Annotated in this window: 61 protein-coding genes (1 of these 61 cut by a window edge); 14 read left to right on the top strand and 47 right to left on the bottom strand. The window is 31.1% G+C overall.

All coding sequences use genetic code 11. The features are described from left to right. Nucleotides 1–19 precede the first annotated feature (19 nt). Nucleotides 20–1,327 carry a Na+/H+ antiporter NhaC family protein gene (locus tag LQ668_RS03305; protein WP_208143591.1) on the bottom strand — a complete coding sequence of 436 codons (1,308 nt, stop codon included), beginning with the start codon at nucleotides 1,325–1,327 and terminating at the stop codon, nucleotides 20–22. A 169-nt stretch (nucleotides 1,328–1,496) separates the two neighbouring features. Here LQ668_RS03305 and LQ668_RS03310 point away from each other — a divergent pair, with 169 nt between their 5' ends. After that, nucleotides 1,497–2,129 (top strand): hypothetical protein, encoded by a 633-nt coding sequence (locus LQ668_RS03310; protein WP_218702960.1) that lies wholly within the window; start codon nucleotides 1,497–1,499, stop codon nucleotides 2,127–2,129. Between the two features lie 112 nt (nucleotides 2,130–2,241). On the opposite strand, the gene LQ668_RS03315 is transcribed toward LQ668_RS03310, so the two are convergent. Then, nucleotides 2,242–3,081, bottom strand: coding sequence for a helix-turn-helix domain-containing protein (locus LQ668_RS03315; protein ID WP_078357046.1), 840 nt, complete (start codon nucleotides 3,079–3,081; stop codon nucleotides 2,242–2,244). A gap of 278 nt (nucleotides 3,082–3,359) precedes the next feature. Next, nucleotides 3,360–3,725 carry a winged helix-turn-helix transcriptional regulator gene (locus LQ668_RS03320; protein ID WP_078357047.1) on the bottom strand — a complete coding sequence of 122 codons (366 nt, stop codon included), beginning with the start codon at nucleotides 3,723–3,725 and terminating at the stop codon, nucleotides 3,360–3,362. Between the two features lie 119 nt (nucleotides 3,726–3,844). Between LQ668_RS03320 and LQ668_RS03325 the strand changes: the two genes are divergently transcribed. Next, nucleotides 3,845–5,038, top strand: a complete 1,194-nt coding sequence (locus LQ668_RS03325) for an MFS transporter (RefSeq protein WP_078357048.1) — start codon at nucleotides 3,845–3,847, stop codon at nucleotides 5,036–5,038. Nucleotides 5,039–5,085: 47 nt separating this feature from the next. Here LQ668_RS03325 and LQ668_RS03330 read toward each other — a convergent pair whose 3' ends face one another. Beyond that, entirely contained in the window at nucleotides 5,086–5,802 is a 717-nt protein-coding gene (locus tag LQ668_RS03330; RefSeq protein WP_239775902.1) for a tyrosine-protein phosphatase, read from the bottom strand. A gap of 191 nt (nucleotides 5,803–5,993) precedes the next feature. Here LQ668_RS03330 and LQ668_RS03335 point away from each other — a divergent pair, with 191 nt between their 5' ends. Continuing rightward, nucleotides 5,994–6,596, top strand: coding sequence for a nitroreductase family protein (locus LQ668_RS03335; RefSeq protein WP_107509180.1), 603 nt, complete (start codon nucleotides 5,994–5,996; stop codon nucleotides 6,594–6,596). Between the two features lie 84 nt (nucleotides 6,597–6,680). After that, a complete protein-coding gene (locus LQ668_RS03340) occupies nucleotides 6,681–6,863 on the top strand; it encodes a hypothetical protein (RefSeq protein WP_078357051.1) in 183 nt (60 codons plus the stop codon). Here LQ668_RS03340 and LQ668_RS03345 read toward each other — a convergent pair. The 8 genes from LQ668_RS03345 to LQ668_RS03380 all read right to left on the bottom strand — a co-directional run bounded on the left by LQ668_RS03345 (nucleotide 6,860) and on the right by LQ668_RS03380 (nucleotide 13,007). Beyond that, on the bottom strand, nucleotides 6,860–7,426 hold the full coding sequence (locus LQ668_RS03345; protein WP_078357052.1) for a GNAT family N-acetyltransferase: 567 nt from the start codon (nucleotides 7,424–7,426) through the stop codon (nucleotides 6,860–6,862). The genes LQ668_RS03340 and LQ668_RS03345 overlap by 4 nt on opposite strands. Before the next feature lie 13 nt (nucleotides 7,427–7,439). Continuing rightward, complete coding sequence (gene scrK / locus LQ668_RS03350) at nucleotides 7,440–8,309, bottom strand: fructokinase ScrK (protein ID WP_078357053.1); 870 nt, start codon at nucleotides 8,307–8,309, stop codon at nucleotides 7,440–7,442. 54 nt (nucleotides 8,310–8,363) lie between these two features. After that, the gene (corA, locus tag LQ668_RS03355) at nucleotides 8,364–9,308 is read right to left on the bottom strand and encodes a magnesium/cobalt transporter CorA (protein WP_078357054.1); all 945 of its coding nucleotides are present in this window, start codon (nucleotides 9,306–9,308) and stop codon (nucleotides 8,364–8,366) included. An 86-nt stretch (nucleotides 9,309–9,394) separates the two neighbouring features. Then, nucleotides 9,395–10,237, bottom strand: coding sequence for a formyltetrahydrofolate deformylase (gene purU, locus LQ668_RS03360; RefSeq protein WP_078357055.1), 843 nt, complete (start codon nucleotides 10,235–10,237; stop codon nucleotides 9,395–9,397). A 117-nt stretch (nucleotides 10,238–10,354) separates the two neighbouring features. After that, the gene (locus tag LQ668_RS03365) at nucleotides 10,355–11,218 is read right to left on the bottom strand and encodes an SDR family NAD(P)-dependent oxidoreductase (protein WP_239775903.1); all 864 of its coding nucleotides are present in this window, start codon (nucleotides 11,216–11,218) and stop codon (nucleotides 10,355–10,357) included. 64 nt (nucleotides 11,219–11,282) lie between these two features. Further along, nucleotides 11,283–11,597 carry a PTS sugar transporter subunit IIA gene (locus tag LQ668_RS03370; RefSeq protein ID WP_107509178.1) on the bottom strand — a complete coding sequence of 105 codons (315 nt, stop codon included), beginning with the start codon at nucleotides 11,595–11,597 and terminating at the stop codon, nucleotides 11,283–11,285. Between the two features lie 9 nt (nucleotides 11,598–11,606). Continuing rightward, nucleotides 11,607–11,909: a PTS sugar transporter subunit IIB gene (locus LQ668_RS03375; protein WP_078357058.1), complete on the bottom strand. Its 303-nt coding sequence runs from the start codon at nucleotides 11,907–11,909 to the stop codon at nucleotides 11,607–11,609. After that, on the bottom strand, nucleotides 11,910–13,007 hold the full coding sequence (locus LQ668_RS03380; RefSeq protein ID WP_078357059.1) for a DUF871 domain-containing protein: 1,098 nt from the start codon (nucleotides 13,005–13,007) through the stop codon (nucleotides 11,910–11,912). It lies immediately after the preceding gene. A 111-nt stretch (nucleotides 13,008–13,118) separates the two neighbouring features. Between LQ668_RS03380 and LQ668_RS03385 the strand changes: the two genes are divergently transcribed. Then, a complete protein-coding gene (locus LQ668_RS03385) occupies nucleotides 13,119–14,411 on the top strand; it encodes a PTS sugar transporter subunit IIC (RefSeq protein ID WP_107509176.1) in 1,293 nt (430 codons plus the stop codon). 398 nt (nucleotides 14,412–14,809) lie between these two features. Here the strand turns inward: LQ668_RS03385 and LQ668_RS03390 are convergent, their stop codons facing one another. Together LQ668_RS03390 and LQ668_RS03395 are read right to left on the bottom strand one after the other, a co-directional pair. Next, nucleotides 14,810–15,292 carry a DUF456 domain-containing protein gene (locus LQ668_RS03390; RefSeq protein WP_078357061.1) on the bottom strand — a complete coding sequence of 161 codons (483 nt, stop codon included), beginning with the start codon at nucleotides 15,290–15,292 and terminating at the stop codon, nucleotides 14,810–14,812. Nucleotides 15,293–15,302: 10 nt separating this feature from the next. Next, nucleotides 15,303–16,514 carry a sugar efflux transporter gene (locus LQ668_RS03395; RefSeq protein ID WP_078357062.1) on the bottom strand — a complete coding sequence of 404 codons (1,212 nt, stop codon included), beginning with the start codon at nucleotides 16,512–16,514 and terminating at the stop codon, nucleotides 15,303–15,305. A 134-nt stretch (nucleotides 16,515–16,648) separates the two neighbouring features. On the opposite strand from LQ668_RS03395, the gene LQ668_RS03400 reads away from it, so the two are divergent. Continuing rightward, nucleotides 16,649–17,296: an MOSC domain-containing protein gene (locus LQ668_RS03400; RefSeq protein ID WP_107509174.1), complete on the top strand. Its 648-nt coding sequence runs from the start codon at nucleotides 16,649–16,651 to the stop codon at nucleotides 17,294–17,296. Between the two features lie 213 nt (nucleotides 17,297–17,509). Here LQ668_RS03400 and LQ668_RS03405 read toward each other — a convergent pair whose 3' ends face one another. Further along, nucleotides 17,510–18,385 carry a LysR family transcriptional regulator gene (locus tag LQ668_RS03405; protein WP_078357064.1) on the bottom strand — a complete coding sequence of 292 codons (876 nt, stop codon included), beginning with the start codon at nucleotides 18,383–18,385 and terminating at the stop codon, nucleotides 17,510–17,512. Between the two features lie 160 nt (nucleotides 18,386–18,545). On the opposite strand from LQ668_RS03405, the gene LQ668_RS03410 reads away from it, so the two are divergent. Continuing rightward, the gene (locus LQ668_RS03410; RefSeq protein WP_078357065.1) at nucleotides 18,546–19,367 is read left to right on the top strand and encodes an undecaprenyl-diphosphate phosphatase; all 822 of its coding nucleotides are present in this window, start codon (nucleotides 18,546–18,548) and stop codon (nucleotides 19,365–19,367) included. A gap of 81 nt (nucleotides 19,368–19,448) precedes the next feature. Here LQ668_RS03410 and LQ668_RS03415 read toward each other — a convergent pair whose 3' ends face one another. The 3 genes from LQ668_RS03415 to LQ668_RS03425 all read right to left on the bottom strand — a co-directional run bounded on the left by LQ668_RS03415 (nucleotide 19,449) and on the right by LQ668_RS03425 (nucleotide 22,735). Beyond that, nucleotides 19,449–19,988, bottom strand: coding sequence for a ribonuclease FAU-1 family protein (locus LQ668_RS03415; RefSeq protein ID WP_239775904.1), 540 nt, complete (start codon nucleotides 19,986–19,988; stop codon nucleotides 19,449–19,451). Nucleotides 19,989–20,191: 203 nt separating this feature from the next. Further along, nucleotides 20,192–22,075, bottom strand: a complete 1,884-nt coding sequence (locus tag LQ668_RS03420; RefSeq protein WP_078357067.1) for a DHA2 family efflux MFS transporter permease subunit — start codon at nucleotides 22,073–22,075, stop codon at nucleotides 20,192–20,194. Between the two features lie 12 nt (nucleotides 22,076–22,087). After that, nucleotides 22,088–22,735: an HlyD family secretion protein gene (locus LQ668_RS03425; RefSeq protein ID WP_078357068.1), complete on the bottom strand. Its 648-nt coding sequence runs from the start codon at nucleotides 22,733–22,735 to the stop codon at nucleotides 22,088–22,090. Nucleotides 22,736–22,944: 209 nt separating this feature from the next. Between LQ668_RS03425 and LQ668_RS03430 the strand changes: the two genes are divergently transcribed. Continuing rightward, entirely contained in the window at nucleotides 22,945–23,496 is a 552-nt protein-coding gene (locus tag LQ668_RS03430; protein ID WP_078357069.1) for a TetR/AcrR family transcriptional regulator, read from the top strand. Between the two features lie 154 nt (nucleotides 23,497–23,650). On the opposite strand, the gene LQ668_RS03435 is transcribed toward LQ668_RS03430, so the two are convergent. After that, nucleotides 23,651–25,168 carry a phospholipase D-like domain-containing protein gene (locus LQ668_RS03435; protein ID WP_078357070.1) on the bottom strand — a complete coding sequence of 506 codons (1,518 nt, stop codon included), beginning with the start codon at nucleotides 25,166–25,168 and terminating at the stop codon, nucleotides 23,651–23,653. Between the two features lie 128 nt (nucleotides 25,169–25,296). Here LQ668_RS03435 and LQ668_RS03440 point away from each other — a divergent pair, with 128 nt between their 5' ends. Further along, nucleotides 25,297–26,406 carry a 5-methyltetrahydropteroyltriglutamate--homocysteine S-methyltransferase gene (locus LQ668_RS03440; protein WP_107509173.1) on the top strand — a complete coding sequence of 370 codons (1,110 nt, stop codon included), beginning with the start codon at nucleotides 25,297–25,299 and terminating at the stop codon, nucleotides 26,404–26,406. Between the two features lie 64 nt (nucleotides 26,407–26,470). Here LQ668_RS03440 and LQ668_RS03445 read toward each other — a convergent pair whose 3' ends face one another. The 3 genes from LQ668_RS03445 to LQ668_RS03455 form a co-directional block, all read right to left on the bottom strand. Further along, nucleotides 26,471–26,953: a cupin domain-containing protein gene (locus LQ668_RS03445; RefSeq protein WP_107509172.1), complete on the bottom strand. Its 483-nt coding sequence runs from the start codon at nucleotides 26,951–26,953 to the stop codon at nucleotides 26,471–26,473. Between the two features lie 12 nt (nucleotides 26,954–26,965). Beyond that, the gene (locus LQ668_RS03450) at nucleotides 26,966–27,679 is read right to left on the bottom strand and encodes a YebC/PmpR family DNA-binding transcriptional regulator (protein ID WP_078357073.1); all 714 of its coding nucleotides are present in this window, start codon (nucleotides 27,677–27,679) and stop codon (nucleotides 26,966–26,968) included. A gap of 136 nt (nucleotides 27,680–27,815) precedes the next feature. Further along, nucleotides 27,816–28,463 (bottom strand): Bax inhibitor-1/YccA family protein, encoded by a 648-nt coding sequence (locus LQ668_RS03455; RefSeq protein WP_078357074.1) that lies wholly within the window; start codon nucleotides 28,461–28,463, stop codon nucleotides 27,816–27,818. A gap of 318 nt (nucleotides 28,464–28,781) precedes the next feature. Between LQ668_RS03455 and LQ668_RS03460 the strand changes: the two genes are divergently transcribed. After that, nucleotides 28,782–29,594 carry a LysM peptidoglycan-binding domain-containing protein gene (locus LQ668_RS03460; RefSeq protein ID WP_078357075.1) on the top strand — a complete coding sequence of 271 codons (813 nt, stop codon included), beginning with the start codon at nucleotides 28,782–28,784 and terminating at the stop codon, nucleotides 29,592–29,594. Between the two features lie 210 nt (nucleotides 29,595–29,804). On the opposite strand, the gene LQ668_RS03465 is transcribed toward LQ668_RS03460, so the two are convergent. The 7 genes from LQ668_RS03465 to LQ668_RS03495 form a co-directional block, all read right to left on the bottom strand. Next, nucleotides 29,805–30,803 (bottom strand): inorganic phosphate transporter, encoded by a 999-nt coding sequence (locus tag LQ668_RS03465; protein WP_078357076.1) that lies wholly within the window; start codon nucleotides 30,801–30,803, stop codon nucleotides 29,805–29,807. 13 nt (nucleotides 30,804–30,816) lie between these two features. After that, the gene (locus tag LQ668_RS03470; protein ID WP_078357077.1) at nucleotides 30,817–31,434 is read right to left on the bottom strand and encodes a DUF47 domain-containing protein; all 618 of its coding nucleotides are present in this window, start codon (nucleotides 31,432–31,434) and stop codon (nucleotides 30,817–30,819) included. Nucleotides 31,435–31,629: 195 nt separating this feature from the next. Beyond that, nucleotides 31,630–33,564: an ABC transporter permease gene (locus LQ668_RS03475; RefSeq protein WP_107509171.1), complete on the bottom strand. Its 1,935-nt coding sequence runs from the start codon at nucleotides 33,562–33,564 to the stop codon at nucleotides 31,630–31,632. Further along, nucleotides 33,554–34,315 carry an ABC transporter ATP-binding protein gene (locus LQ668_RS03480; protein WP_107509170.1) on the bottom strand — a complete coding sequence of 254 codons (762 nt, stop codon included), beginning with the start codon at nucleotides 34,313–34,315 and terminating at the stop codon, nucleotides 33,554–33,556. The genes LQ668_RS03475 and LQ668_RS03480 overlap by 11 nt, the downstream gene beginning before the upstream one ends. Nucleotides 34,316–34,364: 49 nt before the next feature. Further along, the gene (locus tag LQ668_RS03485; RefSeq protein WP_107509169.1) at nucleotides 34,365–35,426 is read right to left on the bottom strand and encodes a sensor histidine kinase; all 1,062 of its coding nucleotides are present in this window, start codon (nucleotides 35,424–35,426) and stop codon (nucleotides 34,365–34,367) included. Nucleotide 35,427: 1 nt separating this feature from the next. Next, nucleotides 35,428–36,111: a response regulator transcription factor gene (locus LQ668_RS03490; RefSeq protein ID WP_107509168.1), complete on the bottom strand. Its 684-nt coding sequence runs from the start codon at nucleotides 36,109–36,111 to the stop codon at nucleotides 35,428–35,430. A 12-nt stretch (nucleotides 36,112–36,123) separates the two neighbouring features. Next, entirely contained in the window at nucleotides 36,124–37,047 is a 924-nt protein-coding gene (locus LQ668_RS03495) for an NAD-dependent epimerase/dehydratase family protein (protein WP_107509167.1), read from the bottom strand. 118 nt (nucleotides 37,048–37,165) lie between these two features. Between LQ668_RS03495 and LQ668_RS03500 the strand changes: the two genes are divergently transcribed. Next, complete coding sequence (locus LQ668_RS03500) at nucleotides 37,166–37,669, top strand: GNAT family N-acetyltransferase (protein WP_078357083.1); 504 nt, start codon at nucleotides 37,166–37,168, stop codon at nucleotides 37,667–37,669. Nucleotides 37,670–37,714: 45 nt separating this feature from the next. Here LQ668_RS03500 and LQ668_RS03505 read toward each other — a convergent pair whose 3' ends face one another. The 5 genes from LQ668_RS03505 to LQ668_RS03525 all read right to left on the bottom strand — a co-directional run bounded on the left by LQ668_RS03505 (nucleotide 37,715) and on the right by LQ668_RS03525 (nucleotide 42,408). Further along, nucleotides 37,715–38,749: an alpha/beta hydrolase gene (locus LQ668_RS03505; protein ID WP_078357084.1), complete on the bottom strand. Its 1,035-nt coding sequence runs from the start codon at nucleotides 38,747–38,749 to the stop codon at nucleotides 37,715–37,717. Nucleotides 38,750–38,796: 47 nt separating this feature from the next. After that, complete coding sequence (locus LQ668_RS03510) at nucleotides 38,797–39,861, bottom strand: YkvI family membrane protein (protein ID WP_078357085.1); 1,065 nt, start codon at nucleotides 39,859–39,861, stop codon at nucleotides 38,797–38,799. Between the two features lie 122 nt (nucleotides 39,862–39,983). Continuing rightward, on the bottom strand, nucleotides 39,984–41,414 hold the full coding sequence (locus tag LQ668_RS03515; RefSeq protein ID WP_078357086.1) for an MDR family MFS transporter: 1,431 nt from the start codon (nucleotides 41,412–41,414) through the stop codon (nucleotides 39,984–39,986). Nucleotides 41,415–41,488: 74 nt separating this feature from the next. Beyond that, a complete protein-coding gene (locus tag LQ668_RS03520; protein ID WP_078357087.1) occupies nucleotides 41,489–41,986 on the bottom strand; it encodes a hypothetical protein in 498 nt (165 codons plus the stop codon). 107 nt (nucleotides 41,987–42,093) lie between these two features. Continuing rightward, nucleotides 42,094–42,408, bottom strand: coding sequence for a CHY zinc finger protein (locus tag LQ668_RS03525; RefSeq protein ID WP_078357088.1), 315 nt, complete (start codon nucleotides 42,406–42,408; stop codon nucleotides 42,094–42,096). A 137-nt stretch (nucleotides 42,409–42,545) separates the two neighbouring features. Between LQ668_RS03525 and LQ668_RS03530 the strand changes: the two genes are divergently transcribed. Continuing rightward, entirely contained in the window at nucleotides 42,546–42,845 is a 300-nt protein-coding gene (locus LQ668_RS03530) for an ArsR/SmtB family transcription factor (protein ID WP_078357089.1), read from the top strand. 21 nt (nucleotides 42,846–42,866) lie between these two features. Beyond that, a complete protein-coding gene (locus LQ668_RS03535; protein ID WP_239775905.1) occupies nucleotides 42,867–43,811 on the top strand; it encodes a cation diffusion facilitator family transporter in 945 nt (314 codons plus the stop codon). Between the two features lie 576 nt (nucleotides 43,812–44,387). Here the strand turns inward: LQ668_RS03535 and LQ668_RS03540 are convergent. From LQ668_RS03540 to LQ668_RS03550, 3 genes are read right to left on the bottom strand one after another with little or no spacing between them, the layout of a single operon-like run. Then, a complete protein-coding gene (locus tag LQ668_RS03540; protein WP_107509166.1) occupies nucleotides 44,388–45,122 on the bottom strand; it encodes a metallophosphoesterase family protein in 735 nt (244 codons plus the stop codon). A gap of 18 nt (nucleotides 45,123–45,140) precedes the next feature. Beyond that, nucleotides 45,141–45,788, bottom strand: coding sequence for an SDR family oxidoreductase (locus tag LQ668_RS03545; protein WP_107509165.1), 648 nt, complete (start codon nucleotides 45,786–45,788; stop codon nucleotides 45,141–45,143). A 13-nt stretch (nucleotides 45,789–45,801) separates the two neighbouring features. Then, nucleotides 45,802–46,335 carry a CHAP domain-containing protein gene (locus LQ668_RS03550; RefSeq protein WP_078358441.1) on the bottom strand — a complete coding sequence of 178 codons (534 nt, stop codon included), beginning with the start codon at nucleotides 46,333–46,335 and terminating at the stop codon, nucleotides 45,802–45,804. 180 nt (nucleotides 46,336–46,515) lie between these two features. On the opposite strand from LQ668_RS03550, the gene LQ668_RS03555 reads away from it, so the two are divergent. After that, entirely contained in the window at nucleotides 46,516–47,463 is a 948-nt protein-coding gene (locus LQ668_RS03555; RefSeq protein WP_078358442.1) for a hypothetical protein, read from the top strand. 91 nt (nucleotides 47,464–47,554) lie between these two features. On the opposite strand, the gene LQ668_RS03560 is transcribed toward LQ668_RS03555, so the two are convergent. The 10 genes from LQ668_RS03560 to glmM form a co-directional block, all read right to left on the bottom strand. Further along, on the bottom strand, nucleotides 47,555–48,211 hold the full coding sequence (locus tag LQ668_RS03560; RefSeq protein WP_126578878.1) for a haloacid dehalogenase type II: 657 nt from the start codon (nucleotides 48,209–48,211) through the stop codon (nucleotides 47,555–47,557). A 183-nt stretch (nucleotides 48,212–48,394) separates the two neighbouring features. Beyond that, nucleotides 48,395–49,249, bottom strand: a complete 855-nt coding sequence (locus LQ668_RS03565) for an HAD family hydrolase (RefSeq protein ID WP_126578876.1) — start codon at nucleotides 49,247–49,249, stop codon at nucleotides 48,395–48,397. Between the two features lie 75 nt (nucleotides 49,250–49,324). Continuing rightward, on the bottom strand, nucleotides 49,325–50,107 hold the full coding sequence (locus LQ668_RS03570; protein ID WP_107509162.1) for an ABC transporter ATP-binding protein: 783 nt from the start codon (nucleotides 50,105–50,107) through the stop codon (nucleotides 49,325–49,327). Nucleotides 50,108–50,207: 100 nt separating this feature from the next. Further along, nucleotides 50,208–50,999, bottom strand: a complete 792-nt coding sequence (locus LQ668_RS03575) for a VOC family protein (RefSeq protein WP_078358446.1) — start codon at nucleotides 50,997–50,999, stop codon at nucleotides 50,208–50,210. A 133-nt stretch (nucleotides 51,000–51,132) separates the two neighbouring features. Beyond that, nucleotides 51,133–51,582 carry a GNAT family N-acetyltransferase gene (locus tag LQ668_RS03580; RefSeq protein ID WP_107509161.1) on the bottom strand — a complete coding sequence of 150 codons (450 nt, stop codon included), beginning with the start codon at nucleotides 51,580–51,582 and terminating at the stop codon, nucleotides 51,133–51,135. Nucleotides 51,583–51,608: 26 nt separating this feature from the next. Next, a complete protein-coding gene (locus LQ668_RS03585; protein ID WP_107509160.1) occupies nucleotides 51,609–52,214 on the bottom strand; it encodes a DedA family protein in 606 nt (201 codons plus the stop codon). Between the two features lie 161 nt (nucleotides 52,215–52,375). Continuing rightward, nucleotides 52,376–54,760, bottom strand: a complete 2,385-nt coding sequence (locus LQ668_RS03590) for a heavy metal translocating P-type ATPase (RefSeq protein ID WP_208143576.1) — start codon at nucleotides 54,758–54,760, stop codon at nucleotides 52,376–52,378. 13 nt (nucleotides 54,761–54,773) lie between these two features. After that, the gene (locus LQ668_RS03595; RefSeq protein WP_078358455.1) at nucleotides 54,774–55,076 is read right to left on the bottom strand and encodes a metal-sensing transcriptional repressor; all 303 of its coding nucleotides are present in this window, start codon (nucleotides 55,074–55,076) and stop codon (nucleotides 54,774–54,776) included. A 134-nt stretch (nucleotides 55,077–55,210) separates the two neighbouring features. Next, on the bottom strand, nucleotides 55,211–57,013 hold the full coding sequence (gene glmS / locus LQ668_RS03600; protein ID WP_107509158.1) for a glutamine--fructose-6-phosphate transaminase (isomerizing): 1,803 nt from the start codon (nucleotides 57,011–57,013) through the stop codon (nucleotides 55,211–55,213). Between the two features lie 459 nt (nucleotides 57,014–57,472). Then, nucleotides 57,473–57,671, bottom strand: the end of a protein-coding gene (glmM, locus tag LQ668_RS03605) for a phosphoglucosamine mutase (protein ID WP_078358451.1). 1,154 nt of this gene lie beyond the right edge of the window; only the last 199 of its 1,353 coding nucleotides appear in the window; its start codon lies beyond the right edge, outside the window; the stop codon is at nucleotides 57,473–57,475.

The raw sequence follows: 57,671 nt of genomic DNA on the forward strand, positions 1-57,671 counted from the left end.
TATATATTCAACTTGCGTTCTAATGATCTGCTTTGAGCTTTTTATTTCTTGGATATCCTATCAATATAGATACGATACCACATATCCCTAGTAAATATGGGTAAAATGAATATGGTAATAATGATACTGTCGAAATACCAGCTACACTAGTAGCAGCTAATACTTGTGCTCCATATGGAATAATACCTTGTATCGTACTTGCAAATATATCTAGAATACTTGCAGACTTTCTTCGATCAATTTGAAAATCGTCTGCTATTTCTTTTGCTAATGGACCAGTAGTAATGATAGATATTGTGTTATTAGCTGTTGCTAAATTTGTAACACTTACTAAACCAGCTATTCCAAACTCTGCACCTCGTTTAGAATTCACTCGTTTTGTAACAACATTTAACAACCATTTTATACCACCATGGTATTCAATCAAACCAATCATACCACCAATTAGAAGTGCGATCATTGAGATATCTTGCATACCAATTAATCCATCAGATATTGCTTTTAAGTTATCGCCTAAAGTAAACGATCCATCAATTAGACCAATTAAACTTGCAACGATTACACCTAGCACTAATACCAAGAGAACATTCATTCCACACAATGCACTAATTAGTACAAATAAATATGGTATAACTTTTACTAAATTGTAACTGCCTTGACTAGCATCCGCCATCCCTGCATCTTTAGTCATAAACCATAAAATAACCACTGTCAAAATTGCACCAGGTAATACAATTAAGAAGTTCATCTTAAATTTATCGCTCATTTTTGTTTTTTGTGTTCTTACAGAAGCTATTGTAGTGTCAGAAATCATAGACAAGTTATCACCAAACATTGCCCCACCTACTACAGTTGCTATTGTTAAAGCTAGTGAAATATCAGTTGCTTCAGATATGCCAACTCCCACAGGGGCTAGTGCAGCTACAGTACCCATTGAAGTACCCATTGCTACAGAAATAAAAGCACCTACTATAAATAATCCTGCTAATAAAAACTGACCAGGTATTAATGATAATCCTAAATTAACTGTTGAACTAACAGCACCCATACTTTTAGCAGTTTCACTGAAAGCACCTGCCATTAAGAATACAAACACCATTAATAAAATATTAGGATGTCCAGCACCTTTTGTAAAAATATCTAGTTTTTTTGCTAAAGGTGTCTTTGGATACATTGCACATGCAAACACTGCCGCAATAAGTATAGCTACATTTAGTGGTAAGAAATTAAAGTCATGCTTAATTAATCCTGTACCAATGAAAAGTGTCACAAACACGATTAACGGTAATAAAGCTATGAAAGACCCTTTTTTATCTATTTGTTCCATTGTTATCTCCTTATTTATATCTTGAATACTTTAAAAGGGTACAGGACAATTTTGTTCTCGTCAAATATAAATTTCGTAATAAGCATTTATCAATCCTTGAATAATTAAATAATAAAAATTAGGTAATATAACGTATAATAAGAAAAAGAAGAAATTAAGGGGTAATATTATGATTATTAGTAATACAATAAATGATTTTTTTAATAACTTTCATTTAACCGATACTTCACTTAAAACATATTACGCAAAATATCGCTCTGAATTTCAACATGCCGAAGAAAATTCAATATTTTTAGAGGATGACATATCAACAACTTTATCCAAGTTAGAAACAGATACTGCTCAAATTTTGAAAGTAAACACCAAATTAGTTCATATTATTTTTGAAGTTAGACTACAAATGCTCAAACAATTTAATACTTATTTAAGACCCGATATATATTTTTTAATTGGTGCTTACAGAAAAGACGGTTTTCTTAAAATTGAAGACACACCCCATATATACTTTTTCATAGAGTCATTGTGCGAACATTATGATGATCTATATGACATAATCGCATACTATTTTACAAAGTTACTTTTAAGGCAATTAAATTCAACATCTGAAAATTCTATTTTAGAAGAGACAGTTACCTCACATATCATGAACAAATTAAACTATACATATCCATATACAAATAATAATAAATACAAGGCTATTCAAAATTTAGAAACCAAACTAAATGAGCAATTACAAACTGACTCTATAATTAAATTATTTACTGAAAACGAACATTCAGAAATACTAAAAAGATATTCATAAATAGAGCTATATGGACAATACTTTCAATATTTGCTCAAATCTATCGGTATTATTACTGACAATATAATAATAAGAGGTTGAGACAATTAATTTGCCCCAACCTCTTAATTAATTATAGTAATTTCATTAAATCTCTAATTAATATTGTAATGTTATGTTTTTTAGACTGTTCACTTAAAAATAGTGCGACTTCTAATTGTTTTTTATCACTGTCATTACTGATCTTCATTTCTATTTTTGAATGCACGATGTTATATATTAGCTCACTATATAACTTATATCTACTTGAATTAATTGTAATATCTAAGGCAGTTTGTGCATATGCTAAACATCTGTCATATGCTCTTTCGCTAGCATAAATATTTGATAATGTATATAGTAGTTTAATTTGATAACTATCATCTACATTTAAACGTTTAGCAATTTCTAATCCTTGTTCTAATGAAGATTTCGCTTTTTCATTTTCATTTTGACTATAATAAAAGACTGCTCTTGTATTACAGATAGACACTTGTAATTTGACATACATATTACTATCTATTAATTGATATGCTTCTTCAATCATCTGAAGTGATTGTTCTACTTCGCCATATTTATAGTAACCTATAATTGATCTTACCCACTTAGACGCTGCAATTTCATCAACAGATCCATTAGATAAATAATTACCATCAATAATAGGAATTAAAGCATCGTAATCACGATCTTCTAACAATCTTTCTATGACTTTTAATTTTTGTTCTAGTTGTGTATCTAATTCATCACCTATATACAAGAAATCCATACTACAATTTAGTCTTCTAGAAATATTAAAAAGGAGTTGCGATCCCGGTTGCAATTCATTCTTTTCAATTTTAGAAATTTGACTTTGTGTAGCGATTCCCTTAGCTAATGCTTGTTGAGAAAGCTTTAAATCTATTCTCCTTTGTTTTACACGTTCTCCTAATTTCATATATAGCGCTCCCCAAATTCTTTAATCGAATTAACATATTTATATTATCTAATACATCTATATCTTCAAGTGTCGTCATTAAATGATATATTTGTCCCACCAAATATATCATTTAAGCATCTAAGGGCACATATTAACTTGTATTAGAAATAATTCATGTCATGTTATAATTCTCTTCTTTATTTTAAGGCTCATTGTGTGAAAATACAATTATTTTATCCTTATACGAAGACTGTATTTTCTCTTTAAACAGCTGTCTAAATTTAGAAGTATTAAGCTTAATCAACAAATTCTGCTGTTTCAAGCTGTATTAACTCACCATCTTCTTGTCTTTTTTTAATGTGAAATTCTCCCCACTTACATAGGTTTTCTAATAGTTCATTTAATGAACTACCGTAATCAGATATTTCATATTCTACTTTCGGAGGTACTTGTTGATATACAATTCGATTAATAATTCCGTCTTTCTCTAATTCTCTTAATTGTTGAGTTAACATTTTTTGTGTAATGTGTGGAATAGCTTTTTTTAGTTCTGATGTTCTCATTGTTCCATGCTTTAAATGACAAAGGATAACAGGTTTCCATTTACCACCAATCACGTCTATTGTTGCTTCTACACCTATATTATATTCTGTTACTTCCATTACATTTCCTCCTTAAGGTACTTTTTGGTACCTATATGACTTTAAAGTGCGTACTTCCTATTTGTATTGTTACGTTTTAAAATAACACATATCTTATAACAAAGGAAGGAACTATCAAATTGAAAAATAAATTTTCTAATCAACTTGCACTTATTTCACTAGCTATATCTGCTTTCGCCATCGGTTCAACAGAATTCATCAGCGTTGGCTTATTACCATTAATCAAAGATGCTTTTAATATCACAATTCCTCTAGCAGGATTAACTGTATCTTTATATGCAATTGGTGTTACGGTAGGTGCACCTATTTTGACACCTTTAACAAATAACATGAAAAGAAAGACTGTGCTTATTCTTATAATGGTCATCTTTATAATTGCTAACATATTCGCAGGAATGGCTACTTCATTCACTTTATTATTATTAATGAGAGTGCTCAGTGCTTTTTCTCATGGTGTGTTTATGTCAATTGCCACAACTATTGCTGCAGATTTAGTGCCACCACATAAACGTTCTAGCGCAATCGCACTTATGTTCACTGGTTTAACAGTTGCTACTATAACAGGCGTTCCCTTTGGTACATGGGTTGGTCAACATTTCGGATATGAAATGTCATTTTACACAATTGCTATAATAGGTATTATTAGTCTTATTGCCAATATAGCATTTGTTCCTAAAAATTTAACTGAATACAAACAAGCACCAATTGTTAAACAACTTGCAGTCTTAAAAAACAAACCCCTTATGACAATATATTTAATAACTGCCCTCGGTTATGGAGGTACGTTTGTAGTCTACACATATTTAACTGAGATTCTTACTCATATTTTAGGCTATGAATCAAACAGTATCGTTACGATTTTGATATTATATGGTGTAATGGTTGCGATTGGTAATACTTTAGGAGGAAAACTTACAAATCACGCTCCTACAAAATCATTAACGATCATTTTCTTACTACAAGCTTTAACTTTATTACTGGTAGGACTTACGTTACATTTTCATGTAGTAGGATTAGTAAGTATTTTATTAATGGGCCTATTTGCATTTATGAATGTACCTGGTCTCCAACTTATCGTCGTATTATTCGCAGAGAGAAATAGTAAAGAAACAGTCAACTTTGCATCTAGTCTAAATATATCTGCTTTTAATATTGGTATAACACTTGGATCAGTTATTGGTGGATTTATATTAAATCATATATCATTATCGTTCACACCATATTTTGGTTTTATCATGGTTATTATGGCAAGCTTATTAATGTTTGCCGTTAATAGAAATGAAACTTCGGAACCACTGCAAACAACGTGTTAATAATAAGAAGAAGGATGAGACAATTAATTTGTCCCATCCTTCTTCTTTTATATTTCATCATTATTTAGTATTTTTTGAGCATTATCTTTCATTTGATTAACTGTGTCAATTCCTTTAGTTTCTTCAATATAATCATATGCTTCTTTTATATGAAAATTTCTGTTAGGTGTATTATGTGCGTCACTTCCAACGATATGAATACTTTCTTGATCCAATAAATAATCAGCAACTCTTTTTGCATCTTCACCATATTTACCTACTAATGAACCAGCAGTTACTTGACAAAGAGCACCCCTTTTAATTAAATCAAATAAAATTTGAGGTTTATCTTGTATAGGAATGATACGTTCTGGATGAGCTAATAAAGGACGATACCCTGCATCGAATAATTGGTCAAACGTGTTATTCGCAAAGTCTGGAACTGTAAAGAATGGAAATTCAATTAATACATATCTTGAGCCTTCAGTTATAGGTAACAATTCTCCTGATTCCAATCCTGCTAACTCATTTCCAAACATATGAATTTCTTGGCTAGGATACACTTTTATATTAATATGATGTTCTTTTAATAACGATTGTACTTCTTCAGTTCTTGCTTTAACTATGTCCGCACTATTTTTAAAACGATGTTCTATATAATGAGGTGTTGCTACAATATCTGTAATCCCAATTTTTTCGGCTTCTCTTGCTAATTCAAGCATGCTTTCTGCATCTATTGGACCATCATCTAATCCATATAATAAATGATTATGAATATCAATCATGTGCATCGCTCCTTTAGTCATTGAACTATCAAATATCAATAAGTTTTCTTATTACTTATATTGTAACAAATATCTGTTTATAAATTATATTAATAAGCCTTCAATTTTATATTTCAAATAAGCAGAAAGTTTGTAATTATTCCTTCTTTATATGAACATAAAAATAGCGAAATATAAGGAGTGGAAAGATAATGGAATTAACCAAAGCACTTGAAAGAAGACGCTCAGTAAAATCTTATGAGCAATATGATTTAGATAGAGAAACAATTTATGATTTATTAGACAAAGCAGCACTATCACCATCTGCTTGGAATTTACAACAGTGGAAAGTAATAGTAGCTGACACTGATGAAGCTAAAGAAAAGTTATATAACGCAGCTAACAAACAAGTTAAAATAAAAGAAGCAAGTGCAACATTTATCATTTTAGGTGATTTAAATGCACATGAAACAATTGGAGATATAGCTGATGACTGGATTGAACACGAACATATTCCAGCTAATAAAAGAGAAGGCTTAATCGAAAGTGTGAATCGATTCTTTGAAAGTGATCTCAATAAAAGAGACGAAGCTGTACGTGGCGCATCATTATTTGCGATGAGTTTAATGTTAGTCAGTGAGGATGCTGGTTATGCAACTTGCCCTATGATTGGCTTTGACAAACAATCTGTAATTGACGCATTTAATATTGACGATAACTTAGTACCCGCTATGCTTATTTCAATTGGTAAAGGTGAAATGACAAATGATAGAGCATCACGCTTACCAGCTTCATCATTTGCAAAATTTGAATAAAGAATGTACTAATTTTGTAATAATATGATAATACTACACCTCAAAAAAAGATTATAATATAGGTAATGAAGTGAGGTGTTTAAGATGAACAAACGTTATCAAAAAGTTCTAGTACTTTACTTAATATCAACGTTAGTACCTTATATATTTATCAATAAGAATAAGGACATCTCTTTAACAAAGAGATGGTTACCTAGCTCTTTAATTGGTTATGGTATATTTGCATATGGGCTAAAGGCACTAACTAAAATGAAAAAAGCAGCTTAATTAGCTGCTTTTTTCATTTCTTTATATTCATCATTCGTTATAACATAAATAGCATCATCTACAATTTTTTCTTTATGAATTCTATTTTTTGGCATAACACCAATTTTTTTCATTCCTAATCTTTCCATAACTTGTCCAGATTTAGGATTAATAGTGCTATGCATTGCATTTACTTGGTTTAATTTTAACTTATCAAACGCCAATGACAATATCTCTAATCCCGCTTCTGTCATATAGCCATTTTTAGAATAATTTAAATTGAGCACATATCCTATCTCGCCTCTTTTATGTTCTGTATCTACTCTTAAATCTATTGTGCCAATTAATTTATGTTCTTCTTTTAAGACTATTCCATATTTGCCTAATGGTGATTTCAAATAGTAATTTGCGATGACTTCTTTTGTTTCTTCTTTTGACAAATGTGTTGGAAATACATGAGAAGTATTTTCTATATTAGATGAATATTCATAAAGTGATTCTGTATCATCTAAACTTACAGGTCTCAATATAAGTCTGTCTGTTTCTAATGTTTGATTCTCACCTAATGTTACTAATAATTCCATAATTCACACCTTCTTATGCTTTATTTTCATTTTGTGCTAAAGCTAAACAGCCAATTATTCCTTGTTCATCATTCAAACTTGGAGAAACGATGTACTCTTCTACCGGTGGAAGTGCAATATAGTCATTATTTAATAACTCAAATTGCTTATGAATTTTACTCAACAAATGATTTTGATGCATTACGCCTCCACCAAAAATGATTTTTTCTGGTGATAACATTAACGTTGTATTCAATGCTGCCTGAGCAATATAATAAGCTACTATATCCCAATCTTTCGAATCTTCTTTAATCTCTTTCGCTGATATACCAGCTCTTTTTTCAATAGCAGGTCCTGATGCAACCCCTTCTAAACAGTTACCATGAAATGGACATTTACCTTCAAAGCTTTGGTCATCTTCATGTATCTTTACTGTCATATGTCCCATCTCTGGATGACTATATCCTTGAACAAATTTACCACCGACCATAGCTCCTCCACCGATACCTGTACCAACTGTATAATATACTGCTGAATTAATATCTTTTGCGATACCTTTTTTAAACTCACCATATAATGAAGTGTTTACATCAGTTGTAAAAGCGACCGGAATATCAAAATGCTCTTTAATAGCCCCAATGAAATCAAAATTTTTCCATGCTGTCTTTGGTGTGGAAGTTATATAACCATATGTATCAGATTCTTTATTAATATCTATTGGACCAAATGAACCAATACCAATACTTATAATGTCATGCTCTTTAAAGAATTCTATAACTTTTGGCATCGTTTCAGTTGGTTCCGTAGTTGGTATCGAAACACTTTCTATAACAGTTAAGTTATCATCACCTACTGCACATACAAATTTTGTTCCTCCTGCTTCAATCGCTCCATAAAGTTTCAATAATCCCACTCACTTTCTATGATTATATTTTTTTACACAACATAACTACTATACCTAAAACCATTTCTTTCTTTTAAAAACAGTTAACATTATAAACGCAATGATGACCATAATAATTAGAACGATATAATATCCGTCGTGCCAACTAAGCTCAGGCATATTTGTAAAGTTCATTCCGTATATCCCTGCAATCAAAGTTAAAGGCATAAACACTACTGAATATATCGTTAAGATTTTCATAATATTGTTCATTTTAAATGAGTTTAGAGAAATGTAATTATCACGTATGTCACTTGTCATTTCTCTCGAAGAATCAACCATTTCCATTTGCTTGATAAGATGATCATTAATATGTGTAATATATAGAAATTGCTGTTCATTTAGATGTAATACTTTACCTTCTCTCATTCGATATACCAAATCTCTCATTGGTTGAACAGTTCGTTTAATAATTAACAACTCTTGCCTTAAATCAAAAGTATCATCTATTAAAGACTTCGTTGAAATATCTATATTATGACGATCCTCAAAATTAAATACTTTATCTTCAATATCGTAAATAAATGGGAAATAATTATCTACTATATCATCTAGCAAATTTAACAAAATATCTTTTGGCTCTTCCAAATTGATTGTTTGATTAAACAACTTTCTTTTAACAGTATCTATTTCTTCAAAGCGTTCTTTATGATAAGTCACAATAAAATCATCGCCAATAAAAATATCAACTTCTTCAGCTTCAAGTGTTTTTAAATCTAACGCATGGAACACAACAAACTGATAATCATCATATTGTTTGAATTTGGGTCTTTGTTGAACAAGCGTCGCATCTTCAATAGATAATTCATGAAAATCAAAATAATCTACTAATACTTTTGCCTCTTCTTCTGTAGGTTCGTTTAAATCAACCCATAACCATTTTTTGTCTTCTGCAATATCTTTTGGTGATGTCGTTTCTTTTAGTTCATTATTTGAATTACAATAATAAGTTTTAATCATTATATTCACACCAATTTTCATTTTACTTTATCTATATTATACAATTTAAAAAGCAGTGAGCAAATATACTCACTGCTAACAAGTATTTAGGTAAATACGACTGTTTTATTTCCGTTTACAATCACTTTGTGTTCACAATGCCACTGTACTGCTCTTGCTAATACTTGAGACTCCACATGTCTACCAGTATTTTTCATATCTTGTGCTGAATATCGATGATTAACTCTTACAACATCTTGTTCAATGATTGGACCAGCATCTAAATCTTCTGTAACATAATGACTTGTAGCTCCTATTAATTTGACACCTCTTGTATAAGCCTGTTTATAAGGATTTGCACCAATAAATGATGGCAAGAATGAATGGTGAATATTAATAATTTTTAGATGATGCCTTTCAACAAAGACTTCTGATAAAATCTGCATATACTTAGCTAGTACGAGTAAATCCACTCCGTAACTATCACTTATTCTCGAAATTTCATCTTCACTTTCACGTTTTGTTTCTTTAGTCACTTTTACATGGTGGAAAGGTATTCCCATATCTTCAACAAATTTACGGTTATTTTCATGATTACTAATAACACAGCTTATTTCTATTGGGAATTCTTGACGATTTGCGCGTAATATAATTTCACTTAACGCGTGATCTTCTTTAGAAACTAATACCGCCGTTTTTACTTTTTCTTCAGCGTCAAAAATTTGAAAATTAATATTTCTTGTTGTTAGTTCTTTTTCTAAAATTGATTTCACTTCATCATTTTTATCAAATTCAATGCGTAGATATAAGTGATTCTCATTTTCTTGAACATCAGTATAATGATCTAAATGAAATATATTTGAATTTGTTTCTTTTATAATTGTTGATATTAGTGATGTAATACCAATTTCATCTTTGCAATCCGCTAATAAAATATAATGCTTACTCATGTATCTCATCCCTTTATTAATATTGGAAATATTCTAACAATAACAACTATTATAAAATTTAATTTGCAATAAAACAATGAATTGAGTAGCATATATTCATTGTAAACGCATTCACTATTAATTTGTGCTCAAATACATAAATTGGTCTAATTGCAATGCTTCTAAAGTCTCTCTAATCAATCTTTTACGGTCATAATAATTAAGCCCTTGATTTTCTAATTCAGTGACTTTCCCTTCATATACATATGCTCCATTAAATAAAAATTTATCTTTCGTTACTTTAATTGTAGACATTGCACCTTCTCTAGGTGAAATAAACATAGAGTCAAACATTTTATAAATTAAATCCCCAAATCTATGATTATATTTAGTTTTTCCTAAGTTAGTGGAGACAGCGCCTGGATGTACAGCTGTTACATTCAATCCACGATGATGAAACTGCTCGTATAATTCTTGCATGAAATACAATGTAGCTAGCTTAGATCTACTATAAGATTTAATCGGATTAAATCTCAATGGATATTTGAAATTATGATGTCCTATATGAGCATATTTATATGCCCCAGAAGATACAATTATAATTTGTTTATCATGGCTTCTCATTATAGATTCAAATAAAATATGTGTTAATAAAAAGTGACCTAAATAATTTGTACCAAACATTAATTCAAAACCATCTACAGTTTTTTGTCTTGTTAATGAAACGACACCTGCATTATTAATTAAACAATCAATGTATGGATATTGATCTAGTATTTGAGTAGCGGCTTTCATTACATTGGCTAAATTAGATAAGTCAAATTTTATGACTTCTACATTTAATTTTTTATGTTCTGCTATTAAAAGTGATTTTAAATGTTCACCTTTGTCTATATTTCTACACAATAAAATAATAATGTCATAGTCATTGGCTAACTCTTTAACTGTTGATTCACCTATTCCTGATGTTGGACCTGTAATTGCTAGTATTCTATTCGCCATTGTATATACTCCTTTAATTTATTACCGTTCTTTTACCCTGAAATATATATTTTAACTATGACATTTATTTTTTTACATAATTTTGATGTACATATATTAATTCTTTTGCCATTTCTTTAATAATTTCAGTTGAAATAAGCTGATCTTCAGCATGCATTAATAAGAGCGTCATCGGTACTGTTTCACCACTAGCTTCTGCTTGTATTAAATCTTTATGCACTTTATGACCATCAATTAAAAATTGATTACCTTCACTAATTAAATCTTCGGATTCTTTAAATTTTTCAGATTTAGCTTCATTAATTGCTTGCATATAACTACTCTTTGCCATACCAACATTAGTTATGATTTGAAAAGCAATTTGTTCGTATTTTTCCATAATATCACCTTACTTCATTAAGCTTTCAGCATGTTTTAAGACACGTTCTCCATCCATCATGCCATATTGTTGCATATCTATAACGTCTACCGGCACTTTGCCATTAGCTACTTTTTCAACTTGTGCCTTTTGAAATCTCACTTGTGGTCCAAGTAGAATAACATCTACATCATCAACCTTTGTTTCCGCTTCTGATAAGGCTAAAGCTTCGACTTCATAATCTTTACCTTCATTTTCTGCTGCCTCTTGCATCTTTTTCACTAACATACTTGTCGACATACCTGCTGAACAAACTAATAATATTTTTTTCATTTATTTCATCTCCTGAATATTAAATTTAAAAAACGCCCATGGTTTCAAATAATTGAGCAATTGTAAATCATGAGGTGCAATTCTCCCAATTACATTTACTTTACCTGTATTTATCATAGGCTTTAAAGCAATTTGTAGCTCCCCTTTATATTGTCCATATTCTTCGTTATCTATTAAGATGTCACCTCTTTTAATAGCGGTTGTATGATGAACGGGAAATGATTCTGCTTTATATTTCACACGACTTTGAGTTGAACGAATCATATAGTCACTTACATCACCTCTATAAAAATGTGGTTCTTCGATAACTATTTTTCTTTCTAATTCTGTAATATCATCAAATAACTTTACATCAAACGTGATTGCTTCGTTTTTTAAATAACTCAGTCTTTTTAATTCTTCTTCTGATGGATAACAATTACTTATAATCACATCATCAATGAGATCAGTTGCCCATAAGTATTGTGCTTGTGTAGAAACGGGGATTCCTCTATGTTCTTCTAAAGTTGGCAATCCTTCTGTAACTGGCCATGGTCCAAAGTCAGCTTCTTCACTTGAAACGAATGCTGCTGTTCTAAGACCATATTTTTTGAATTTTTTACTACCTTCTAAAAAGAATGCTTCAGATATACCAGCATATCGATGAGGATAAAAATTATGGCATCCTACTAAATGAGCTCGATTTGGTTCAAAGTCCATTACATTATCTATATAGTGATTCATGACACTCATGTTCAATTCAATCATTATGTCATATGGATTATACGTCATATCACTTGTTAATTTTGCGCCTACACCTTCATCAAGCCTTATTCCATCAACACCTAGATCATTAAAAAAAGATAAGTCATTAGGTTCAATACCGAGGACTTTAAAAGTTCTTGGTGCTACATCTATAAATATTTCAAAGTCTAAACTTTTAGCATAACGAATCGTTTTTTCAATGATAGGTAATAAAGTCGATTTATTATCATCAGTTAATTGCAATAAATTCGTAAAAATTCGTGTAAAACCATGCTCATGTGCTTTATCAATATAATTTAAATCCTCAGATTCTTTAGATTTTCCAGGATACAAAGATATACCTAAACGCCTCATAGAAATCACTTCCATTCGTAATATATTTATTTTTATATTATTTTGAATATTTAATCTATTTAGTTTATACTATAACAAAATCGAAGCGCTTACAAACAAAGGGGGAATTTTATGAATAACTTTGCTACTTGGATAGAAGGAAAACTTTCTGGTCCAATGACAAAGCTTTCAAATCAACGTCATTTACTCGCTATACGTGACGGGGTTATTTCGGCACTCCCATTCATTATTTTCGGTTCATTCTTTTTAATATTTGCAACTCCACCGTTACCTGAATCATGGGCAGTAACTCAGTGGGCAACTGAACATGCAGAACAAATTTTAATTCCTTATAGAATGACCATGTTCATTATGAGTTTATACATTGTCTTTGGGATAGGTTACAATCTCGCAAAGTCCTATGATTTAGATCCATTGTCAGCAGCACAGCTTTCTACAGCAGCATTTTTATTAACTATTGCGCCAACAATGGATAAAGAATTAGGATTCGTCTTACCAATGACCAACTTAGGTGGCCATGGATTATTCGTCGCGATGTTTGTAGCAATTTTTTCAGTAGAAACATACAGATTGTGTAAAAATAAAAACATCACCATTAAAATGCCACCTCAAGTACCGCCATCCGTTAGTCGCTCTTTTGAGTCGTTAATACCAGTAGTCATCGTACTCGGTGCAATGAGTGTGATTACAGTTGTATTTCAACTCGATTTACATACACTTGTAGATAAAATTGTAGGGCCTCTCGTATTTGCAGGTGATACATTACCTGGTGTATTAGTACCAGTATTCTTAACAACATTCTTTTGGGCATTTGGTATTCACGGTATGTCAATTGTAGGTACGATTGAACGTCCGTTGTGGGAAGTATATTTAGCTAAAAACGCAGAAGCACATGCAGCAGGAGAACCATTACCACATATAGCACCAGAAACATTCTTCCAGTGGTTTGTATGGATTGGAGGAGCAGGAGCAACATTAGGACTTGTTATATGTATATTATTATTTGCGAAATCTCAGTTCTTGAAAAAATTTGGTAAAGCCGTTTCTATACCATCTTTATTTAATATAAACGAACCCGTAATATTTGGATTGCCAATAGTACTAAACCCAATAATGGTTATTCCATTTATCATAATCCCTATCGTTTTAACCATCATAACTTATTTCGCAACATTACTCGGACTCGTCAATGCAACAAGCGTAATGGCACCATGGACACTGCCAGCTCCAATCGGTGCATACTTAGCAACAGGAGGAGACTGGCGAGCAATCGTACTCGTCCTAATTAATATAACAGTATCCGTAATAATTTATTTCCCATTCTTTAAAATGTACGATCGCAAAATGGTACTAGAAGAAAGCGGAGAAACTAAAGAAGAAATAGAACATGATATGGAAAAATAGTAAATAGTAAGAACAGAGCAAACACCTGGCATCCTGGTGTTTGCTCTGTTCTTTATGTATGATTCTTAGGTTGTGTTCCTTAGATTGCGCTAACTGGCAGAATTACGAATTATGCTCCTTAGACTGCGCTTACTGGCAGAATTACGAATTATGCTCCTTAGATTGTGCTTACTGGCATAATTCTGAATTGTGCTCCTTAGAGTGTTCTTACTGGCATAATTCTGAATTGTGCTCCTTAGCGACTAATTCTTACGGACATTTCTCGGTATTATGTCCCTTACACTACCTCTTACGGACATTTCTCTGAATTTTGTCCCTAAAAAATAATCCTTCAACTTAAATATAACTATTAAAAATCCCCCGATTTGTTGGCATTCCAACGAATCGGGGGATTCTCTTTAAAAGATTATATCAATAAAGAACCATACAACCATAACGAGCATGATTAAGGCTTTGGCTATAGAACTGGTTAAGAAACCAAGTAATGAACCGATACTTGCATTCGTAGCTGCTGAAATATCATTTTTTTGAATCATCTCAGTAACAAATACTAATACGAAAGGTACGATGATGATACCAAATGGTGGAAACACGAAACAACCTATTATTACACCGACTGCTGCCATTGTTTCTCCTAGTTTAGATCCACCGAATTTCTTAACGAAATAGCTATTCATTATGATATCTGAAAGTATCATAAATATAGTAAGTACTACCATTACAGTCCAGAAGATCCACGATAATTTACTTGAATCAATTGCAAAATGATATATAAAATAGCCTACCCATAAAAATAGTACTGATGGAATAATTGGTTTGATTAAACCAACAAAGGCAATTACAAACATTAGTATAATTAATATCCAACTTATTGCTGTCATTATTTTACTCCTAACTTGTTTTAACGTTATTATGTGTTACATGTTCTACTGTAAAAATTAATAATATAAATGCTAATCCTATTGATAAACTTGAAACGAAGAACACATTTCCTAGACCTACTATATCACTCATCACACCACCGAGTAAATTTCCGCCTAGCTGACCTATTACCATAGCGTTAGCAAACAATGTTGATGCATATCCAGGAAACTCTGGTAAAATGTCTTGGAAATAACTGATTCCTAATCCAAGTAAAATTGCTAAGAAAAATGCTAATGCTAATTGACCAATTAACATTGCTTGGAAACTATCAAACACACCTATACTAAAGTAATAACCGAATCCGAATATTGCTCCGACCATAAGTAGTGTCTTAGTTTTAAATTTACTTGCTATAATACCTAATATAATCATGAAAGGTACTTCTAAACCTGCACATAGACTTGCTAAATACCCTACATGCGACTCATCATCTTTCAAATATTCCGTTACATATAAAGGCATATTTAAAGTATACATCCATTGTCCAACATGTAATAAAATAAATGCTAAAAATGGTATCAATAATGTTGGTTCTTTTACTAAGTTTGGAGCTTTCTTTTCAGGAAAGTTTCCAATTGCATTATTGATAATTTTCTTAGGTTCTTTATAAAAAATAATTAATAAAACTAAAACTGTTAAAAATAATGTCATCGTTCCACCAAATAAACCATCATACCCAAATATGCTAAGTAATAATGTTCCGATTAATGGACCAAATAAAAACCCTAATGAAAATGTAGAACGTAGAACAGTATTGGCAAATATACTTCTATCTTTATAAGCAGATTCATTTATAGATTCACGTGCTGAGGCATACATTTGAGGCATTGCAGGTGCAGCAAGCCCTTGAAACATCGCATATAAAGCGATGAACAGCCATATAGTATGTATGTAGAAATAAATCGAGAAACATAACGCCCCCATTATTAAAGCGGTGATGATGAGATATTTACGATTAATTTTTCCACTATCAGAGAATCTTGCAACAATAGAGTTCACAGTAAATGATGCACTAGCTGCAAGCGCCATTAATAAACCGTACTGTCCTTTAGACATCCCTAATTGCTGAGTCGCATACAATACTAAAAAAGGAACCGTTATAGCAATAGCCATTCCTAATAAGCCCATATTAACTGTAAAGAGCTTATAATTTTTTATTTGAAATAATTTCAAAAACATGAATTCACAACTTCCTATATTTTTATTATATGTTTGTACTTTAATGCTAAACACCTATTACGTCAACGCTTAATTGATATATTTATCACAAACATGTAAAATCATTACTAAATATAATTAAAGGGGATATTGTAGTGGAATACAAAGTGAACTATATTTCAATTGGAAAAGTCGAAGATGTGACTTTTAACAATCAAAAGACTAAAAAAACTGCTATTTTTAAAGAACCCTTCGAAAGTAAAATGTATCTTTCAAAAACAGGATTCGTTGAAGATCAACAACAATATAAAGGTCATGGTGGTCCAGAAAAAGCTATTTGTTTTTACAGTAAAGATAACTATGCCTATTGGAATGACATTATAGATCGACTACCCAAATATGCGATTTTTGGTGAAAATATTACAGTGTCTGGCTTAACCGAAAAAGATTTAAATATTGGAGATACTTATCAACTTGGTGAAGCCATCATTCAAGTTTCTTGTCCAAGACAACCTTGTGCTACAATCGCTTTAAGATATGGAATAAAAGATTTAGTCAAACGTATGGCAGACAATTTAAAAACAGGATGCTATTTTCGAGTAATCAAAGAAGGCTATGTATCCCAGAATGATAACATGAAATTATTAAATACATGTAAACCACAACTTTCCATTTATGAGCTTAATGAAACACGTTATAAAGATAGTAGCAATCGTGAGCGCATAGAATATATATTAAATCACAAAGGTATCAATGAAGAAACACGTGATATTTTCAATAAATTACATAAGCGCCTTTCATAAACACGAAGGCTTCAGATATAAATAGGCTGAGACAAATTAATTGTCTCAGCCTTTCTTTGTATAGTGTTGATTTTGAGTTAATCTACAATTTACGCCATCTCTTCGATTAACTTCTGACTTAATCTACAACTTTACCAATCTCTTCGATTAACTTTCGACTTAATCTACAACTTAACCAATCTCTTCGATTAATTCAAAAAAACCTTTAATCCGTTATTTCTTACCTATTTCAAGTTGATTAATATAATTTTTCAGTACTTCAATGAATGATTTAACTTGTGGTAACTGTAAGACATTATGTTCATAACAAATATAAGTTGATCGTGTAAGTGGTTTACGCATAACATTTAACTTCTTGATTTCAAATTTATCTGTATCTATGTCACCTATTACCAATTCTGGCAATACTGTTACGCCTACTCCATTTAATAAGAGTTCTTTGCATGTAGCTATTTGGTCTACTTTAATTAGTGCGTGGTATTCTTGTTGTAAATAATCGGAATACCACTCTTCAATTTGTTTTAAGTAAATTGGTTCTGCTTGAAACTCAATCATTGGTAATAGATGTAAATCCTGTTTTTTACTTTTAGGATAAATAAAATAATGTTGTTCATTTAGTAAAAGGTCATTTTGAACATTCATCACTTCGTTTCCTCTAACTACCATGATGTGAAAGTCATTTTGATATTGTTTTATATGTTCACTAGAGCCAATTTGTAATTGTATATCTACATTTGGATATAAATGCGTATATTCCCCCATAACTTGTGGAAGAATTGTTTGCCCAATCAACGAAGAAACACCTATTGAAATGCTTCCATTTACTTCTCCTAATTTCGAACTAATTTTATCTAATAGTAAACGTTCTTCTTTCAACATTTTTCTTGCATGTTCTATGACTAAGGATCCTTCATTAGTTGTAATAAGCTGCTTTTTTGTTCTTATAAAAATGTCTATACCAAAAAAGGTTTCTATAGATTTCAATCTCTGACTGACTGCTGGCTGCGATATGTAGAGAATGTCTGCAGCTTTTCGCAAAGTCTTTACATCTTCTAATGTTACTAATAACTTATAATCATCTACTTTCAAATGACACACTCCTTACTTTCATTTTATTATACCATGATTTAATTCAAGCACCACGACTACAACTTTAGACCGAAATATTAATTTTTTTAATTCTAAAATTGAAACTCTAATTATAATTCGTTATAGTTGAGAATGTACATAAAATAGGAAGGATAAAATCATGAACTTTTTAGAAATTATAAAATATATATTCCTTGGCTTACTTCAAGGAATAACAGAACCCATACCCATTTCTTCAAGCGGACACTTAGTAATGGCACAAGAATTTTTAGGATTACATACTGAAGGATTAACATTTGAAATTGTAGTTAATACCGCTTCATTGATTGCTGTACTTATATTATTCCGCAAAGACATTATCGAATTAATTGTCGACACATTAAAATATATTAAAGGCAATCGTACTGAAACTGTTAAAAAGAATTTTCAACTTGCTATGTATTTAGTAATTGCCACTATACCAGCTGGTGTATTAGGCATTATCTTTAAGGATATAATTGGTGATACTAAAAGTGTAATCATGGTAGGATTTATGCTTATCGTAACAGGTATTGCCTTATGGTTTATTAAAAATAAACGTGGCCAAAAATTAGAAGGTGATTTAACGCTTAAAGATGCCATAATTGTAGGTTTATTCCAAGCTGTTGCTTTAATACCTGGAATTAGTCGTAGTGGTGCCACTATCGTTGGTGCTTTAGGTGTTGGGATGAATCAAAAAACAGCGTTTAAATTCTCATTCTTACTTTATATACCTGTAAGTCTTGGGACGGCTTTACTTGGCGTTAAAGATATTATTGAAACACCTCCAGATACATCACTAATGATTTCATATGCATTTGCATTTGTAGCTTCACTTGTAGCGAGTTATTTCTCATTGAAATGGTTACAAGGTATTATGGAACGTGGTCAACTCGGCATCTTTAGTAAATATTGTTTCGTTGTCGGACCAGTTGCAATAATATTAGCATTAATATTCTTATAAAAATTAAAAAACGGGGATTGCCATTAATAAAAGGCATCCTCGTTTTTATTTATAGATATATCCAATTAAATAGTTGTTTCATTACTTTACGTTCATAATTTCATGAAAACAATATCTGATTCTCTTTTCAATTCCCTTGAAGTCAGTTTCTAATTTAAACATAATCTCATGTGCCGTTACATATGCTTTATGAAATTGAGCTTTAGATATTTTTTTCTCTTTTAGCATTCTTTCTAAATCATCTTCATCAACAAGTTCATATTCACCTGTCTTCGGTATTACTAACACATCCAAACATAAATCTAGCGTTCTAGCATTACCGAGTTGAGTGATATTCCTCAAATTCACATCAAAATAGTATTGTACTGGTCTGTTTTGTTTGTCATACATTACAGTTATACTATACGGCTTTTTCTCTGGCAAGATCTGCATCCATTTATAACCATTATCCGCAGCTGTAATTTCTTTCCCTACAACATTAACCTTTAAAGGTTCCTTCACCTGTACCATTGTAACTAAGCCAACAAGTCCTTTAAAGTGATTCGTATCCAGTACAACTTCTTTATATTCGCGATTAAGGAGACGTCGCCAATGACGTTTGTCAATATACTTAACTTTCACAAGTTACCAACTCCTTTTTTACATTATATAAAAAACTCGCCCCGATTCAAAGCATTCAAGATAGGTTTTCTAAATTAAATTTTTATTTATAAAAAAATACTACAAGAAACATGACGTTTACTTGTAGTATTTTAACAATTAATTTTTAATATATAATTTAAAAATACAAAGCCAATTTATATTTTTAATTCTAGAAATCATTGCTATTCCTTAGATAAATAATGAGATTTATCTTTTAAGAATAAACTTAAGATTAATGCAATAACACTAAATAATGTAGCAATCCAGAAAGCATCGTTGATACCTTGTACAGTTGCTAATTTATTTAAATATTCGATAAGTACAGATTTACCAGCATCATCTCCACCAACTGAATCAGAAAGTGCTTTAACTTGTTCTTGAATCATAGGATTAGTTGAGTCTAAGTTATCTGACATGTTAGCTAAATGAGAAGTCGTATTTTGAGTCATAACTGTTACAAGTATTGCTGTACCAATTGACCCTGCTAGTTGTCTAACAGTATTACTTATTGCATTACCATGCGGAATAAGTCTTTGAGGCAATGAATTCATACCTGCAGTCATAATCGGCATCATTATAAAACTCATACCGAATGAACGTACGATATATATAACTAATATTGTTGTATATGGTGTATCCATATTTAATTGTGTCAGTTCCCAAGTTGCGATTGTCATTATTGTTAAACCAATTAAAGCTAATGGTTTAATACCAAATGAGTCTAACATTTTACCAGCAATTGGACCCATGAATCCCATAATAAGTGATCCTGGTAATAATAATAGACCTGAATCTAAAGGAGAAAAGCCACGTAAATTTTGTAAGTATATAGGTAATAAAATCATACCACCAAATAAACTCATCGTTACAATCACATTGATTAATGTTGTCAATGTAAACCCTGAATATTTCAGTGCAGACATATCAAGCATTGGATTTTTCATTCTAACTTCACGAACAACAAATAATATTGTAAAGATTAGACCGATAACTAATGATAAAGAAACTGTTAATGAAGTCCAACCATCGTTACCCGCTTCACTAAATCCGTATAATAGTAAACCAAAGCCGAGTGTACTGAATACAATACCTGGCACATCAGGTTTAGGATTAGATGTTTGTTGATAAATCTTGAACCAGAAGAAACTAATGATTATAGATACTAATCCGATAGCAAACATACCATAGAACATTATGTTCCAATGATAGTTCTGAACGATCCAACCTGATAACGTTGGACCAATTGCAGGTGCTAAAATAAACGCGATACCTAAAGTACCCATTGCAGCACCACGTTTTTCTGGTGGGAAAATTGTCATAAATACATTTGAACCTAATGGCATTAATATACCAGCACCAATTGCTTGAACGACACGACCTGTCATCATCATTGGGAAGTTAAATGAAATGGCACATACTATTGACCCAATCGTAAATAGAACCATTGCGATAAGGAATAATTTTCTATATGAATACTTACTAATTAAGAATGCACTTATAGGAATTAAAATACCATTTACAAGCATGAACCCTGTCATTAACCATTGACCAGTAGATGCAGAAATACTAAATTCATTATTAATTACAGGCAAAGCTACGTTTAATAATGTTTGGTTTAGTATTGCGATAAACATACCAAACATCATCGCAACTAAAATTTTATTTCTTGAAATGCCTTTACCGTATACGAAGTTAACATGATTTTTCTTAATTTGTTCATTAATTGGTTCATCATCTTTTAATTCCATACCACGGTCTGATAAATCTTCATGTTCTTCATTAGAATCATTTTGTTCATCAGTTTTCATATCGTTAGAAGTCGTTTTCTCCGTCTCTGTTTTAGCCGGTTCATTATCTTCTTCCATCTTTTCAATATGAGTGTGTTTGTTTTTATCGATGTTGTCTTCATCTTTTGATTTCAATTGAGTTTCATCATTCACTTTTGAATTATCTGAAACATCTTTAGCAACTGATTTGCTTTTTTTTCGTTTTACTACAAATGCATTAATTCCAACCCATAAAAGGATTGCAATAATTATATAAGCCACCGTAAAGGTTGATGTCATAATACACCCTCCTTAATTCTTATGGATTCGAACTTCAACATTCATTCCTGGAACAACATTTGTTGATGGCTTAGAATCAAATGTGATTTTCACTGGAACAACTTGTGTCACCTTTGTATAGTTTCCATTACTATTTGATGAAGGCATCATTGAGAAACTTGATGCTGTTGCTAATCCAACTTGAGACACTTTACCTTTAACACTAGCTTCTTGGCCATCAATATAAACGTCAACAGCCTGTCCTTTTTCTACATCTTCAACGTCTGTATCATCAATATTTGCTGTAACATATAAATCATCAAAATTATATGCATATGCAATTGGTGATCCTGCTTGAACTAAACTATCTTCTGTTGCAGAAGTTTTGACGATAGTACTTTTTGAAGGTGCTTTAATGTCCATAGTTTGAGATTGTCCATCTTCACCTTTACCAGAAACTTCTCCTAGTTTATCGCCTTTACCGTACTCTTTACCTTCTTCAGCATCGAAGCTGTCCAAGTTACCTGAAACTGGGCTAGCAATCTTAATTTGCTCACCGTCTACTTTTGCATTTTCTGTCTTTACATAATCTGTTGCTTCACTATAATAATGGAATCCTACTAGTCCGATTGCTACTAAAATTACTATAGTGATAACATTTACAAGCACTATTTTTTTCATTACTCTATTTCCTCCATATTTCAATGATTTGTTTATTATACGTCTCTATGAAAATAAATTAAACCAACAAATTCCAAAAATTTGTCGGGTTAAAATGACAGAAAAGTTAGATAAATATTCATAATATATTCATATTTAAAAAGAATATTAATGTATATTTTCGTCTCTTTTTGTTAAAATATAAGTTATGTAATTATTCGAGGTGAAATATGAAAAAACATGCAAGGCAATTAATCACGAGTAATATGGTTTACTTATTAGAACATTATCATTTTGAAGAAATAACAATAAAAATGTTGTGTGCAGAATGTGGTATTAACCGTTCTACTTTTTATGCACATTTTAAAGATAAATATGAAACTTACGAAGAAATAAAAAGATTCCATATGATGAATTATGAAACTTTAATGGATAATATAGAACGCTCTATTATAGACAATCCTGATGACAGAAGAAAATACGTAAAACAATATTTTACAAATGTATTTTATTATATTGCTAAACATCAAAGATTTTTTACAAGTGTATTTGTTACACATCCTGAGCGAGAACTAATTATTAGTTTTATTTCACTCTTAAAAACTAGATTTGCTAAGTTGATTCATAGTCTTGGTACACTAGAAGAGGTAAACTACTTTCTTGATTACACAGTCGGCGGACAAATAGCTTCTATATATAGCTGGTTGAAAAATGGTTGTGAAGAAACACCAGAAAAGATGGCCGATATTATGTATCGTAATATTATTAAAATCAATAGATAATAAAAAAGAGTAGAAATTCATTGTTAAAATTGAATTTCTGCTCTTTTTTGTTATAAAATCATTTACACTTCTTCCCACTTGTGTGAATATGGATGTCCTTGCTCACACTTCTTTCAACTTTTGTAAATATAGATGTCTTCTATCTTTCCAACTATTAAAAACTAGATAATCCAGTTTTTTCTTGAATTCTATACAATACTCTCTTCCACAATGATTCATCTTTAAATTCATCATATTGTGCTGTGATTGTGTATTTTTTATTATCCCATGCTTTATTAAAGTTTTGAGATAGTTTCGTAAATGCTTCGTCATCTTGTTTACCTTTAATTATGATGTCTGTTTCTAAGTTATAATCTTCTATATTTCTACGTGTTAGATTAGATGATCCTAAAATCATCGCAGCATTCTTGTTTTCATGTTGTTCAAACAATAAATATTTTGAATGAAATTGCTCGCCATTACTTAATGCCCATTTTACTTTAATATTCCCTTTTGAACGATTTACTAATTCACTTGCTACAGGTTTATTTGGTACGCCTGGTTTTTCTTTGCCAAAAGCTTCTTTATTAATATCTAAAATAAGCTTTATTTGCACATTTCTTTTTGATGCTTTAATAAGTTCGTTGATTACATCTCTATCGGATAAATAAAACATGCCTATCGAAATTCGATCTTTAGATTGTGATTTTTTTATATTTTTAAGAATTTGTTCTTTAATTTTTCCTTCAGTAGCTAGTTGCACTGAGTATGTTGCATCATCACGCCAACTATTATTGTTAATCTTAAAGTCACTCGCTGAATATTGTGCACCGCTCATATTTGCTACGGCTATTTCGGATTTAATGATTGCATTTTGAATGGGTCCTGTTACTCTTACACCAACATTTTGATGATATCCACTCGGATCATGTGGATTACTTGATAAGACCATACCGTGCTTTTCAGTTACAAGTGTCTTTCTATGGTTTGCTTTCATATTTAGTATTTTTAAATAGCCTCTTACTGTAACATCAGGACCTTCACTGCTTAAAGGATTATTTAATTTACCATTTTCACTATTTCCAAACCATTGAAAGAACGTTCTATAAGTTCCTGAATAGATTGGATTAGAATCCCTCAATTTACTTAGATCAGTGTAATGGACATCTATGTTGTTTGCTTTTAAAGCCTTAATATTTCTCGGTGTATAAGAACCATAGAATGAATTAATCGGATCCGTAATGACAATAATTCTAATATTTGGATTCTCTTTCTTTTTAGCAATGAGTGATTGAGTTAATCGATGCGTTATATTTGGATATGTTTTATCTCCAGTTTTGTAATTATTAAATAAAAACATGTCCATAATAATAAAGTCATTAGCTTCATTTATTGTTTCATTAACTTTATCAAATATTTCATGTTCATAATGCATTTTATTACCAGATTTATAAGTGACATCTGTTAATAATTCAACATGATTCGTTTTAGTTTCAGAACTTATTTTGGAAACTCCGTGAGGTAAATTTTTAAACACATGAAAAATACTTACGACAATAACAAGCACCACTAATAAGCATACAATCCATAATAAATGCTTTTTTTGAAATTTATTTTTCTTTTTATTATTTTTCTTTTTTCTTTTTACTGAATTACTTTTTTTCTTTTGACTTTTCTTTATTTTATTAGCCAAGTGTTTAATTCACCCCTTTTACTTTGATTATACCAAAATTCAATTGACACCGATGTATTACTTTGTTAATTTTAATTAATATCAAATTTTTCAGAATTTTTAGAGTATATACATAGGAGTGAAGTAAATTGACAGAACCATTAAGACCTTTCCGTGCTGATCATGTAGGCAGTTTATTAAGAACAGAACCATTAAAAAAAGCACGTCAACAATATTCAGAAGGTGAAATTCCGGGAACTGAATTAAAAAAAGTTGAAGACCAAGAAATTGATAAAATCATCGAAAAACAATTAGAAGTCGGATTAAAAAGTATAACTGACGGAGAGTTCCGTCGTTCTTACTGGCATTTTGATTTCTTAGAGAATTTAACAGGTATTGAAGATTACGAACCAGAAATCGGGCTAACTTTTAATGGTGTAGAAACTAAAAAGCATGATGTAAAAGTTGTAGGTAAAGTGAAATTTAATCCAGAGCACCCACACTTTGAACATTTTGATTATTTACACAAAAAAGTAAATGGTAGAGCTGCAAGCAAAGTTTCTATTCCAAGTCCTAATCAATTATTCCATCCAAACATTTTAAATCAGGAAATTTATCCAGATATTTATGAATATGCTAAAGATGTATCAGAAGCTTATCGCCAATCTATACTTAAGTTCTATGACCTAGGCTGCCGTTATTTACAAATTGACGATGTATATTGGGCTGGGTTAGCTGCAACAACACAACTAATTAAGAATAGAGAACGTACTGCTGAAGAAAAAGAAGAAGCTATTAAACTAGCAGCAAAAGTAGTCAATGATGCATTAGCAGACTTGCCGGAAGATTTACTTATCACAACTCATATTTGTCGTGGTAACTATCAATCATCGTGGGCAATAACAGGTGGTTACGAGCCAATCGCTAAAGATTTATTCACTGAGAAATTACAAGGTTTCTTCCTAGAATATGACGATAACCGCTCTGGTGACTTTGAACCATTAAGACATTTCAATAGAGATGATGCTTATATCGTTTTAGGTCTTTTCACTTCTAAGACAGGCGAATTAGAAAATAAGCAAAATATTTTAGACAGATTAGATGAAGCTACTAAATATGTTTCAAAAGAACAATTATGTTTGAGTCCACAATGTGGATTCGCTTCAACAGAAGAAGGTAATATCCTTTCTGAAGAAGATCAATGGAAAAAATTATCTTACGTTATTGAAACTGCAAAAGAAGTATATGGAGAACTATAATAATCATAAAAACGTCCAATTCGTATTATTCGAATTGGATGTTTTTCATTTTATTAATAATAGATTACTTAATAGATTCAAATGCATATTTTTTAATCGCTTCTTCATGTTGTGGATACTGTTCTAACAATTCATCTTGTGTGAAAAGTTCGAATTTCTCAAACTGAAAGCCTGGTGAACACATACACCCTACTAGTGCATAGTCATTGTCTCCTTCAACTGTTGAAGCGAATATAACACCTTTAGGTACTAACGCTTGCAATACATCACCTTTATCAACATGAGGTCCGACGTTAACTTGTTCATACTTTCCATCTGGATGTATCATATGCACTGTCAACGTTTGACCTGCATGATAATACCACACTTCATCTGATTGTATTCTGTGAAAATGAGATATATTGTTCTTTTCTAATAAGAAGTAAATACTTGTATATAAAGCGTTATGATCACTTAGTGTTTGTTCTGATTTAATGACTTCTTTATAATATCCACCTTCAGGATGAGGCATTAAATCAAGCATATTAATCCATTTTTCTTTATTCATAAGCACTCCTTATTATAAATCTACATTATGAAATACTTGTTGAACATCTTCTAAATCTTCAATAGCATCTACTAACTTTTCAAAAGTATCTTGATCTTCTTCTGATAAAGTTACTTCCGATTGAGCTAGCATTGATAGTTCAGCAACTTCAAAATCTTCTACGCCATTTTCTTTAAGAACATTTTGAACTTGTGAAAATTGATCAGGTTCTGCATAAACAATTGTTAACTCTTCTTCTTCAACAACATCTCTTACATCTAAATCTTCTTCTAATAAAAGTTCAAAAATTTCATCAACAGATTTTCCTTTAAATGCAAATACAGCAGTATGATTAAACATGTATGCAACTGATCCAGATACACCCATATTGCCGCCATTTTTACCGAATGCTGCACGAACATCACTAGCTGTACGGTTTACATTATTAGTTAATGCATCAACAATTAGCATTGAACCACTTGGCCCAAAACCTTCATATCTTAGCTCATCATAATTTTCTTCTGATCCACCTTTAGCTTTTTCTATGGCTTTATCAATAATATGTTTTGGAACAGAATAAGTTTTAGCTTTTTCTAATACAAATTTAAGATTTTGGTTTGATTCAGGATCTGGTTCACCTGATTTAGCAGCTACATAAATTTCACGGCCAAATTTAGCATAAATTCTACTTGTATTTTTATCTTTTTGGGCTTTTTTATCTTTAATATTATTCCATTTACGTCCCATAATTCCATCTCTCTTTCAAAGTGAGTTATTTAACATACTTATTATACAATATTGATCTAATCTGGCAAAGTTTACAGGTCAAAAAATAATAAGCGACTGAGACATTTAATTTGTTTCAGCCGCTTTAGTAACTATTTTAATCTTTAATAATACTTGCGAGTCTTAATATGTGCATAATGATATTAAGAAGATTGATAAATAAATTGAATCCCATTTCCCTTGGAGAAAAATTGCCTAACTTCATACGGTTAAAGTCGTAAACAGTATATAGTAAGAATAAACCTATACCAATTACTGATAATACTGTATGAAAAATTGGGTTATTCAAAAATAAACCTAAAAGACTCGCAAAAATAAGTGCAATTAATGTAACGAATAAATATTTACCTAAACCTGATGCATCATCAATCATAAAATAACCTAAAATTCCGAATGCTGCGAATGCACCAATAGCTAATGCAATATTTCCATAAAATGCTTGAGTTCCTAATGTGCCTAAATAATACATAAAGGAAGTATATGAAATAATACCTATTAAGAAAGCAAAGACATTTGATATAAGACCGCTAAATTTTCTAGATGATTTTACAAATAGTGTGAGCATTATAAGTACAAATAATCCTATCGTTATTGGAAGATGTAATGCCGGTGGTACAAATTGACCTAAATAAGTTCCAATACCAAAAATCACCCAATAGTATAAGAAATATAGCCAAGTTTTTCTAATTGCTGAACCATGTGTGTCATCAGCTTGATATGATCCATAATTATGTTCATAACTCATCCATAATCATTCCTTTTTTATAAGTAATACCAACATTTTACATGTTATAACGCTATATATCAATTGTGAGGTCTCTACATAATTGTAACATTTAGTTCACATACATAATTTACCATATTGCATTTGGATACGCTCACAACACGTTTTAGTGAGTTAAATTTTTATTATAAAAGCGTGTTCTAATTATTGTGTTTTTATTACAAAGTGATTACAGACAGTACATGTAATGTTATTTTTGTTACCATTAAATCTATCGAAGGATTTATATATATTAGTATTCTGTTTTTATATTTTTTAGATAACGAGGAGGATAAGCCTTTGAAAAAATTTGCATTCGCAGTAACAGCAGTTTCAGGTGTTGCAGCTATAGCAGCTCACAACGATGCAGAAGCATCAACTCAACACACTGTAAAAAATGGTGAATCTTTATGGATTATTGCAGACGAATATGGTGTGTCTGTTGATCAACTGAAATCTAGTAACAATATTTCAGGAAACATGATTTTCCCAGGACAAGTCATTACTGTAAACGGAAGTAGTTCAGCTGGAGGAAGTGGCTCTCAAGAAAGTACAGCAACTTCAGGTTCTACATACACAGTTAAAAATGGTGATTCATTAGATGTAATCGCTCAACAACACGGTGTTTCAGTTGACCAACTTATGAAATCAAATAATTTAAAAGGTTATATTATCTATCCAGGTCAAAACTTAAAAATTGCTGGTGGAAGTGGTAGCGATACAGCAACTGCCCCATCTAACAATACGCAACCATCTCAAACTGGTGGTAGCCAATCGTTCAATGACCAAAACTTATATGACTGGGGACAATGTACATATTACGTATTTGACCGTAGATCACAAGCTGGTAGTGCAATTAGCACTTACTGGGGAGATGCAAAATATTGGGCTGGCGCTGCACAAGCTGACGGGTTCCGTGTAGATAGCACACCTGCAGTTGGTTCAATTATGCAATCTACAACTGGACAATATGGTCACGTGTCATACGTTGAATCTATTAATTCAGATGGTAGTTTACTAGTTTCAGAAACTAACTACAATACAGCACCTGGTGTTACTGATTATAGAACAATACCAGCTTCTCAAGTTTATAACTATTCATATATTCATTAATATTTAAAAAGCCAGTTCACATTGTGAACTGGCTTTTTTTGTTTGTATGTAGGTTAATAAAATGTACAGGGTACAGTGTACATTATCATATGGGTGAATCGCACGATATCTCAAAAGTCTTCGTGCGTTTTTACCGGATTTGACCTGAATTAAAATAGCAAAATGAGGCTGAGACAAATATATTGTCCCAGCCTCTTATCGTTTTATTTCTTATACAAATAACATACAAATATGATAAATAACAAACGCAAGTAAGATTGATACTGGTAACGTTATAATCCATGTAATAATCATTCTTTGTGCTGTTGTCCATTTCACACCTTTTACGCGCTGTGATGAACCTACACCTAATATAGATGAAGATACAACATGTGTAGTTGATACTGGTAAGTGAATGAAAGTAGCACCAAATATAATAAATGCTGATGATAAATCTGCTGCTACACCGTTAGCTGGACGTATTTTCATAATATTTCCACCAACAGTTTTAATTATTTTCCAACCACCTACTGCAGTTCCAAGCCCCATTGCAGTAGCACAACTTACTTTAACCCATAGCTCAATGTCTGTTGTTGATTGCATATTTGCTGAAATAAGCGCCATTGTAATAATACCCATTGCTTTTTGAGCATCATTTGTACCATGAGAAAATGCTTGTAAAGCTGCAGTACCAATTTGTATAAATCTAAAGTTTCTATTTGTTTTAGTCAAATTATTATTTTTAAACACTACTTTGAATATAGAATATACTGTAAAACCAACTATAAATGCTAATAGTGGTGATGCGATTAAAGCTAGTATAATTTTAGAAAATCCTTGGTAATGTAATACTCCAAATCCTGCAGATGCAATAGCTGCCCCTGCAATTGAACCTATTAATGCGTGTGAAGATGAACTTGGGATCCCGAAGTACCAAGTAATAAGATTCCATGCTATTGCCGAAATTAAAGCTGCTAATATCACAATTGAACCATTTTCTAATTTAAATGGATCTACAATATCTTTGGCAATTGTTTGAGCAACACCAGTAGCGACTAACGCACCGATAAAGTTCATAACCGCTGCTAATATAATTGCATGTCTTGGCTTTAGTGCTTTTGTAGATACTGCTGTTGCGATTGCATTGGCTGTGTCATGAAAACCATTAATAAAGTCAAAAAGTAATGCACATACAACAATAGCTACAGTAATAATGAGTAAACTATCCATTTTTTAAAACTCCTTAGCTATTTTTCATAATAATTTGTTCTAATTTGTTTGCTACTAATTGACATTTATCTGCTACATCTTCTAATGATTCATAAATATCTTTAATTTTAATTAATGTTACTGGATCTGTTTCACTGTTGAAAATGTATTTGATAGATTCTCTTAAAATAACATCACAATTCGTTTCATATTCTTTAATGTTGATTGAATGAACACGAATATGTGAGAATTTCTTTTCAGCTACTAAAGTTACAGCTATTTCAATTTCTTTGATTGCGGCTTGTATGTTCTTAACGAATTCTGCCATGTAGTCGTCTGAATAACTAATAGAGTACATTTCAAACATCGCTGAAGTTTCTTCCATTTCATCTAATACATCATCTAATGCATCACATAATTCTAAAATATCTTCTCTTTCTATCGGTGTAATGAATGTCTGATTCAAATCAGTGATCATTTGGTGCATAAGATCATCACCATTAGACTCATAGGCTTTTATTTTATCTGAATAAGCTTTTAAGTCGAACTCTGAGTCAAAATCCATTTCTCCAAATTCAACTGATGCGCGGCTTAAATTCTCAGCTATAGCTTCTAACTGAATACCAAACTTATCCTTTTTCTTATTAAACATTAGTAATCCTCCCAAAATTTACATCTTAATTTACGTAATTACTCTTTCATTGTACTCTTTCAAAATCAATTCGACCACTATTTATTAATTTAATTTTAATCTTTTATCTTATATGTAAACATTCTGTAACAGTTTATTTACACTGGTATTTTATAACATAAAAAAAGACTAATGGCAAGCATTAGTCTGATTTATTTATAATACACGTTGTATAACTCGTTTAGAATGTACATAACCTAAGATAGCAAACAAAATATAAATTAAAGAATATAGAGACATTACTATAAGCACTGGTGTATAGAATGATTGCCCCATAAAGAACCATGCTGATTTAGCTGCAAAATAGCCATGACTTAAGCCAATTACTAATGGTAATGCAAAGTTAAACCCTATTTTCAACGCGATACCTTTAGACATATCTTGAGATGTATAACCTAATTTTCTTAAGATTATATAATTTGAAGTTTCATCCTCTGTTTCATCGATTTGCTTAATGTAAATGATACAACCAGTTGAAAGTAGAAATGCTATACCTAAGAACCCTAAAATGAATAGCATCACACCAATTCCACTTTTTGAATCTTTATATATTTTTTGATATGAAAGTGCAGTATCGTTATCATTTGTTTGTTTATCAAATATTTGTTCAGCTTTTTTGATATCTTTATCGTTACTCAAATTAAGTCCATATTGCTCATTATAATCATCATTTTTCACTTCATTTTGTTTCATTTGATCAAATGTATCATCTGAAACTACATAGATTGGTGAATTAAATGTGATGATAGAGGCTAGATAAGATTCTTTACTTATGGACTTCACTTTAAGTTGCTTAGTTTTATTATTCAATTTATATGACATATGTTCATCATCATTAACTTTAATCACTTTATCGAGAATATCACTATAACCTACTACAGCTACTTCATTATTTTTTAAATCTATATCTTTAAATTCTGAAGATTTTGCAACCGTTGCTGGAAAGTCAGATGATTTACCTGTCGTATCGTTAGCACCTGCAAACACTTTAGTATCATCAATTACATATCGTGTTACATTATAATTTTTCTCTTTAAATTGTATATTATTTTCATTTAGAGCTTTTTTAAATTGATTATTTGCATCTTTATTTACAAAAATATAATCATCTGGTGCTGTAGTTCTAGCTGTTTCTTCAATATTGTAATATGAGATATAGCTCAATGCTAATAGTCCGACCGCCATAGCTGAAACCGTTGCGATAATTGTTAGTGATAGTGCATTTGTTTTCATTTTATGCATGATTGATGACGTTGAAACGACATCTGTAACACTGAGCATACCTTTTTTATATTTGCGTATTGTATTGAATATGAGTGATATTGAACATCTAAACAATAGGTAAGCACCTACTATCGTTAAGAACAATACCGCCAACATGTTCACATAAAGTCCCATCATACCTTTTGTTCCGATTTGATCAAACATCACGCTAGATAAATAATATCCTCCGATAATCATTAAAATACCAATTGCTCCAAAAATTAATTCATAAAGTTTAATTCTTTTAATTTTTGTGTCTGTAGCATTAAATTCATTCATTAAGCTAAGAATTGTTTTTCTTTTGATAAATATCATGTTTTGAAGAGAAATTATTAAATAAATGACAAACATTAATATAATGGTTTGGATAAAGGCTTCACCACTAAAGTTTAAATGTGCTTCTTGCTGAATGCCGATGATTTTATATAAAATCATTAATAATATTTTTGAAGTGAAGAAACCTAAAAACGAACCAAATACGACTGTTAACATATATAGTACAAAATTTTCTAAAGCAAATATTTTAAAAACTTCACGCTTTGTCATACCAATTAATTGATATAAGCCTATTTCTCTCGATCTTCTTTTAATAAATAATTTATTTGCATAAAGTAGGAATATAACGATAATCACCGTTAATATTGTTATACCAACTTTTATAGCCGCTTCTGGCTTAACACCTGATTGTACACCATTCAAATCTTCTGAATACTTTAACGTAACAAATCCAAAGAATAACATTACACTCATCGTTATTGAAAAGAGATACATTCCATAATGACGGATGTTACGTCTTAAATTTTTAATAACGATTTGATTAAAGCTCATTTACAACACCACCTAACACGCTTTGTGTTTTGATGATTTCTTTATAGAATGTCTCTCTATCATCGTCTCCTTTATAAAGTTCAGAATATACTTTTCCATCTTTCAAGAAAATAACTCTATTTGAATAACTAGCTGCTGCAGAATCATGTGTAACCATAATGATTGTAGATTGAGTTGATTGATTCATTTGATTTAATTTATTCAATAAATCAGATGCAGATTTAGAATCTAAAGCACCAGTCGGCTCATCTGCAAATATAATCGATGGTTGTCCTATAAATGCTCTTGCTGCAGATGTTCTTTGTTTTTGTCCACCAGAAATTTCACTTGGATATTTATCTTTGATATCTAATATACCTAACGCTTTACTGATTTCTTCGTATCTTATTTGTGCCTCTTTTTTTGATACTTTTTGAATCGTTAAAGGCAACATAATATTCTCTTGTACAGTGAGTGTATTTAATAAATTATACTCTTGAAATATAAAGCCTAATTCTTTTTTTCTGAAGTTAGACATTTGTCTATTATTCATGTTTTGTAATAGATGGCCATTTATTTCAATTTGACCTGTCGTAGCATAATCAATTGAACTTAAAACATTCAAAAGGGTCGTTTTACCAGAACCTGATGGCCCCATTATACTAATGAATTCACCTTTCTCTACAGTCATATCTATTTGTTTTAATACTTCTTGTTGATTTTTTTTAGAACCATACACTTTTACTAATTGTTCAGTTTTTAAAATACTCATCCTCAAAACTCCTTTGAAATTTGTCTATGATTCAATATTAAAGGCTTTTTTAATTAATCTCCTTTGAATCATCGTACATTTTGAGGTTTGAAGTGACATTATTGTCACTTGATTGTTCAAGAGCAGTAAAACAGTTAGGATGTGGGAAAATAAGTAACACAGTCGTACCTTCTCCATATGTAGATTTTATATTTACATTTATACTTAAACCTTCAGCAATTTCTCTAACCAAATAAAGTCCCATTCCTGTAGCAGTCGACTCTCTTTGATTTGTAGTTGAAGTAAATCCCCTTTCAAATACTCTTGGCAAATCTCGTGTTTTTATTCCTCTACCATTATCTTGGATTTTTAAATGCAATTGATTGTTTTGTTCATAAGTAGAAATAGTTATGTCACTATTTTTAGTATATTTCAACGCATTGCTAATCAGTTGTCTAATAATGGTACGACACCATTTTTCATCTGTATAAACTTTTTCGTCATCTATTTGAATATCATATCCTATCCCTTTTGCAATACTAATATTTCGCGCATGTTGAATTTCTTTAATAATCATATCTTTTAATGAATAATGTCCAAAATAAAAATCATTACTCTTTGAAGATAATCTTCTAATATATAGCTGTTGATCGAGCAAATAGTCTATTCTACTCCACTCATATAATAAGTCTTGTTTTAATTTTATTTCCTCTATTTGATCTAATAATAACTTCATTGCTGTAATAGGCGTTTTGACTTCATGTATCCAATCGAGTAAGTCATTTTTAGTAAGCTGAATTTCTTTATTTTGGTCATGTATAGTATGTCGTACACTTTCATCATAACTTTGAATATAGTCGAAAATTATTTTCTCATATGCCGATTGATTTAATGCTTTATGCTCAATTTCTTTTATAGGAATGTCATGCTTTAACGCCATATAAAATCGCGTTTCTCTTGTATAAATTAACCATAGAAATACAATAAAAATAATAAAATTGATACCTATTAAATACAATGCACTTCTTGTTGAAAATGCTACATCTAACCAACTTGTCAAAATTATAATAAGCTGCATAAGAATAAATAATAATATCCAAGTCCATTTTTCCTTAACAAACCATTTTATCATTTTATCCCTCCAGCTCATGCGCTATATAACCTTTGCCTACTTTCGTTTCTATCAAATCATTAAGTCCAATGTCTGTTAGTTTTTTCCTTAAACGATTCACATTAACAGTTAAAGTATTATCACTAACAAATTGTTCATCATCCCATAATGCTGTAATAATTGTATCTCTACTAACGACTTCATTCTTATGATTAAGCAATATTTCTAAAATAAACATTTCATTTTTAGTTAGAGAGATTTCATTATCATCTTTCTCTATAACATGTTTGCCATAATCTACTCGTGCTTTATTCCATAATTTAATTCTAGGTTCCTCTTTATTATATTGATAAACTCTTCTATAAATTGCCTGTAATTTAGCAACAAGTACTTCTGTATGAAATGGTTTTTGAATAAAATCATCTGCACCCAGTTCCATACTCATCACTTGATCCATTGGGTGATCTCTTGAAGAAAGAAACACGATAGGAATGTTAGATTGTTTTCTAATTGCTCGACACCAATAGAATCCATCATATTGTGGCAATTGAATATCGATGATAACCATATCAGGCTGTAATGCTTTATATTCTTCAAACACTAAGCCAAAATCATTTATACCATGTACGGACCAATCCCATTTTTCTAATTGGCTTTTCATAGCTTTAAATAAAGTTTCATCATCCTCAATAATTAATAGTTTCATATACTATCCCTCTTACTTTGTATATTTTTTTATTTCTCCAGCCGTTGTTCGTAACTGAAAGTCTTTTATTCTACAATCCACTTCAAAGCCTTTCATCGTAACATTATGAATAGGTGCTTGAGATAAATAATAAATACTCCATGGTATTCTTGGTATATAGTTATATAAATGTACGATGAATTCATTCGTCAGTCTTAGCTTTCTAAATTCCAATACACCATTGTCCTCATACAAATTGACTGCCAGTGCGCCTCCAACAACTTTAAACTGAATGAGATCCTCGTGAATACTTGGGGTAATTCGTTGTAATTTTAATAACGGATTACTTCTATGTTTAAAGTACACATTATACTTATCACCGATTAGTTCTGTAGTGACAAGGGTACCACTTGTTTCTTGTAACCATTCAAAGTAATATTTCACAACTTGTTCCATGTCCCATTCATATGGTATGGGCATTCTATCTACACTTCTTACATCATCAAATTTAGACTTTTGTAATTCTATAGAAACAGCTGGTCGTTTAATAGATTGCTCTGTAGCTTGAACTTCAATTCCTGTTGATTTTAATGTATCTATCGTTTCTTGATCAAATGGAGAACCGGTAATATAGATGATTTTCTTCACATTGTTTTCTTTACATGCTTTTGCCATATTATCACTAGCAAGTAAATTCAAATTCCGAGCTGTACTTTGTGTTAATTTTGCAGATTTTTTATTAGGATCTAAATAATAAATTGCAATGTCTATACCTTCCAAAGCATCAATCATATCCTTTAATACATAAATATCACATTTTCTCCAAGTGATATCCATGTCAATCATATCAGCTTCATACTTTGTAATCGTATATAGATTACCAACATCTTTTAATGTACTTATTAAATGCTTACCTATGTATCCTGAACCACCGGAAATTAATACATTCGCTTTCATTTTAAGCACTCCTTTGCATTCGGACTTTATATATGTGTTATAATATTTATAACTTGTTGCATATTTACAATAAATATAACATTGTTTGTAATTTATAAATAGAAATAGGAGATATTTTATGAAAGAAATCATACGAGAAATTCGAATAAATGATGTTGAAAACTTTAATAAATTATTAGATAGCGTGATTAATCAATCAGAATATCTATTATTTAATCCAGGTGAACATCAAATTTCAATACAAAATCAAACTTTATTTCTAGAAGAAATGATTACAACAAGTAATTCTACTATAATTGTTGCCGAATTAAATGATGCTTTAATTGGTTATGTGACACTTCAAGGTGGAAGAACAAAAAGAAATAGTCACGCTGCTAAAATTGCTATGGGATTACTTCCATCTTTTAGAAACAAAGGTATCGGCTATAAATTGTTACAAGAAACAGAAGCATGGGCGGTAAGAAGACAACTTCATCGACTAGAACTAAACGTTGTTACCGAGAATGAACCTGCTTATCGTTTATATGAGAAATTTGGTTTCAAAGTAGAAGGCAAAAAAGAAGAAACGTTATATTTTAATGAAAAATTTTATGATGAATTTGTAATGGCTAAATTATTATAAAAAAAGACAAACTAATCAAGCAAAAGCTCGCTTAGTTTGTCTTTTTTATTTGTCTTTCTTTAATACCGTTTCTGATTCTTGAGTTGCATTATTCTCATAAGGTGACTGTTTCGTATTCGCACCTAGAAACATCATCACACTATTATAAGTCGTTTTAGACTCTTTTAAATTCATGTGAAATTGATATTGGTGACGCAAACCATGTGTACCATCAAAGAATGAAGTTGTTGTTTCTATACCTTGTTCGTTCAACACTTTATCAAATTCTCTATTTTGTGGATCAAATGGGTCAGCATCTCCAACCGTTAAAAAAGTAGGTGGATAATACTTCGTTACTTGATCTACAGTAGATAATTGATTAATCTGGGCAAAGTTTCTTTCCCATTTTTTCGAACCTGTATAACTTGTCATAAATAAATCAATTCTAGGAAAATCAGTACTTCTTACGGTTTGCATATTATAAAGGCCACCAAATAGAATTGCGCCTCTTAAATACTCTTGTTTGATACTAGCTTTCATATCCATTTGCTGTTGTAACTTTGGATTTGTTTGAATAGCGACATATTGACTAGCTATTTGAGCTCCCGCTGAATCACCACCATAAAGAATTTGTTTATGGTCAATATTAAATTTATTTTTATATTTCAATGTATATTTAGTTGCTTGATCTAATTGATGTATAGGTGTAGGATATTGCGAATCTGGTGCTAAAGCGTAATTAACATTCACTATAACATATCCTTTTTCAGCAATTTGAGCCAAATATGGATTTTTTTGTCTTTTATCCCCTGCGATAAATCCACCACCATGCGTCCAAAATATGACAGGCAATTTTTCACCTTTTTTCATTTTTGAAGGCACAATAATATCCATTTGACTTTTTGGTGCAGAATGTCCATAACTTACATCCCGAATCAATTTCACTTTTTTATTATTAAGAAGTAATTGATTTGCTCTTTGCGCTTGCAATTGTTTTTCTTGTTGTTTATGTTCTTGATATTTATTAAAAATATAAAAACCACTTACAACAACGATGATCGCCACAATCAAAATAAACAACCGTCGTTTTTTCCTTTTCATATGTTCACTTCCTCATGTAAGAAGACAGTTTAACATATTCATTTATTTTATGCGATATGTTTTTTATTATCTTTTTTTCTCAATATATATTTAACGAGTATTGCACCGCATATAACTAAACCAATTACACCCATTGCTGGATAAAGTTTATCTATTAATGCAGAGAAACCTACAAAGCTTAATCCATATGCCAATAACATTGCGATCGTTAATAACAATACATATTTTTTTGAAAATGGTACCGTAAATCTAGCGGTAAATGAATACATTAACCCTAAAATTGTATTGTACATTACCATTAGCATAATAACCGACAGTGCTAAACCAACTATTGGTGATATAGTTCTAGCCAATGCTAATGTAGGGATTTCTACATCTTTAATATTAGGATATTCTGCTAATAGTCCTGAGTTAATCAGTGCTAATAATACTAAATAAATAACACCGCCAATAATTCCACCTAAACCTGAAATACGACGTTTATCAGCGTCTCCACCTATTGCAATTAACGTACTAAATCCTACAGAGAAAGCTAATCCTCCATAAATGAATCCTTGAGCAATACCCCAAAATAGACTTGGCTCTTCTACTGTACTATTTATTTCAGAAATACCAACATGTCCATTTATAAAGAAATAACCTGCAATGATAAGAATAATAATTATTAAGAATGGTGTTACTACACCTAAAGCTTTAACAATTTTATCAAAATCTAATAATAGTGTGATATAAATAACCACACACATAATTAAAGCTCCTAGCCATGTTGGCACACCAAAACTTTCTTGAAATGCAGAACCTGCACCAGCTATCATCGTGACAGATATTCCAAATAAGAAGAATATTAATACATAGTCTATAACAATACCTGCTTTACCGAACAAATAGTTGATAGTAGAGCTGTGATCATCAGCATCTAACGCAGTACCAATTTTTGCTACTTGTCGGCCAAAGAACGCTAGCATAATCCCTGAGATGATTACACCTAGATAGCCATACAAACCATAGTGTGTAAAGAATTTCATTACTTCTTGTCCTGTTGAAAATCCTGCTCCCACTACGACTCCGACATAAGCAAACCCTATTTTTGTTGCTTCTTTAACATTTGACACAAATCTTCCTCCTCATTTACTTGTTCAATATAGTGACATATACCCACTATCATAAAAACTATTCCAGTAATTAAAAAAAACCTCTTACAAAAGTAAGTGGTTTTATAAAAACACAAATTTAGTTACGATTTTTCTTCCAATGATTTGCTATAGTTCGCTCTTGTAACTGTAAATCCTACAATTATTGCTAGAACTAATAACACAATACCAAACCAATAAGAATGATGTATACCCACTGTCATAGCATTATTAATTTGTTCTGTTGTTGGATTTTTAATACCTTGAAGTGCTGTAGTTTGACCACTATTCATAATACTCACAAATACAGCGATACCTAATGCACCACCAATTGGTTGTAACATATTTGAAACAGCTGTTCCATGTGGATACATTTCTTTAGGTATAGCATTTAAAGCATTTGTATTTGCAGGCATTAACACTGCAGAAATACTGATCATTAAAATAATATACACAACGACAAATACCCAAACGGATATACCCGGGTGAATTGTTGAATAAAATATTGAAACACATAATAATACAATCAAACCTGGTACAACGAGTTTTCTCGGTCCAATTTTATCAAATATTGCCCCCATAAATGGTGATAAGAAACCATTAAGTAGAGCGCCAGGTAATAAAATAAGACCAGCTATTTTAGCACTGAATCCCATAGGACCTTGTAAATACATAGGCATAACTATTTCAGATGCAAACATTGTCATAATAACTACAACAAATATAATGACACCTTTAGTATAGTTATGGTATTTAAACACTTTTAGGTCCAGTAGCGGTTCGTCTAATTTAAGTTGTCTAAATACAAATAAAGTCATCATAATTATACCAACAATTAACGTTATAAAGATTGATGGATTTGAGAATCCACCTTCTGTACTACTAACTGAAGATACACTGTAAATGATTGTTGATATACCTATTGTAGATAAAATAATTGAGAAAACATCAATTTTTGGTCTCGTTATTTCTCCTACATTTTGTAAATATCTATAGGCAAAAATAAAGGTGAACATCATGAATGGAATGACAATTAAAAATAACCATCTCCAACCCATATAGTCTACAATAACACCTGATAATGTGGGTCCTAGTGCTGGTGCAAACATAATCACTAAACCAAATTGCCCCATTATTTTCCCACGTTCATGCTCATTATATAACAAAAGCATTGCATTCATAACTGTCGGAATCATAAGTCCAGTTCCTGCTGCTTGAATCATTCTACCAACTAATAACATAGGGAAATTAATTGCTAAACCTGCTGTTAATGTCCCGATTGTGAAGACTGTTACTAACCCTAAAAATAACCTTCTCGTTGTAAACCATTGATTTACAACGGCAGACAGTGGCGTCAGTACACCCATTACTAACATAAAACCAGTCGCCATCCATTGAACAGTTGGCGCATCAACATTAAATACTGACATCAATTCTTTTAATGCAATATTTAAAAGCGTCTCGTTTAAAATCATGAAGAATGTACCAACCAAAAATACAATCATGATGATTTTTCTTTTAACTTGATTATCCATTTGTTTCTCCTAATATTTGTTTTTGTAACTTTCCTATAATCCCATAAAAAATAAACCTAGTCAAACGACTAGGTTTATGCATTTTGAGAATTAGATAATTGTGAAAAATCTACTACAACTTTATCCATTCTCTTAGCAGTTTCTTTCATTATATTTCTAGCAACTTTATTATCGGGATCTATTTTAAGTATTTGTTTACTAATGTCAAATGCTTGCTTATCGGATAGCAAAGGTTCTGGAATTGCATGTAATAAAAGCATTTGCAATAAACTCTTCACTTCTTTATATTCTGTTAATATCATCGATCTTTCAGCATGATAATAAGCTGAGTAGAATGCACCATCATGCTCACTATATGGATAGACATGTAGCAAAAATGCTAAGTCATGAAGTTCACTTGTTTCTTCCTTCTTAATAGAATCTAATATAAAAGTATAAAACATTGTACTTTCTTCTTCGTGAGCTGCTGAAATGAAGTGTTCTTCAAATTCTAAGAAATCCACTTCGGACATCAATCTATATGCAGTATCAAATTCGCCACTTAATATATGACCTTTTATTAAATCTTTCATTTAATGTCCTCCTTCTCTCTTTTCAACATTCACTGTATGCTCATTTTTATAGTTAAAAATATTATAACACGTTTTGTAATAAATTACCTTTAAAACATTAAACCAAATTAAATTTTAAAATATAAATGGTGATGATATTTACATCGATGATTAAACCTTGATGCACAATGTGGGCATACTTCTTTTAGCATATAATCATTTATTGAAATTGTTTGTTTACATACACCACACAATATAGCATGTTCATCAAATTCACTTTTATCCCATCTTTTAAGTTCATGTTTTTCACATTCTTCATGACATTTATAGCAAGGATAAAATTTGTTACAACATTTAAATTTAATTGCAATGATATCTAGAGGTGTTTGATAATGCTCACATCTAGATTCATCATCTACTGTTAGTCCATATATAGTTACCATAATATCCTCCAAACATTTTAATAAAACAAAACATCTCACAATAGCATCTATTTTGTCAATTTATAATCATTTGACATAGATGACGATTTTTTATAGAATTAACATATGAACATATATTCATATGTTAGGAGAATAAAATGAGTACTTATAATATATTAGATGATGAAACATTGTTACTAGTGTCACAAACCTTTAAAGCATTAAGTGATCCAACTCGAGTAAAGATTTTACATTTACTTTGTACAGGCAGACACTCAGTTGGATGTATAGCAGAAACACTTTCACTTAGTCAATCTTCAGTTTCCCATCAATTGAGATTTTTAAAGAATCTTCGACTTGTTAAATTTGAAAGAGAAGGAAAGAGCATATTCTACTCAATTGATGATGACCACGTTATTCTATTTTTAAAACAAGCAATCGAACACGCTAAACATTAATTTAAATTGAGAGGTGTTTATATGGGACATGAACATCACGGACATGACCACAACCATGTTCATACAAATAATAAAAAAATATTACTGATTTCTTTCATAATTATTACTTTATTTATGATTGTAGAAGTAATTGGAGGATATGTTACAAATAGCTTAGCCTTATTATCAGATGCAGGTCATATGCTTAGTGATGCAATTTCTTTATTTATTGCACTCATGGCTTTTAAATTCGGTGAACGTGTTGCAAATCAACATAAAACTTATGGCTATCGCCGTTTTGAAATACTCGCTGCTTTTATAAATGGAATTTTATTAATTGCTATTAGCTTATACATTTTTTATGAAGCAATCATACGATTTATAAATCCACCTGAAGTAGCTTCAACAGGTATGCTCATCATTAGTACAATTGGATTAATCGTTAATCTTGTTATTGCCTGGTTAATGTTTAAAGGATCTGACACAAAAAACAATTTAAATATGCGTGGTGCTTTTATACATGTACTCGGAGATTTATTAGGGTCAGTCGGTGCAATAGTAGCAGCAATAATCATGATAATTTTCGGTTGGAAATTAGCCGATCCAATAGCAAGTGTTATTGTTGCTATGCTAATTATAAGAAGCGGATATGGTGTTACAAAATCAGCATTAAACGTATTAATGGAAGGAACACCATCAAATATCGATATACACGAAATTTCAGAAACAATCACATCACATCCAGAAATAATCGATGTACATGATTTGCACATTTGGTCTATCACAAGTGATCTAACAGCATTAAGTTGTCATGCAGTTGTAGATAGAGAAAAAACAGTATTAGAATGCGACAGTATAATAGAAGAAATTAACCATAAACTAAACCATAAATCCATACAACATGCTACTATCCAATTAGAAACATCAGACCATCAGCACGATAATTCTTTATTATGTTGTATGGATCAAACAGAACATGTTCATTAAACAAGTAGAAAGGCTGGAACATTTAATTTGTCCCAGCCTCTCATTGTATGGTTTTGATTTTGAGGATGTCTTCGATTAACTACTGTATTAATCTACAACTTAGCCCAACTCTTCGATTAACTACTGAATTAATCTACAACTTAGCTCAACTCTTCGATTAACTACTGTATTAATCTACAACTTAGCTCAACTCTTCGATTAACTACTGTATTAATCTACAACTTAGCCCATCTCTTCGATTAACTGCCGAATTAATCTACAACTTACCCAAACTCTTCGATTAACTACTGAGTTAATCTACAACTTAGCCCATCTCTTAGATTAACTACTGAGTTAATCTACAACCCAGCCCAACTCTTAGATTAACTGCCGAATTAATCTACAACTTACCCAAACTCTTCGATTAACTGCCGAATTAATCTACAACTTACCCAAACTCTTCGATTAACTACTGAGTTAATCTACAACTTACCCAAACTCTTCGATTAACTACTGTATTAATCTACAACTTAGCTCATTTTTTCAAAAAATCGAGGTTGGGACAATTCAAATGTCTCAACCTCGAACTTATTTTATCTATATAAATGATTCAAATATTAGTTGTTTTCCTGGTACGGCTTTCTCATCAAATCCATCTAAGAATGGTTGGTTATCATATGGTACTTTAATTCTTTCTACATTTATCGCACCATCTTTAACTTCTACAATTCCATATACTGCATAAGCGCCATTGTTCAAACCTACAGATCCTGGATTAAAATATATTGTCTCAATATCATCAAAATGGTGTAATACATGATTATGTCCAAAGGTTACAAAATCTGCATCTAAGCCATTAAATAATCCATGCACATGTTCTAATGAGGGCTCAACGATTGGTTCAAATGGATCGTCACTAATATGTTGCTTGATATTTTCTTCAAGTATACGATAATGAGTGAAATAAAATTTTAATCCTTCAATATCTTGAGTAACTTCACGTTGCAAGTTATTCAAAAAGTTATAATATTTAGTATCTAAATGTTCCACTATCCATTGATGATGTTCATAAAATTTATTTTTTAAACTTTCAGGATAATCTTCTTTATTAGCAACTGCCATTATTGCTTCATCATGGTTTCCAGCAATATAAGTCATATCATCTCTATTTGTAATAACTTCTAGAACTTCATTCGTTTGATGTCCGACACCAATGTTATCGCCTAAATTATAAATGTGTTTAATGTCTTTTTTATTATCTATATCTGTAAGTACAGCTGTCAAAGCATCATAGTTTCCGTGTATATCTGTTAAAATTGCAAATTTAACCATAATACAACTCCTTAATGATTAATTATTAAATTGCTCAACCGCTTCTTTAATTTCTATGTCTCCTGATACCACTTGAAATTCTTGTCCAATTTTACCATCATTATTTAATACTTCTTGTATCACATTAGCAACGTCTTCGCGTGGTACTTTTCCGCGTTCAACTTCTTCTGCTATTTCTACTTTACCTAATCCATCATCGTTAGTTAATAATCCTGGATGCACAATTGTATATGGTAAACCAGAATTTCTTAAATGAACATCAGCATAATGTTTAGCAATTGTATAAGGTTTCAAGTCACCTTCAAATGCTGATCTTCTAGTATCAAATGAAGAAACGAGTACGAAATGTTTTGTACCTGCTTTCTTACTAGCTTCTATTGATTTAACAGCACCATCTAAATCAATGATAATCGTTTGATCTGCTCCAGTGTGACCACCAGATCCAGCAGTAAACACAACTTTATCTGCATCTTTTATTTTTTCAGAAATATCATTAATATCATCATATTCTAAATCAAGTGACACTGTTTTGGCACCTAATTCTTCAAAGAAAGCTGCTTGGCTATTTTTTCTAATGGCTGCTGTTACTTCATTTCCTTGATCGATTAAACTTTTTACTAAATGTCTTCCAATTTGTCCATTAGCACCTATTACGAATATATTCATTTAAAACACTCCTTTAAATTTTTTCATGTATAAATTGATAATTGTGCAATCTATCTGAGGTAATTAACCTTTCTGTTACTTCATATGGCTTTTCATAATTCATATCTGATACAACAATAGAACCGTCACTTTTCACTTCATTAACGATCGCAACATGTCCTAATTCACCATAATCAGTTTGTAATATAGAACCTTCTCTTGGTTGACCATCGACTTTATAACCTTCATCTTTAGCACGATCATCCCACTGTTTTGCATCACCCCAAGATGATCCAATTCTTTTATCAATATTTAATCTTTCTTCATAAACATAAAATGTACATTGACCTTCTTGATAAAAATTTCCTAACGAGCGGTCATCTGTTTTATCATTTTTCTTAATTTGTTCTGTCCGTATAGCTATTTCTTTTTCCTTTATTTGCTTTTTGATATCTTCAGTGTAATCACTTATAAAATCAAATCCACCTTGGCTTCTAAAAAGAAATGCCATTGCAATAATAGCAGTCCATGTAGCAATGAACACAATAAATCGGAATAACTTTTTCATAGTCCACTCCTAAAAATCTTATACTTTAAATATATGAGTAATTTAATACGATATCAAACAAAGTGCTTATTACCTTCTTTTAAAAGTTTGTAATTATTATAATATTTTTGACAATTAAATGACATTTGCAATGTTATTTATGTTACCCTAATTATACAAATAAACAATGAGGTGAATCTTATGTTCAAATTCCAATTGGACTACTATAGAAATGGACAAGGCTTACATATCAAAACAATTTTATTAACAATCCTTTCCTCAATTATTATGGTTCTATTAATGTTAATTCCGGGTATTGCATTTATAATTGGAGGATTTTCTTTAGCGGCATCACAAGACTTTTCAGGTGAACCATCAGGCGGTGGCATAGCAACATTTCTAATCTCAATGGTCATAGGGTTTATATTATTTATTCTGATGTATATTTTTATATTAATCCCTATAGCTTATGGAATTCTAAAATTCTATAAAGATACAGATTTAGGCATTAGCCCACGCTTTAGTGATTTATTCATGTTCTTAAAAAAAGGAAACTATGTTAAAACATTAAAGCTAACTTTAATTATTGGTTTAATTAGTGTAGCAATGTATTTCATTGTTTACATAGTTGTCATTATTGTAGAAGTGATATTCTTCGCAATATTTGGTACTTCAATGGCGTTATTGCAACCAAGTTCAGGTAGTGAAGGTATTGGTGCAATGTCTATATCATTCATCGTAATCATGTTATTTATGATATTGGTATTATTTGCCTTATTTATACCTTTATATTATTTTGTTATCTTTATAGTTAACACAGTACTTGTCCATATTGATCAAAGATCATTACCTACAATAACTAAATTCTCAATCGGTTGGAACATAACAAGTAAGGGACCTCATAGTGCTTGGAAGTTATTATTCAGTAATTTAATTTATATTGTAGCAGCGTATATTATCATAGCAATCATTGGAATTATAGCAGCAGTTATTGTTTCATTGATGCCAAGTGTGATACAAATATTATTCGCAATTATAGGTTATATACTATTCTACCTATTTATGTTTGCAGTATTCTACTTCTTATATGGTAGCCTTATGAACTTCTATCATAAAAATAAAAATGCACTTTATCCAAAAAATAACTAAAGTTAAATTTTAAGAGCTCAATTAATTTTGAGCTCTTTTTTTATTTATCTTTACGAACGCTTCCCCTGTTTTTTATCTCCTTCCATTTTTCTTACATCAAATTTTTAACGCCATATATCGATTGAAATTCAAAGTCTGGCTCTACTTCTATATATTCAAACTCACTAAAATTACGATTTATCCATGCAGTTTTAAATCCAAACTTTTGTGCTCCGACAATATCCCACTTATTAGATGATACGAACAGAATTTCTTGTTTCTCATATGGAATCCTTTCTTCTAATAATACATATACATTAGAATTGGGTTTATACATACCAAATTCTTCAAGCGCTAAAATATGTTTAAAGCTACTATCGATATTTGAATGTTTCAATACTTTTTGAATCATTTCTTGATTGCCATTACTAAATATAACTTTATCGATATGTGATATATCATTTAATGATTGAGTTACTTCAGGGAATACTTGCAAGCGATAATACTCTTCCACACACTCATTTACGTCACTTAATGAATAGTCAAAATCATTTCTATCAAGTACATATTCGAGTGAATCTTTTATAACTTTACTAAATGGTTTATATTGATCTACTAGCTGTCTAACATGAGTATATTCTATAAGTTTATGACGCCAAGCTTTAGCTATTTTTTCTCCGTTTCCAGGAAATAATTTCTCACACTTTTCTTGGACACTATTTATATCGAATAAAGTTCCATAAATATCGAAAACGACCGTTTTAATCATAATAATCACTCCTTATAAATCCTTTCATTTTATTATATCCAAACGAATATAAAACAATCCCGCAAAATATATTGCTATCAATATATTTTGCGGGATTGACGATCTATAAAGTCACTATAAATAAAAATCAGACTGGATAAATTAATTATCACAGCCTGAATATCATTTTGTTATTTAAATAATTTAGTTTATTAAAAATTTCTTACTTAAGTAGTCAGCTACACCATTTTCTTCGTTTGTTCTTCTTGTTACTTCTTTACCCAATTCTTTTATATGATCTGGTGCATTTTTCATAACTATTGGGTAATCAACATGTTCTAGCATTTGTTTATCATTGTCACTATCACCAATTGCATATGTCTTAACATCTTTATCTAGTTCTAAATATTTTAACGCAGCTTCTATTGCTGTCGCTTTGTTTACACCCATAGGCATCGTTTCAAGATTACATGGTGTAGAATGAGAAATAGAAATATTAAGTTCTTCCATCATTGGTAGAATAAGTTCTTCCCATTTTTTAATTTCTGTTTTATGCTTTTTGAAAAAATAAAACTTTGAATATGCATCTTCTGGTATTTCATCGACCCATTTTATTTTTTCGCTTAATGCTTCTTGTCGAGATTTCCATTCATTAGCTTCTACATCTCCTGCTTGTTCAGTGGATATTTCTGACAGTAGCAATGTTTTATCGCGGTTTAATGCAATTCTATTTTTATAGTACGGGAATAATTCATAATATATTTGATGCTTTTCTGCTAAATCAACAAGTTTATGTACAGTTTCCATCGGTAGTTGATTTTTAAATATTTCTTTGCCATTAATATAACCTACTGCACCATTGGATGATAATATACCATCAACTTCAAAATTCTCAGGAACCAAATATGAAATCTCATCATAAGCTCGTCCAGTAGCTATAAATACTTTAATGCCTTTTTGTCGAACTTCTTGAATAATCTCATTAGTATAATCAGTTACTCTATTTTCTTCATTTAAAATTGTGCCATCCATATCTAAAAAAACCACTTGCGTTGTCATGTTGATGCCTCCATATAATTTATCAATATCTATTATTTCATGCTCATATAATAAAGGCAATATTTTAGATTTATATTACTTTTTAGATAATATTGGTCTATTGTTCTTAAATGAAACATCAACATTTATGTTAAATAAGTTACTCATATTTTTTTCATTAACAACGTCATTAATATTTCCTGATCGAAATACCTTACCGTCTTTTAATAATAAAATTTGCTTAAATACAGGCAACACTTCTTCTAGATGATGCGTAACATATATCATTGTTGGACCACTTTTATCTTGACCAATATTCTCAATTCTTTCCAATAAATCTTCTCTTGCAACAAAATCTAAGCCATTTGTTGGTTCATCAAGTATTAGAAGTCTCGGTTCTGACATTAAAGCTCTACCAATTAATACACGCGTTTGTTCACCTTGTGATAAATTCCCAAATCTTCGGTTAATATAATCCTTGGTAATACCTAATGCTTCGCAAATTTCATTTGCTTTATCTTTAATTTGTTTACTTGGTTCTTCATATACACCTATTGACGCATAAGCACCACTAATAACAGTCGTAAAAGCATTGTCTTCTTTTCTCATTTTCTTAAATAAAGATTGAGAAACATAACCAATTTGCTTTCTAATACCATCAGCTGAATATCCAAGTTCACCTTGTTTCATATCTAATATTTCAAATTCACCTGAAGAAGGCGCTGTATACGCATTAATAATATCAAGCATTGTGGATTTTCCTGCTCCATTTAATCCGTACAATACCCAATGCTCTCCATCAACTATTTCCCAAGAAATATCTTTTAGTATGTATTTACCTTCACGTATCCAGTTAATATGTTTCAAATCAAGAAGCATATTTACATCCCCTTTAATTTACTGTTTTCATAATATTCACTAATTGTACATGAAAGTTTAAGTATATTAAAGATGATTGGATCAGAAGGTAATTTATAATTTATTGTATTTCAGGGTTTATTTCGAATCGTAAACCATCCGGTGAAGTTAGAATCTTGCTTTCTGCATTTGGCATTTGTACCACTATATTTGCTAAACCATAACTATTGTCTGATTCTTCTCTTTTTTGATTTGATTGCCAAGTATTAATCGCAATATGATGGTGATAATTTTTAGTAGACATAAACAAAGCATTTGGAAAATTATCTACTACTGCTTTTAAACCTAAAGTATTTAAATAAAATTCTTTAGACGCTTCAATATCATTTGTTTTTAAATGTAAATGTCCAATTTTTGCATCAGCAGGCATTCCATTCCAACCTTCATTTGAAGCTTGTTCAACTAGCGCTTCTGCATTCACCTCATGTGTATCCATTGCAACATTGCCATCGTTCCATTCCCAGTTACGTGCATCACGATCACGATATATTTCTATACCATTTCCATCTGGATCATTTAAATATAGTGCTTCAGACACTATATGGTCACCAGCCCCTAACTGAACATTTAATCTTGAAGCATGAATTAAGAAATCTGCTAAATCTGCTGTTGTAGGTAGTAATATTGCAATATGAAATAAACCCGCTTCTCTTATACTAGGTTTTCTTCCATCTTCTAATAATTTCAAAGTAATCGTATGTCCTGAATCACCTATTTCAAATACTGTTTCTGTTTCATTCTTAGTTCTTATTGTTAATCCAATTATATTGTCATAAAATACTGTCATTTTCTCTAAATCTGTAACATTTAACGTGATACCTTTAACTAATGTTGCATCTTTACCATGAAACATATATAACACCTCTTCTATTTTCTTTATCAATAATATTAGTATACTTTATATACTATAAAAATTATACTAATATGTTTAAAAAAATGCCCATAAACGTCATACTCATCAGTAAGTCCGTCTATGAACAGTTCTTTTATATCTCTAATTCAAGTCTTACCATGTCTTTACATTGTATGCCATTCTCAAAAATAGGATCTTTATAATATTTAATGAAATAATCAATATCTATAGATTTCATTCTAAAACCAGCTTGTTGATAAAGTTTTAATTGACCAATACCAGAATTTCCGGTACCTACAGTTATAGTATGACAGTCTAATTCTTTACCGACTGTTATAATATGTTCAATTAATTGACGACCAATCCCTTTGTTTTGAAATTGAGGATCAACAGCTAAATTAACTAATTCCAAAGTGTTTGGTCTCGTTAACAATCCCACTACAATACCGATTGTTTGACCTTGTTCCTCATAAATGTAAACTTTACCTCTTAAAGTATAATCATTAATCGCTTGTTGATTGTCATCAGCTAAAGATAACAATTCATAATGTCTTTCCGTTAAAAACTTACATAATGATATCATTACTTCACCTACAACATTTCAATTTATTAAGCTTTCTTACGTTTAACAAACCAGATAATAAATACAATGATTCCAATAGCAATAATCGCATACATAAAGTTTGAATAAACATCCATATAGTTAACTATTTGATGCCAATTATCTCCAACTTTAGCACCAACTATAACTAGTATTAAATTCCAAATAAGTGTACCTAAAGTCGTTAATAATAAGAACAACCATTGATTCATACCACTCATACCAGCTGGGATAGAAATCAAACTTCTAATAAGTGGAATAAATCTGCAGAAGAACACCGTCCATGGACCATACTTATCGAACCATGCATCAGCTTTTCTTACATCTTCTTTCGTTAATCTTAAATACTTGCCCCACTTTTCAATAATTCTTTCGAGTCTATCAACGTTAAGTATACGACCAATCCAATATAAAATAACAGCTCCAAAAACTGATCCTATAGTAGAGGCAATAACCACACCTACTATTGTTAATTCTGATTTAGTTGTCATAAATCCTCCAAACGTCAAAATTACTTCTGACGGAATAGGAGGAAAAACATTTTCTAATAATATTAATAAGGCTATACCCAAATAACCAAATTGCTCCATGATACTTGTAATCCAACTCTCCATTAATTTGCTCCTTTAAGTTATCATCTTTATATAAATACCTTTTCAAGCTATAACATAAACCTTCAAAAATAATACTTAACTTAATTATATAATAAAACAATCATAATAAGAGTCAGACTTAAGAATGAATATTTTTCAGTTTTATTTTGGATCCAGTTTTATTATAATTTAACTTTTTTTAATCTTAGCGCGTTCGACACAACACTTACAGAACTTAATGCCATTGCTGCGCCAGCAACCCATGGAGCTAAGAGACCTAATGCAGCTATCGGTATGCCAGCTGTATTGTAACCAAATGCCCAAAATAAATTTTGTTTAATATTCTTAATTGTAGCATGGCTAATCTTAATCGCTTTTGGAATGAGCAATAATTCTCCACCTAAAATCGTTACATCAGCTGCTTCTATTGCCACTTCAGTTCCTGTACCTATTGCAATACCTATATCTGCTATAGCTAGTGCTGGTGCATCATTAACACCATCTCCTACCATCGCTACTTTTTTACCTGTATTTTGAATGGCTTTTATTTTGTCTGCTTTTTCTTCTGGTAATACTTCAGATATAACATTATGAATACCTACTTGTTTCGCTATTGCTTGAGCTGTTCTCTCATTATCACCAGTTAGCATTATAACCTCTAGACCTTCATCTTGTAACATTTTAATAGCTTCAGGTGCATTCTCTTTAATTGTGTCAGCTACAGCAACAATACCTTTAAAAACGCCACCTACTGCCACTAGCATAGCTGTCTTACCTTCAGTTTCTAATTTAGATAAATCTTCATCAAATATATTTGTGTCAATGCCGTTTTGTGACATCAATTTTCTATTACCTACTAATACATTCTCACTATTTATTAATGCCCGTATACCGTATCCAGGGATTGCATCAAAATCTTCTACATCTGCTAGTGTTATATCTTGCTCAGTTGTATACGCCACTATGGCTTCAGCTAATGGATGCTCTGATCCTTTTTCAGCACTAGCTAATAATTTCAATGTCTCAATATCTCCTGTAAAATCTGTTACTTCTGGTTTACCTTTTGTAATTGTTCCAGTCTTATCCAATACGATTGCATTTAATTGGTGTGTGCGTTCTAAATGCTCTCCACCTTTAAATAGTATGCCGCTTTCTGCAGCTTTTCCTGTTCCTACCATTATGGATGTTGGTGTTGCTAATCCTAAAGCACAAGGGCAAGCAATAACAAGAACAGCAATTGCCGCAACGAGTGCATTTTCAAATTGACCAGCATCAACTAAAGTAATCCAAATTAAGAATGTTAAAATAGCTATACCTACAACTATTGGAACAAAGTAACCTGAAATAACATCTGCTAACCTTTGAATAGGTGCTTTAGAACCTTGAGCTTCTTCGACAACTTTAACGATAGATGCCAACGCAGTATCTTTTCCTACTTTTGTTGCTTTCATATTAATTAAACCATTTTTATTAATTGTAGAACCTATAACTTCTTCGTTTATTGACTTTTCAACTGGTATAGATTCGCCAGTTATCATAGATTCATCAATAGCCGTTCGCCCTTTTTGAATAATACCGTCTACAGGTATCTTTTCGCCTGGTTTAATGCTTAAAATATCACCAACAGCTACATTCTCTATTGGTATCATGATTTCCTCATTATTTCGTATTACTCTTGCTTCTTTAGCTTGCAAACTTAATAGTGAAGATAATGCATTTGTCGTTTGGCTTTTAGCACGTTTTTCTAAATATTTTCCAAATAATATTAAAGTGATTAATACCGCACTTGTTTCAAAATATAAATGAGGCATATAATCTGGTCTACCAATTGTTTTTATCGCTTCATATAAGCTATAAAAATATGCTGCACTTGTCCCTAATGCAACAAGCACATCCATGTTTGCACCACCATTTTTTAAGTTCTTATATGCTCCAACATAAAATTGCCAACCAATTATAAATTGAACAGGTGTTGCTAATACAAATTGGAACCATGGATTCATTAACATTTGTGGCACTGGAAGATTAAATAAATGAACAAACATCGTTAATATAAGCGGTAATGACAAAATCGCTGAAACAATAAGTTTTATTTTCATTTGTTTAACTTCATTTTCTTTATATGTCTTTTTGTCTTTTGAATCATTTTTAGACTCTGCATCATAGCCAATATTTTTAATTTTATCAATAATTGACTTTTCATCGATTAACTCTGGATTATATTCAACACTCGCTTGTTCAGTTGTTAAGTTTACAGTTGCAGTTTCAATCCCTTGTTGACGATTTAAAACTTTTTCAATACGGCTTGAACATGCAGCACATGTCATACCATAAACATCTAAATCTAATTTTTCAGTCAAAACACCATAGCCTAAATTTTCTATTTTTTTCGTTACATCAGATAATTGAGTTGAATCATCATTAAACTTAATAGAAGCCTTTTCAGTAGATAAATTCACTTGTGCTTCTACGCCGTCCATTCTGTTTAAGACTTTCTCAATTCTACTTGAACATGCAGCACATGTCATACCTGTTACGCCAATAGTAACTTGTTTGTCTTCATTCATTTAGTTGACCTCCTTACTTAGAAAATTGCTTAAGTACACTCATCAATTCATCAATTGTTTCTTCACCTTCTCCGTTTTGAATAGCATCTGTAACGCAATGTTTAATATGACGTTCAGTAACAGCAAATCCTACATTTTTTAATGCAGATTGAATGGCACTAATTTGTACAAGAATATCAACACAATATCTATCTTCTTCAACCATATTTTGAATTCCTCTAACTTGACCTTCAATACGCTTAAGTCTATTTATAACTTTATCTTTCTCTTCTTTAGTTCTTGGTGTTACTGTATGTTCATGTAAAAACTCACTCATAACTTCACGTCCTCTCTTTAAATACAACTATACCCCCCTATCGTATATTTTTCAATGTGAATGCTCAATTTAAACATAATAATGAAAAAAGCCGGGACAAATTAATTGTCCCAGCCTCTGATTTTCTATATTAATTATTCAACTGTAACTGATTTAGCTAAGTTACGTGGTTTGTCTACGTCACAGCCTCTGTGTAATGCTGCGTAGTAAGAAATAAGTTGTAATGTAACAACTGAAACAAGTGGAGATAACATTTCATGTACGTGTGGAATAACATACGTATCATGATCATGTTCTAAACCTTCCATTGAAATGATACATGGATTAGCGCCACGTGCTACAACTTCTTTAACATTACCTCTAATTGATAAGTTAACTTTTTCTTGAGTAGCTAAAGCAACAATTGGTGTACCTTCTTCAATTAATGCGATTGTACCGTGTTTTAATTCTCCACCAGCAAATCCTTCAGCTTGTATATAAGAGATTTCTTTAAGTTTTAATGCGCCTTCTAGACCTACATAGTAATCCATTGTACGGCCAATGAAGAATGCGTTACGTGTTGTTTCTAAGAAATCTTTAGCAATTTGTTCCATTTTTGGAGCGTCATCAACTATTGCTGTAATTGCAGTAGTCACTTTTGCTAATTCAGGGATAATATCTACACCTGTATTTTTGTTATGTGCATTAGCTACTACTTGAGAAAGTATTGCTAATACTGCTATTTGAGCTGTATATGCTTTTGTAGACGCAACAGCGATTTCTGGACCAGCATGTAAGATTAATGTATGATCCGCTTCACGTGATAGTGTAGAGCCTGGTACGTTTGTAATTGTTAAAGCTTTATGTCCTAAACGTTTAGCTTCTACTAATACTGCACGGCTATCTGCTGTTTCACCTGATTGTGAGATAAAGATGAATAATGGTTTTTTAGACAATATAGGCATGTTATAAACAAACTCTGAAGCAACATGTACTTCAGTTGGTACTTCAGCCCATTTTTCAATAAATTCTTTACCAACTAAACCGGCATGGTAACTCGTACCACAAGCAACGATATAAATTCTGTCAGCTTGAGCTACATCATCTATAATTGCTTTATCAATTTTAAGATTGCCTTCTTCGTCTTGATAATTTTGAATGATATTACGCATTACACCAGGTTGTTCATGAATTTCTTTTAACATGTAATGATCATAAGTACCTTTTTCAACGTCTGAAGCATCAATTTCTGCTTTATAGCTATCTCTTTCAATCACTTTACCATCTTGATCTTTAATAATTACTTCATCGCGTTTAACGATTACGATTTCATTATCAACTAATTCTTTATAAGTATCCGTAACAGCTAACATTGCAATTGCATCTGAAGCGATAACATTAAAGTCTTCTCCGATACCTACTAATAAAGGTGATTTGTTTTTAGCTACATAAATTGTATCTGCATCTTGTTCATCTAATAAACCAAGTGCATAAGAACCATGTAATAATGATAATACTTTATTGAAAGCTTCTTCAGTAGTTAATCCTTCATTTGAGAAGTACTCGATTAATTCGACAATTACTTCAGTATCAGTATCTGATTTGAATGTAATGCCTTCTAAATATTCACTCTTAAGTTGTTCATAATTTTCAATTACACCATTGTGTACTAATGTAAAACGACCAGATGTTGATTGATGTGGATGAGCATTTTCATAGTTTGGTACACCATGTGTTGCCCAACGAGTATGACCAATACCAATATTTCCATCAAAATCATCTGAAGCTGCTTTACGTAACTCAGCAATTCTTCCTTTTGCTTTAAATACTTTAATTTCTTCTTCGTTTCTAACAGCAATACCAGCTGAATCATAACCTCTATATTCTAATTTTTCTAATCCTTTAAGTAATAATTCTTTAGCATTTGCTGTACCTATATATCCTACTATTCCACACATAAACAAAATTCCTCCAATTTTAAATAAGCGGTTAGACACCAAAAAATTGTCCAGTCGCTTTCAATACATTCTTTAATTTATGGCTATTTCAATGGCTTTGGACATACAGTCACCTATATGCTTTAAACATTGAACTTTCGAATGGGCCACATCCGGGATAGCATCCGCCGATAATTCGATAACTATCCTCCTCGTCAACAAAGGCAACTACATTCATTCAACATGTATCTGTTTATACACGTATCATTAATCATGTATGACCATTGTTCAGGCGCTATAAGTTTCCTTATTTTAGTATACCTCACATTCCTCCTTAAGTAAGCTTCCTTCATTCTACAATGAAACTGTATGTTGTGCAATTATAATACTATATTTCATACAAATATAGTACTTTTGCTAGATATATTAATTATAAAAAAAGAGGCAAAGACAAATTAATTGTCTCCACCTCAATTCGTACTATTCAATACCCATTTCTTCTTTTACAACATCTGCAATGCTGTTTACGTATCTTTCAGCATCTTCTTCTGTTTTAGCTTCAACCATAACTCTAACTAATGGTTCTGTTCCTGAAGGTCTTACTAATATACGTCCTTCACCATTCATTTCAACTTCAACTTTAGTCATAATTTCTGACACTTTTGTATTTTCTTCCACT

It is taken from the genome of Mammaliicoccus sp. K-M42 (genome assembly GCF_022386375.1).
In the GTDB taxonomy this organism is placed as follows: Bacteria; Bacillota; Bacilli; order Staphylococcales; family Staphylococcaceae; genus Mammaliicoccus; species Mammaliicoccus fleurettii.

Coding starts and splice junctions, on each gene's coding strand:
- purU (WP_078357055.1), bottom strand. CDS start 10,237: ATGAGTAAGCATTATATTTTATTAGCGGATTGCAAAGATGAAATTGGT.
- LQ668_RS03470 (WP_078357077.1), bottom strand. CDS start 31,434: ATGTTTAATAAGAAAAAGGATAAGTTTGGTATTCAGTTAGAAGCTATA.
- LQ668_RS03550 (WP_078358441.1), bottom strand. CDS start 46,335: ATGAAAAAGTTATTCCGATTTATTGTGTTCATTGCTACATGGACTGCT.
- LQ668_RS03305 (WP_208143591.1), bottom strand. CDS start 1,327: ATGGAACAAATAGATAAAAAAGGGTCTTTCATAGCTTTATTACCGTTA.
- LQ668_RS03590 (WP_208143576.1), bottom strand. CDS start 54,760: ATGAATGAAGACAAACAAGTTACTATTGGCGTAACAGGTATGACATGT.
- LQ668_RS03495 (WP_107509167.1), bottom strand. CDS start 37,047: ATGAAAGCGAATGTATTAATTTCCGGTGGTTCAGGATACATAGGTAAG.
- LQ668_RS03345 (WP_078357052.1), bottom strand. CDS start 7,426: ATGGAATTATTAGTAACATTAGGTGAGAATCAAACATTAGAAACAGAC.
- LQ668_RS03530 (WP_078357089.1), top strand. CDS start 42,546: ATGAGTACTTATAATATATTAGATGATGAAACATTGTTACTAGTGTCA.
- LQ668_RS03505 (WP_078357084.1), bottom strand. CDS start 38,749: ATGAAAAGGAAAAAACGACGGTTGTTTATTTTGATTGTGGCGATCATC.
- LQ668_RS03570 (WP_107509162.1), bottom strand. CDS start 50,107: ATGCTTCTTGATTTGAAACATATTAACTGGATACGTGAAGGTAAATAC.
- LQ668_RS03565 (WP_126578876.1), bottom strand. CDS start 49,249: ATGACAACGCAAGTGGTTTTTTTAGATATGGATGGCACAATTTTAAAT.
- LQ668_RS03370 (WP_107509178.1), bottom strand. CDS start 11,597: ATGGAAAAATACGAACAAATTGCTTTTCAAATCATAACTAATGTTGGT.
- LQ668_RS03520 (WP_078357087.1), bottom strand. CDS start 41,986: ATGAAAGATTTAATAAAAGGTCATATATTAAGTGGCGAATTTGATACT.
- LQ668_RS03330 (WP_239775902.1), bottom strand. CDS start 5,802: ATGATTGATATTCATAATCATTTATTATATGGATTAGATGATGGTCCA.
- LQ668_RS03455 (WP_078357074.1), bottom strand. CDS start 28,463: ATGAGTTATGAACATAATTATGGATCATATCAAGCTGATGACACACAT.
- LQ668_RS03515 (WP_078357086.1), bottom strand. CDS start 41,414: ATGGATAATCAAGTTAAAAGAAAAATCATCATGATTGTATTTTTGGTT.
- LQ668_RS03500 (WP_078357083.1), top strand. CDS start 37,166: ATGAAAGAAATCATACGAGAAATTCGAATAAATGATGTTGAAAACTTT.
- LQ668_RS03310 (WP_218702960.1), top strand. CDS start 1,497: ATGATTATTAGTAATACAATAAATGATTTTTTTAATAACTTTCATTTA.
- LQ668_RS03580 (WP_107509161.1), bottom strand. CDS start 51,582: ATGATATCATTATGTAAGTTTTTAACGGAAAGACATTATGAATTGTTA.
- LQ668_RS03535 (WP_239775905.1), top strand. CDS start 42,867: ATGGGACATGAACATCACGGACATGACCACAACCATGTTCATACAAAT.
- LQ668_RS03545 (WP_107509165.1), bottom strand. CDS start 45,788: ATGAATATATTCGTAATAGGTGCTAATGGACAAATTGGAAGACATTTA.
- LQ668_RS03340 (WP_078357051.1), top strand. CDS start 6,681: ATGAACAAACGTTATCAAAAAGTTCTAGTACTTTACTTAATATCAACG.
- LQ668_RS03375 (WP_078357058.1), bottom strand. CDS start 11,909: ATGAAAAAAATATTATTAGTTTGTTCAGCAGGTATGTCGACAAGTATG.
- LQ668_RS03480 (WP_107509170.1), bottom strand. CDS start 34,315: ATGAGTATTTTAAAAACTGAACAATTAGTAAAAGTGTATGGTTCTAAA.
- LQ668_RS03315 (WP_078357046.1), bottom strand. CDS start 3,081: ATGAAATTAGGAGAACGTGTAAAACAAAGGAGAATAGATTTAAAGCTT.
- LQ668_RS03320 (WP_078357047.1), bottom strand. CDS start 3,725: ATGGAAGTAACAGAATATAATATAGGTGTAGAAGCAACAATAGACGTG.
- LQ668_RS03390 (WP_078357061.1), bottom strand. CDS start 15,292: ATGACAGCAATAAGTTGGATATTAATTATACTAATGTTTGTAATTGCC.
- LQ668_RS03525 (WP_078357088.1), bottom strand. CDS start 42,408: ATGGTAACTATATATGGACTAACAGTAGATGATGAATCTAGATGTGAG.
- LQ668_RS03420 (WP_078357067.1), bottom strand. CDS start 22,075: ATGACATCAACCTTTACGGTGGCTTATATAATTATTGCAATCCTTTTA.
- LQ668_RS03575 (WP_078358446.1), bottom strand. CDS start 50,999: ATGTTTCATGGTAAAGATGCAACATTAGTTAAAGGTATCACGTTAAAT.
- LQ668_RS03560 (WP_126578878.1), bottom strand. CDS start 48,211: ATGATTAAAACGGTCGTTTTCGATATTTATGGAACTTTATTCGATATA.
- LQ668_RS03595 (WP_078358455.1), bottom strand. CDS start 55,076: ATGAGTGAGTTTTTACATGAACATACAGTAACACCAAGAACTAAAGAA.
- LQ668_RS03490 (WP_107509168.1), bottom strand. CDS start 36,111: ATGAAACTATTAATTATTGAGGATGATGAAACTTTATTTAAAGCTATG.
- LQ668_RS03585 (WP_107509160.1), bottom strand. CDS start 52,214: ATGGAGAGTTGGATTACAAGTATCATGGAGCAATTTGGTTATTTGGGT.
- LQ668_RS03430 (WP_078357069.1), top strand. CDS start 22,945: ATGAAAAAACATGCAAGGCAATTAATCACGAGTAATATGGTTTACTTA.
- LQ668_RS03410 (WP_078357065.1), top strand. CDS start 18,546: ATGAACTTTTTAGAAATTATAAAATATATATTCCTTGGCTTACTTCAA.
- LQ668_RS03555 (WP_078358442.1), top strand. CDS start 46,516: ATGTTCAAATTCCAATTGGACTACTATAGAAATGGACAAGGCTTACAT.
- LQ668_RS03445 (WP_107509172.1), bottom strand. CDS start 26,953: ATGAATAAAGAAAAATGGATTAATATGCTTGATTTAATGCCTCATCCT.
- LQ668_RS03450 (WP_078357073.1), bottom strand. CDS start 27,679: ATGGGACGTAAATGGAATAATATTAAAGATAAAAAAGCCCAAAAAGAT.
- LQ668_RS03385 (WP_107509176.1), top strand. CDS start 13,119: ATGAATAACTTTGCTACTTGGATAGAAGGAAAACTTTCTGGTCCAATG.
- LQ668_RS03465 (WP_078357076.1), bottom strand. CDS start 30,803: ATGGATAGTTTACTCATTATTACTGTAGCTATTGTTGTATGTGCATTA.
- LQ668_RS03425 (WP_078357068.1), bottom strand. CDS start 22,735: ATGAAAAAAATAGTGCTTGTAAATGTTATCACTATAGTAATTTTAGTA.
- LQ668_RS03365 (WP_239775903.1), bottom strand. CDS start 11,218: ATGGCGAATAGAATACTAGCAATTACAGGTCCAACATCAGGAATAGGT.
- glmS (WP_107509158.1), bottom strand. CDS start 57,013: ATGTGTGGAATAGTAGGATATATAGGTACAGCAAATGCTAAAGAATTA.
- LQ668_RS03475 (WP_107509171.1), bottom strand. CDS start 33,564: ATGAGCTTTAATCAAATCGTTATTAAAAATTTAAGACGTAACATCCGT.
- LQ668_RS03380 (WP_078357059.1), bottom strand. CDS start 13,007: ATGAGGCGTTTAGGTATATCTTTGTATCCTGGAAAATCTAAAGAATCT.
- corA (WP_078357054.1), bottom strand. CDS start 9,308: ATGATTAAAACTTATTATTGTAATTCAAATAATGAACTAAAAGAAACG.
- LQ668_RS03485 (WP_107509169.1), bottom strand. CDS start 35,426: ATGATAAAATGGTTTGTTAAGGAAAAATGGACTTGGATATTATTATTT.
- LQ668_RS03540 (WP_107509166.1), bottom strand. CDS start 45,122: ATGGTTAAATTTGCAATTTTAACAGATATACACGGAAACTATGATGCT.
- LQ668_RS03335 (WP_107509180.1), top strand. CDS start 5,994: ATGGAATTAACCAAAGCACTTGAAAGAAGACGCTCAGTAAAATCTTAT.
- LQ668_RS03395 (WP_078357062.1), bottom strand. CDS start 16,514: ATGTTTTTGAAATTATTTCAAATAAAAAATTATAAGCTCTTTACAGTT.